We start from the raw sequence: 55,413 nt of genomic DNA, 5'->3' as shown, positions 1-55,413 counted from the left end.
GATCCGCAGAGGAGTTATCCACAAAGGGTCCGATGAGCGGCCCCTAAAGGGTCCGGGGGGCCGGACCCTAGACGACCCAGAAGGGTCCGATTCACAGCCGAAGGGTCCGATGAGCGAACAAGAAGGGTCCGATTCACGTGCCGAGAAGGGTCTTGTGAATCGGACCCCATCAGGTCATTCATCAGGGGACGCATCAGGTCCAATTCATCATTCCGCCGCAGGCGCGTCGGGCGCACGCGCCGCAGCAACGCCCCACGCCACGGACCCCTGGCAGTACGACGCCGACGGCGATCTCACCGACGACAGCTACGAGCGACTCCTCGACGAACTCGGCCGCGTCCTCGACATCGAAGCCAGCACTGTCGACGGGATGCTCGCCAACGGCGCCCACCCCAAGGCCGTCATCAACACCATCAACAAGCGAAGGAGCGCATGACCATGATCCGCCGACTCCGCCAGCGCCTCCGCCGCCGCAGGTTCGACACCCGCCTCGCCTCAGGACAGCCGGTTCGGACCCTCGCCGAAGCCTGCGACGAGGCGGGCCACCTCGTCGCGCTGTGCCGCGAAGTCCACCGCCGCCAGATCCCACTCAAGACCCTTCGAGAGGAGCCCTCATGAACCGCAACACCGAATACAGCGCCATCGTGCACACAGACATCCGGCTGTTTGAGATCTACACAACCGAGGTCATGGTCGGCGGGCAGCCGGCCGGCCGCCGCATCATCCTCGACGACGACATGGTCACGGCCGACGAAGCGCTCGACCTCGCACACCACCTCGTCGCTGCCGCGAAGCACATCAAGCGCGGCGGCCTCAGCGTCGTCCCCAACCCCAGCGAGGAGCCCCCCACCGCATGACCGCCACCGAAACCCGAGCATGCATCAACGGCTGCTCGCTCTACCGCCAGCACCTCACCGACTGCACCGGAGACGGATGCCGCGGATGCCTCCCCACCCGAGCACGCCACGGGCTCCTCTGCGACAACTGCTACCGCCGCCTCGAGCTCATGCTCACCGACGCCCCCATCGTCCACCGCTGGCTCGGCGGAAACATGGCAGCCTCCACCACCCAGCACCTCGACCCCGACGGCCCAGCCCCCAGCCGCCACCGCACCAAGGGCGACGAATCACCCGCCCCGCTCAACGTCGGCATCCTCGACACCCGCCAACTCCTCGCCGACCGACTCGCCATCTGGGTCGACCACCACTGCGAGGAAGTCAAGGTCACCGGACCCGACGAACACACCCCCGCGAACGACGCAGCCCACCTCATCCGCTGGCTACCCTCCATCGCCTGCTGGGACATCGTCAGCGACTGGATGGAAGAACTCGCCGAGACCATGCGCGACGCCCACCAGCTCGCACCCTGGCGCCCCATCACCCGACGCATCCCCGGCATCCCATGCCCCGGCGAGAACTGCGGCGAGACCAACCTCGCCATCTACGGCGGAGACACCGACGTCACCTGCCTGTCCTGCCGCACCACCATCAACGAACGAGCCTTCGGGCTCTGGGAACAGATCGTCCTCAACCGGGAGGCAAGTTGACCGACGCCCTCATCGTCACCACCCGCGAAGCCGCCGAACTCGCCGGCATCGCCGAAGCCACCATCTGGAAGTGGATCGAACGCGGATGGATCAAGCCCACCAACCCAGGACACAAGCCGCTGCGGTTCAACTACGACGACATCGCCCGGGTCCAGCGCGACCACCGGCCCAAGAGCTGGCTGAACCGACACCAAGCACTCCGGAAGCGATGGCTTGCTGGCTATCGCCACAGCGATCTGTCATGATTTCTCCAGCGGAGCCATGCCCGCTAACCCGAGAGCCCCGGCCAACCACCGGGGCTCAGTCGTTCCACGAGGTAGGCGCACCGGGCCACGCGGGACGAGCAACACTCGCATACCGGACGCTCGTGGCGTCGACCACGACAGAGCCGAAGGCCACAGGGCGAACGGCAGCGGCGCCTCCAGGCAGAAGAGCCCGGTGATGAGCCGCATCGACGACAGCTTCCCGTGAGAGCGACTGGGCTCTGAGCGGGAAGGCGGGACGCTCCGGCCTCCTGCTGCCCTCGCCAGGAGCCACAGGCTCCACGGCGAGGAAGCCCGCCCAACCAGGCATGGAGGGCGGGATTCCTCCCAGCCGTCCCCCGGGACTGGCTGGGCCTTACGCGGACCGCCTCCTAGGAACGACGGCCCGCACCCGCCACCGTGGATGGGTCAGGGACCTTGAAGCGGTGTGCAGACTTCCTGGCCGCGATCAGAGGGACTGAGGCATGCGGGTCTGCCTGACATCCGGCTGTGGTGAGCTGACGCCGAAGACCCGGTGCCCCGAGCACGCCCGGGCCAAGAGCCGCGACGCTGGCACGAAGCAGCAGCGCGGGTACGACGCCGAGTACGACCGACTGCGACGCGCTGACATCGCACGGCTCGGACGCGGCGAGGTGCTGACCTGCTGGCGCTGCGGCACCGTGGTCTACCCGCACGACTACTCGCTCGGCCACTGCGACGACGACCGCACGATCATCCACGGCCCCGAGCACCTGCGGAAGTGCAACCTCGCCAACACCCGCGGCGGCTGCCCGCACCCCGACCACGTGGCCCAGGCGGGCCAGGCCGACCGCTCCTGACCCACCCCCTGGCGGGGCACCCTGCCTCGCCCGGTCGAGAAGAACTGCGGAGTAGGTCTCTGTCCGGTCACGCGGGTTCAGAGGTCCCAGAGCATCCCCCAAGCGGGCGGCGCAAGGCCGCTCGGCCATCGATGGCGGCGCAAGGCTGCCGAGGAGCTGATCGACATGACCGATGTGACGCGCGTGGTGCTCGTGAAGCCGGACGACGTGCTGGTCTTCGGCAACATCGGTCCCGCGAACACCGAGGTCATGTCGGAGCTGGGCGAGCGGATCAAGGCTGTGACCGGAGCGTCGCTGGTGGTGTTCTTCGCCGACGACATCGACCTCGCCGCGGTGCCTCGATGACGCGCGGTGGTGCTCGCAACCGATCCGGCCCGGGCAAGGACCCGAACTCGCTGCGCTCGGCGGCCGCTGGGTACGTGCTGACGGCGCTGCCGTCGGAGGGGTACGCCGGCGAGGTGCCGGACTTCCCACTGATGGAGTTCACCGTCCTGCGCTGGGAGACCGAGGACAAGCGCCGCTACCAGGTCCGCGACGACGAGGCGACCGAGGCGTTCCGTCGGCGCGAGCTCGAGCTGTGGGAGCAGGCGTGGACCTACCCGCAGGCGTGCGCGTGGGCGCAGGAGTCGTGGCGCTGGAACACGGTCGCGATGTGGGTCCGCACCCAGGTGGTGTGCGAGTCGTCGGAGGCGACCGCGGCCGACAAGGGCGCGATCCACCGCTTCGCCGACCAGATCGGGATGACGCCGGCCGGGCTGAAGGAGAACGGCTGGGCGATCGCCCGCAACGAGATCGCCGACAAGGCCGCCGAGAAGCAGACCGAGGCCGCGCAGGTCCCGCAGTCCAGCGCCCGCGACCGGATGACCGTGGTCAACGGTGGCGGCGAAGGCTGAGACGCCGGTCCGCTGGACCACCGGCAAGGACACCTGGGTCGTCGACTTCCCCGTCTTGTGGGTCGCGGTCGACTGGGAAGAGCGCCATGCCGTCGTCTCGGACCCGGTCCGCGGCGTCCACCTCGACGAGGCGGGCAACCCGGAGCCTTTCACCGAGTACGCCCAGCAGCTCTGGGTCACCGTCAACTGGTACCGGATCCGCCCGACCGCGAAGCCGGGCGACCTCGCCACCGCTTTCCACTACCGCCGGGTGCAGTACGTCGGCCCGCAGAAGTGCGGCAAGGGGCCGTGGCTGGCGAAGAAGACCAAGGCGCAGGCCGGCGGCCCGGTGCTGTTCGCGGGCTGGGCCCAGGGTGGCGAGGTCTACCGCTGCGCTGACCATGGCTGCGGGTGCGGGTGGGTGTACGTCTACCGGCCCGGCGATCCGATGGGCAAGCCGTGGGGCAAGCCGCTGATGCAGCTCATGGCGACCGCCGAGGACCAGGTCGACAACGTCTACGACCCGCTCAAGGCGATGCTCAAGAACGGCTGGGACGCCGATCGGTTCACGGTCGGCGAGGAGTTCACCCGGCTTCCGGGCGACGGCAAGATCGAGACCGTCACCTCCTCGGCGCTCTCGCGGCTGGGCAACCCGATCATCTTCATCGGCCAGGACGAGACCGGGCTCTACACCGACTCGAACAAGCTGCGGAAGCCGGCCGAGATCACGCGCCGCGGCGCGTCGGCCATGGGTGGGCGGTCGATCGAGACCACGAACCCGTGGGACCCATCCGAGGACTCGGTCGCGCAGCGCACGTGGGAGTCGAAGCGCCCGGACATCTTCCGGTTCTGGCTCAACCCCGAGCTCGACGTGACGCTGCACCGGCCCGACGGGAAGCCGTTCTCATTCTGGGTCAAGCGCGAGCGCCGCAAGATCCTCGCCCACGTCTACCAGGGCATCGACCACATCAACATCGAGTCGGTCGAGGCCGAGGCGCTGGAGATCGGCGAGAAGGACCCCGGCCAGGCCGAGCGGTTCTACGGCAACGTCGCCAAGGCCGGACTCGGGTCGTGGCTGAACATCGACTCCTGGAACGCCCGCAAGGCCAAGGAGCCGCGCGAGATCAAGCCGGGCACGGCGGTCACGCTCGGGTTCGACGGCTCCGACAAGGACGACTGGACCGGGTTCCGCTGCGAGACGCGCGAGGGCTACCAGTTCACCCCGACGTTCCCCGACGGCCGGCCGATGGTGTGGAACCCCGCCGAGCACGGCGGCCAGGTCCCCCGCCTGGAGGTCGCCGCCGGCCTGGAGCACATCATGACCACCTTCAAGGTGGTCCGCGGCTACTTCGACCGGCCCTACTGGGGCACCGAGATCGACGCCTGGGCCGAGAAGTACGGCGACACCGTCATCATCGGCTGGGCGACCTCGGCGCCGACCCGGATGCACCCCGCGGCCGAGCGGCTGGTCACCGACGTCACCAAGCGCGACTCCACGTTCACCCACGACGGCTGCGAGCTGACCGAGAAGTGCATCGGCGCGGCCCGCAAGTCCCACCGCCCCGGCGGCCGCTACGTCCTCGACAAGCCCGGCGATGGCCGCAAGATCGACCTCGCCGTCGTCTCGATCCTCGCCCACGAAGCCGCCTGCGACGTCACCGCCAAGGACTTGTGGCCGGTCGAGGAAGACCAGAACTTCGCCTACTTCATCTGACCTGCTCCGCGCGGGTCCCCGACCCGGTGTGAACCAGATGAGGAGGGCTTTCGTGGCGAGTCTCGAAGAGGCCCTCAAGCTGGTCGACCAGCTCTACGCACGTCTCGTGGACCGTCGGCCGAGCATCGAGAAGCAGTACCGCTATCTCGAGGGCCAGCAGCCCCTCGCCTACGCCACCGACGCCTGGAAGAAGTTCCACGAGGACCGCTACAAGGACTTCTCCGACAACTGGTGTGCCGCTGTCGCGCGCACCGCTGTCGCGCGTCAGCGCATCGACGGGCTGCGCCTGGGCGGGCCCACCGACACGCTGACCGACGACGAGCAGGAGCTGTGGCGCGACTGGAACCGCAACGACTTGGAGGCCCAGTCCTCCCAGGGGTTCCTCGCCTCCTCGGTCGCCAAGCGGTCCTTCGTCGTGGTGTGGGGCAACAGCGACGACGAGCCGGTCGTGACATGGGAGAAGCCCTCGCAGGTCATCGTCGACTACGACCCGACCGGCCGGCGCCGGCTCTCCGCGCTCAAGGCGTGGCAGGAGGGCGACATCGAGTTCGCCACCCTCTACCTGCCTGACGGGCTGTACAAGTTCGACCGGCCCGCCGCCATGTCGGCCGAGATGCAGAACCGGATGAAGGACCAGGGGTTCGTGCTCCCGGCCTCCATGCTCGGCGGCAACGGCGGATGGCGCGTGCGCGAGGTCTCCGGCGAGCCCTGGCCCGTCGAGAACCCGCTCGGCGAGGTCCCGGTCGTCGAGTGGCCCAACCGGCCCCTGCTCGGCGGCGAGCCGATCAGCGACATCGACGGCGCGATCGCCATGCAGGACGCCATCAACACCTTGTGGGCCTACCTGTTCACCGCCGCCGACCACGCCTCGATGGCCGCCCGCGTCGTCCTCGGCGCCGAGCCGCCCAAGGTCCCGGTCCTCGACGAGAACGGCCAGGTCGTCGGCTCCAAGCCGGCCAAGCTCGAAGACCTCGCCCAGGGCCGCCTGCTGTTCCTGCCCGGCGTCGGGGGCAACGCCCGCATCGACCAGTGGGACGCCGCCAAGCTCGACGTGTTCGGCACCGAGACCACCCGGGCCCTGGGCCACCTGGCCGCGCAGACCCAGACCCCGGGCCACTACCTGCTGACCAACGAGAAGTTCGCCAACCTCAACGGCGACGCCCTCACCGCCGCCGAGGTCCCCCTGGTCGACAAGCTGCGCGACAAGGCGAAGTACCTCAACACCGCCGCCAAGGAGACCGCCCGGCTCATGGCGCTGGTGCGTGGCAAGAAGGCCCTGGCCCAGCAGATCGCCGAGACCAACGGCCGCGACTTCGTGCAGTGGCAGGACCCCGCAATGCACTCCATCGCGCAGATCGCCGACGCCGCGACCAAGGACCGCGCCGTGGGCATGTCGCTGCGCACCGTACTGGAACGCCGCTACGGAATGACCGAGCCCGAGATCGACCGCGAGCTGGACCGGATCCGCGAGGAGAAGGCCGACCCGATCCTCGCCGCACTCGTGGGCGGCATGAACGCCACCACGAACACGGGCGCGAGCGCCGGTGCGAACGCTCCGCTCGGCTGAGCAGTTCTACCGCCGCTCGGCAGCGATCGCCCGCAAGGCGGTCCTCGAAGCCCGCCCGGTCCGCCGCCGCGACGCCGGGGCCGTCGCGACCGTGCTGGCTACCCACCAGATGGCCGAGGTCGACCTCGCTCGTCGCGGGATCGTCGCGATGCTGGACGAGCAGCGGATCAACGCCGAGGCCGAGGCGCTGCTCAGCTCCGCCGCGTTCGTCACCCAGGTCGCCGACATCGAGCGGATGCTGGACCAGGTCGTCACCGACTGGCAGTTCGACCGGCTGATCGGGTCGCTCACCCAGGGCGCCGGCCGCGACGCGATGGCGCTGGAGGTCGCCGCCCGCCCCAACATCGCGTGGGTTCGGCACGTCAACCCGCCGTGCTGTCGCGACTGCGCGATCCTCGCCGGCCGTGTCTACCGCTGGTCCGACGGGTTCGAGCGCCACCCCGGCTGCGACTGCACCCACATCCCCACCACCGTCTCGGCCGCGAACGGGCTCACCATCGACCCCGACGAGCTCGTCGACCAGGGCCTGGTCACCGGCCTGTCGAAGGCCGACCTCGAGCTGCTCGCCGAGGGCGCCGACCTCAACCAGGTCGTCAACGTCCGCAAGCTCGAAGCCCGCATGACCGACGGCCGCGCGGTGCTCGTGCGTCGCGGCCGCCTCACCCCCGCGGGCATCCTCAACGCCGCTGGCGAGGACCGAGACCGGATCCCCGAGCTCATCGAGACCAACGGCTACGGACGCCGTACCCGATCCGCCGCTCCTGCCCCTGCGGGTGGCTCGGGACCGCAGGACCCGCCGCGGCCGCCGACGCGCCCCGGCGTGGCGATGCCCGACGAGCCCGACCCCAATGACCGCGAGGCCCACCGGGCCTACTGGCAGGCACGGCGCGACCAGCTCGAAGGCCCGGCCTTCACTGCCGCAGGTGAGCCGCTCGACTCCGACGAGGTCCGCTTCGCTGAGCGCATGGTCGGCGCCGGCCACCGGCTCTCGTGGATCCCGACCGGCTCCAACGGCACCGACGAGATCGGCACCCTGCCCGCCAACGACTTCACCTGGCACACCAGCCACGATCACGACGCGACCCTGCCGGCCGACCTGCAGGTCGAGCACAAGGGCCTGCGGGCCGACACCCCGGTCGACTTCAAGCACATCGCCCGCCAGATCCGCAACGCGATGAACAAGAACAAGCGCCGGCTCATCGTGACCAACGTCGTGGTCGACGTCGGCGACCGTGACGTCTCACCCGAGATCATCGCCGAGCTGATCGCCTACTACAGCGCCCCACCCCGACCGTTCGAGCGCATCTGGCTCATGAGCCACGGCGAACTGATCGCGATCGTCGAGAAATGACGAGTGGGGCCGTATCCCCAGCTGTTCGCCAAAGCCGCGCCCCACTCACCACCGAGTGTACGCCGCGAATCCGACTGGCGCACCCCCTCCCGATCCACCTGACGCGCAAAGCGTCGGGCCGACTCTCGCAAGGAGAGACACATGGCTGACGCAGCCGACACCAGCACCACCACCGACGCCGGCTCCACCGGCACCACGACCGGCGGCGACACGGGAGCGACCGGGGCCACCACCACGGACGCCGGCAGCACCAGCACCGGCGCGACCGGGGCCACCGGCAGCGCGGACGCCACCGGCAGCGCGGACGCCGGTGAGGCCGCGCTCGGCGACGCCGGCAAGCAGGCCCTCGACCGGATGAAGGCCGACCGGAACAAGGCCCGCACCGAGGCCGCGAACACCCGCACCGAGCTCGACAAGGCACTCGCCGAGCTCGCCAAGCTCCAGGGCAAGGAGGCCGAGTTCACCGCCGCGCAGGAGGCGCAGCGGGTCAAGGACGAGGCCCTCTCCGCCGCCAACAAGCGGATCCTCAAGGCCGAGGTCCGCGCGGCCGCCGCCGGGAAGCTCAATGACCCGGCCGACGCCCTGGCCCACATCGACCTGTCGTCGTTCGATGTCAGCGACGACGGCGACGTCGACACCGACGCGATCGCCGCGGCGATCACCGACCTCATCACCACCAAGCCCTACCTGGCTGTGCAAGACGGCACGAGGTTCCAGGGCGGCGCGGACGGCGGCTCCCGCAACGGGACCGGGCCCGCCCAACTCACCCAGACCGATCTCGACCGGATGACCGCCGAGCAGATCGTCGAGGCCAAGGCCAAGGGCCAGCTCGACCAGCTCATGGGCATCCGCCGATAGCCCCAGAAAGGGACTCGCACCATGGCTTTCACCAGCTTCATCCCGCAGATCTGGAACGCCGAGATGCTCGTGTCGTTCCGCCAGAACGCCCTCGCGGCCAACTTCACGAACCGCAACTACGAGGGTGACGCCACCAAGGGCAACACCGTCAAGATCAACTCCGCCGCGTCGGTGACCATCACCGACTACAAGGCGGCCGGACGGATCACGACCCCGGAGAACATCAACTCCACCTCCGTCGACCTGCTCATCGACCAGGAGAAGTCGTTCGACTTCAAGGTCCACGACATCGACCGCGCCCAGGCCGCCGGCTCGCTCGGCGTCTACACCACCGACGCCGGCCTCGGTCTCGCCGAGGACGCCGACAAGTTCCTGCTCGCAATGATCTCCGGGTCGGTCACCCACCAGACCGCCTCGACCATCACGACCGGCGACGAGGCGTGGAACATCCTGCGCGACCTGCGCAAGGTGATGAGCAAGAACAAGGTCCCGGTCGCCCAGCGGGTGGTCGCGATCAACGCCGAGTTCGAGGGCCTGCTGCTCGAGGCGTCTTCGAAGATCACCAACGTCGACAAGTCCGGCGTCGCCGAGGGTCTGCGCGAGGCCGTCCTCGGTCGCCTGCTCGGCTTCACCGTCGTGACCTCGGAGAACCTCCCCGTCGTCGCGAAGCCGCAGGCCGTCGCCTGGTACGTGCCCTCGGTCGGGTACGTCTCCCAGATCGACGAGACCGAGGCCATGCGCGACGTGGACTCGTTCGCCGACCGCGTCCGCGGCCTGCACGTCTACGGCGGCAAGGTGCTGCGCGGTGGCGCCGGCGTCGCGGCCTGGACGGCGTCCTGATGGCGCTCGTCAAGGCCCCGAACGGCGACGTCTACGACCTCCCCGAGGCCACCGCCTCGGGGCTGGTCAACGGCCACGAGTCCGAGTGGGAGTACGCCGAGGCCAAGCCGACGCCCGCCAAGAAGACCGCCGCCCGCCCCGCGGCCAACGACCAGTAACGCCCGGCCCCAAGGAGGGAGGTTCGCCATGACGCTCGCACCGCTAGCTGACCCGACGGACCTCCCTCCGGCGTGGGCCGACCATGAGGACGCCGCCAAGGCGCTCGCCGTCGCGTCCTCGGCCATCCGTGACGCCGCCGAGGGTCCGATCGCCGCCACCACCGGCACCGTGACCATCGATGCGCCCGGCGGGACCAAGCTCGCCCTGCCCGGCCCGATCCGCGCCATCACCGCCGTCACCATCGACGGCCGCCCGGTCACCGACTACCGCAACCTCGGCGACGGACTGTGGCGCCGCGGCGGCTGGGGCGACGACCACGCACCCGTCGCCGTTACCGCGACCTTCGGCCTACCCGAGGTCCCCGCCGACATCGCCGAGCTGTGCGTCAGCCTCGCCGTCGCCTGGCTGGAGCACCGCACCGCCGGCGCCAGCAGCACCGCCGGCCTGACCTCGGTGAAGATCGACGACGCCTCCGAGACCTACACCGACGAGGCCGCCAGCCAGATCACGCCGGTGTACATCCCCGAGCTCACCCGAGCCTGGCTCCGCGCCCGGTTCGGCGGCGGGGTCGCCGTCGTGGAGACGCTCTGATGCGCGCCACCGCCCGCCTCGGCGCGATGCAGGCCCGCGCCCAGTCCCTGATGACTCTCACGCTGGCCGCCTACTCCCCCGACGGCAAGACGACCAACCCGGGCGGCTACACCGTCCCGAAGTTCGCCTCTGAGGGCTTGACCTTCGGCCGCGTGCAGGCCACCTCCGGCGGCGACACCACCACCCGCTACATCAAGATCGGCGACGTCGAGCGCCCCGTCATCAAGGGCGGCCTGCAGATCCCGTTGACCGCGAAAGTCCCGGTCGCTGGCGAGCAGCGCGGCACCGGCTGGGAGTACGTCGTCCTCGCGGTCGGCCCCCTCGACGACCTCGCGCTCCTCGGGCGCCGCTACCTCGTCGTCGCCGTCCCCGCGAAGTCCCACGCGACCATGCGTCGCCTCACGGTCGTGGAGGTCTGAGCATGCGCGTCCACGTCGAGCACAGCATCGGTGACCTCGCTGACGACCTGAAGGGGATCGCGACGTCGACTCCGCGGCGCATGGCTGGCGTGGTCCGCGACGCGGCCCAGCGGGGCAACCGCAACGCCAAGGCGTTCGCTTCCGAGCAACACACCATGTTCTCCGACGTGGACGCCGACTACGCCCCGTCGTTCACCGTCGAGCAGATCGCGCCGTTGGTCTACGAGTACGGTCCCGACGCCGCTCTGCCCGAGGGGTCGAAGGCCAGCGGCTACGAGTTTGGGTCGGTCAACCAGGCCAGCCCGCACCGCAACCTCGACCGCTCGGTCGACATCGAGCGGACCGAGTTCCCGATGGACGTGTCCGACGAGATGCGGCTGATCTGGCAGCAGGCAGGTTTCTGATGCCGACCGAGCAGCAGGTCGCCACGGTCGTCCTCGACCTGGTCAACACCGCCCTCTCCGAGCCCGCCGAGGCGTTCGCTCCCGACGAGGTCCCCTCCCCGCGGCCCGCCGAGCACGTCATAGTGACCGTGGTCCGCCGCGCCGGCGGCACCGCGCGCTCGGGGCGCTACGTCACGTCCGGCTGGTCGCTGTACCTGATGGCGGTCTCCCAGGTGTCGGTTGCGAACGCCCGCAACTCGCTGGCCGCCGCCGGCGCCGCGTTGGAGTCGGCCGTCATCGCCGTCGGCGGCGTCACCTCGACCCCGATCCGGTTCGACAGCGCCCGAGCCGTCGCGCCGGATGACAGCTGGTTCTCGGGCGTCAACGTCTACAACTTCGCGCTCTAGGAGGAGCCATGCCCAACCCCTACCTCGCCGCCGCTCTGCGCGAGCAGGACGCCAAGCGCCCGAAGCCCGCGGCGAAGCCGGCCGCGAAGAAGGCGGCCACCAAGAAGACGACCGCGAGCAGGAAGCCCGCGGCGAAGAAGGCCGCCGCGCCGGCCGCCATCACGAACGCCGACAAGGAGTCCTGACATGCCCATCTCCCTGCCCCCGGTCGAGAAGAGCCTCGGCCGCAAGGTCGTCGTGTTCTGCGACACCCCGCCCGCCGCGCCCACCGGCATCCCGACCCTGACCGAGGTCAACGCCGGCCTCCAGGCGTCCCTGCACCTCTACACGCCGTTCAACGTCACCCCCGACCAGTCCACCGGCCAGGGCCCCCGCAAGCTCGGCGCCAAGACGGTCCCGACCGAGAACGGCCTGGTCACCTACCCCGCGGTCGACGTGCAGGGCTCCTACCTGCCGCAGAAGCTCGGCACCCCGGGCGCGGTCGGCAACGAGGTCTACGAGATGTTCAAGGCCGCCGAGGCCGCCGGGGACAAGATCACCGCCGTGGTCTTCGACGCCATCGACGGCGACATCTCCCCGATCCCCACGGGCGCGGTCGGCGACGTCTACCTCACCGAGCCGGGCGTGATCCGCAAGGGCCAGACCGGCGACGGCGAGTTCGACCACGTGGCCTTCAACTGCTCGCTGGTCATCTCCGGCGGCGAGGCCGTCGCGGTCGACCACGTCTTCACCACCTGACCCGCCTGACCCCATCTCGAGCACCCTCGCGCCCGCGCTGCCGAGTCGCGGGCGCGAGGGGATCACTCGGCTCACTCGGCCCAGCAAGGAGATCTCCATGTCCAAGTCCCTGTCCGACCTGCTCGCCGACAGCGCCCCGGCACCGCTGCCCAAGGCGAGCCTGACGGTCACCCTCATCGAGGGCCAGCACATCCTCGACGAGATCGCCGAGCTCGACGAGCGGCTCCAGGACGCGGTCGCCGCGTCCCGGCGCACCAACGCGTCCGGCGAGCGCACCGGGCCGCCGCGCAAGGCCGGCGAGACCGCCCCCGACATCGCCGCCATCGGCAAGCAGAGCGAGGACGCCCTGGCACGGCTGGCCGCCTTCCAGGTCAAGATCGGCCTCACCGGCACCTCGTCGGGCGAGTGGCACCGCTGGAAGGACGAGCACCCGCCCCGCAAGGAGTCCGCCGGGGACATCAACGTCACCCACGGCTGGTGCAACTCCGTCGACCTGTTCGACGACCTCGGCAAGTACGTCTCGCACTGGGACGGCGCCGAGGTCCCCGAGGGCGCGTGGGACGCCAAGCTCGCCGAGAAGGTCACCTACGCCGACCGCCGAGCCCTGACGACCAAGGTCGTCGAGATGTTCGAGCAGGGCGTGAACCGCGTCCCTTTCTCGTCGAGCGGATCATCTACGACCGAGGATTCCGCGACCGCCTGAACCTCGCGCGGTCGCTGAACATCAGCGACAAGCGCCTGCTCGGCTGGACGCCCACCGAGCGCCACGACCACTACGACCCCGACGGCAACCCGACCGGGTACACGATCATCACCCGCGAGCCCGAGTGGGACGACGTCGAGCGGGCCAAGATGCTCGCCCTGGTCGAGTACGACGCCGGGATGTGCGAGTGCGGCATGCACCAGTCCATCGCCGACACCGACCCGGACCTGGACATGGGCTCGCGGATCTGCCCCTCGTGCCGGGCGATCGCCCGCAACCTCCGCGTCATCGCCGAGAGCGACGAGCAGGTCATGCGCGAGCTGTACGGCGACAAGAAGCCACCCGCCGACGCGGCCCGTCCCGAAGACGGCCGCCACTTCACCCTGCGCGCCAAGAGCGCCCAGCCGTCCGACACCAGTTCCTGACGCCGGCACCTGAACGCCGGTCCTGACGCGCGAGAGGCGGTGGTCCGGTGGCAGTCCGTCACGAGTCGGTGCGGCTCGAGCTCAACGACGCCGGGTTCAGCACGAAGATGGCGAAGAACGCCGCCGCCACGGCGATGCTGGCCAAGGAGCTGGACCACCTCGACGGGACGTCGGTCGACACCGCCCGCGACACCGACGCCCTCGGCAAGTCGGTCGACCGGACCACGAAGTCGACCAAGGAGTACAGCCTCGAGACCGCGGTCGCCGAGGAGCGCACCAACCGCTTCCGCAAGGGGCTGCGCGAGCAGGCCAAGGCCGCCATCGACGCCGAGCAGGGCATCGACCGGCTCAGCGACTCCGCTGTGCGAGGCGGCCGGGCGATCGACCAGTACTCCGGGCGCCTGGGGATCCTGCTGCGCGGCTTCGCGGTCCTCGGCCCCACCCTCGCGCCGATCGCCACCGTCGGTGTCGCCGGTGTCGCCGGCCTGGCCTCCCAGCTCGGGTTCGCCGCCACCGGCGCCCTCTCGCTCGTGGTCGCCGCCCAGGGGGTCGGGGACGCGCTCAAGGCCGTCAACGAGGCCGCCCTGGAGCCCACCACCGCAAACCTGGAGAAGGCCCGCGAGGCGATGTCCCGCCTCGGGCCCGAGGCGCAGGCGTTCGTCACCCGGTTCCAGGAGATCCGGCCCGCGCTGACCGACATCCGCGACGCCGCCGCCGCCGGCTGGTTCCCCGGACTCACCGAGTCGCTGACCGAACTGGAGGACATCGCTCCCGAGGTCGCGACGTTGTTCAACGAGATCGGCACCGTCGGCGGGAATCTCGTCGCAGAGGGCGCTGCGGCATTCGCTGGCCCCGAATGGGCCGACTTCCGGCACTTCGTCGCGATGGAGGCCCCGAAGGCACTCAACGACCTGGGGCACACGCTCGGCAACGTCGCCAAGGGACTCGCCGAGCTCTGGATGGCCTTCGGCCCGCTGAACTCCTCGTTCTCGTCCTGGCTCCTCGACGCCTCCCGCGGATTCGCCGACTGGGCCGAGGGCCTCTCGCAGACCGAAGGGTTCGCCGAGTTCGTCGACTACGTGCAGACCAACGGACCCAAGGTCGCCGACGCCGTGGTGGCAATCGCCAACGCGGTGCTTCAGATCGCGGAGGCCGCCGCCCCTCTGGGCGGCCCCGTCCTCGATGCGCTGACCTCGTTCGCCAACCTCATCGCCGACATCGCAGACTCGCCGCTCGGCACACCGATCATGACCGCGGTCGCCGCCATGTCAGCGCTGTCGCTGGCAACGAACGTGGCCACCGCCGCGACCCTGCGCCTCAAGGCCGCCCAGGCGGCACTCGGCATGGGCGGCGCTGGCGCGGCAGCCAAGGGCAAGGGCGCCCTGCTCGGCGGCCCCGGCGGCGTCGCTCTGGCCGGCTACCTCGGCAACGAGTTCGTCAGCTCACAAGGCGAGAAGGCCCAGGACAACACCTTCGATGTCAACTTCGGCAACTCCTCGCCCCTGAACGCCATCAAGGCGTTGACCTCCTGGGACGCGGACAAGTTCGTTGGCAGCGACATCGTCAAGCGGATCTTCACCGGCCCCGACGTCAAGAACGTCGAGGACATGGGATTCGCCGCAATGGCCGCCCGCGGCGCGTTCGATGCCCTGACCACCAGCGTCACCGAGACCGAGGCTGCTGCGGCCGACCTCCAGGCGCGGTTCACCAGCCTGAGCGAGGTACTAACCAAGCAGGGCGCGTTCGACGCCTACCAGGCATCTCTCGACAGCCTGACCGAGTCGGTCAAGCGCAATGGGCAGACGCTCGACGCGAACACTGAGGCGGGCCGCGAGAACCGCGAGAACCTCAACCTGATCGCGGAGCGGGCTGCTCAGTACGCCGAGACCCTCGAAGGGGCTGACCGAAAGCGCTACCTGCAGGGCGCCATTCAGGACTTCAAGGAGGCGGCCGAGAAGGCTGGCGGTCTCGACCGTCGCGCTCGCGAGGTTCTGCGTGGTCTACGCGACCTGGCCAAGGTCAAGGTCGACCCGAAGATCAACGTCGACACCGCTGCGGCCAAGGCCGCGCTCCAGTCGTTCAAGGCGCAGCTCGCCGACATCCATGACAAGAAGATCACCGTCTCCACGACGTTCCGCAACTTCTTCGACGGCCCCGCAGGCGCGGGGGCAAAGAAGACGCCCAAGGTGCCCCAGATCCCCGGCATGCAGGTCCCCGGCGTCGGCGCAGATGGCACCACCGTTCCCAAGACGGGTCTCCCCTATGCCGACCGCCATCTGTACCTCCTGGCTGACGGGGAGCGTGTCACCTCCAATCGGCACGGACAGGTCGACAACAGCCCCAAGGCCCTCGATCTCATCAACCGCGGCCTGCTCAACGACCGCATCCTCGGACTCGCGAACGGCGGCACGACGGGCAAGCAGTCGAAGAACCTCGGCTCCTCGCTCGTGCCGACTGGCCCCCAGCGCGGCGACTCGATCCTGGGCCTGCACATGGCCGCCAATGGCGCTTACATCGCGCTGACGGACTGGATCAAGGAGCTCGAGAAGTCCCGGGACACCCTCCAGTCCGAGAACGACGCTCGTCAGTCGCTCATCACGGAGCTCGGCGACACGATCGGCAGCAGATTCACCACGGCGCTGTTCGGCAACACCGACCCCTGGTCGGCCGGCGGGTCACTCGCCGATGCGATCGGGATCCTGAATGGCGACACCGCCGCAGCCAACGCGTTCACCGGCAACGTCGGTCGCCTCCAGGCCCTGGGGCTCGATGACCCGGGCGCCCTGAACGCCCTGCTCTCGCAGGCCGACGCCGCGACCATCGCCAACATCGCAGCCACCGCGACACCCGAGGTCATCGCCCAGTACGAGGCGTCGTTCCAGGCCCGCCAGACGGCGGTGACCAACGCGCAGAACGTCGCGATGGCTGCACAGACGGCCACGTTGGTGGCCGCCCAGGCCGCCACGACGGCGAAGCTCGATCAGGTCGTGGCCGAGATCAAGCGGCTCCAGGGCGTGACCCAGGACGTCGGCCCCTCGGCCGGCAAGGCGACCGGAAGCGCGCTGAAGAAGTCCACAGGCAAGGGCGCTCGGAACATCAAGAAGGGCGGGAAGTGATGACCCAGGATCTGGCACTCCGGCTCGGCGACATCGACCTGACGAGCGGGGAGCCGACCGACGAGGGCTGGCTGATCGAGACCATGGTCGACGGGACCAGCCTGGGCAACCCGAAGGCGCTGCGGGAGTTCGTCAAGAGCCTGTTCGTGGACGGGTCGCTGTCGGTGCTGCAGGGCACGGACAACCGGGAGCCGGAGTTCAGCCTTCGGGTGTCGGCGCCGGAGGCGATCGCTGGCCCGGCGCTCGCCGCTGCGGAGAAGGCGCTACAGCTCGCGACGCGGGTCAAGCCGCGCCCGGCTCCGCTGGTCTACGTCCCGCCGGCGACGGACTCGGCGACCACGGTGTTCGACGTCGAGGCGGCCGACCTGGCCCGCGACACCGGCGAGGGCTGGGACCGCGAGGAGGTGATGCGGGAGTACCGGTACTACACGCTGTCGTTGTCGTGCTGGCCGTGGGTGCGACCGGAGACGACGGTGGTGGTGCCTGCGATCCCGGTCCCTCCGGACCCGGGCGGCGCCGCGACGATCGTCGTCATCGACACCTGCGACTCGAAGGTCGGGTGGACCGACGGCGAGGGCGGAACCTCCGACGTCGGGCAAGGCCCCGGATGGCTCTACTCGACTGGCTCGGGCGCCTCGAACGACTACGCCTACGAGCTGAGGCGCACCGGCACTGTCGCGATGGGCGCCACGCCTTACATTCGCGTCACTGCGATCACTGCCTACTCTGGGACTCCAACCACCCCGCGGGCCATCTTCACCGGCGCCGGTGGCGCCATGACCGCAGAGCTGTTCCCGATCGCATCGGAGCCCTCCGCGTTTGGCGGGCTGTGGGTGGACTACTACTTCCAGCCGGGGTTCGCGACCGTCGAGAAACTGGCGGTGAAGGTTCCTTGGGGTCCGCCGTGGTCGGAGAACGTGGGGCTGTCGATCACCCACGTCGCCCGCACCGACACGATCGGCGACAAGGCCAACAGCACGCTGCGCCAGCAGCGGCGCACCGCGAACATCATCGGCTCGGCGCCCACCCAGGCCGAGATCCGGCTCTACGACGCCACCCCGGGCCCGCTGGGCGCCGACATCCTGGTCTACACCTCGCAGAACCCGCTGTGGCAGCCGCCGCTGCGCAAGTGGCTCGCGGCGTCCTCGGCAGTTACCGCCGACGCCACGATGGTCTCGGGCGGCCGGAACACCATGGCCACGACCATGAAGTTCCTGATCCCGGCGAACCTGCTGACCGAGGGCACCTACTCGCTGCTCGCGAAGATGAACGTCACCACCGCCGGCACCCTGAACTGGGCCACCCGGATCGTGTCTTCGACCGGCGCGGCGACCGTCGGGTCCTCGATCACCCAGTCCGGGTCGATCGCGCTCGGCGTGACCGGCGGCCAGAAGGTGCTCAACCTCGCGGCCATGCTCCTCCCGCCGGTGGCGGCCGAGGGCGACCAGATGGTCGAGCTCACCCTGACCGGGACCGCGAACATGACGTTCGACGAGGGCTGGCTGTGCTCGCAGACCGACGGCGTGCTGACCTGGATCCCGGACACCGACTCCCTGACCTGGATCGAGATCCGCTCCCCCGAGATCGGCTCGGACCGGCCCACCATCTACGGCGGCACCGGCGCGCTGGGCACCAACCCGGTGTGCATCGACTGGAAGGCCGCCGCCGTCCCCGGGTTCGGGGCCTGTGGCCAGCACATCACCGAGCCCGGGCTGATGCAGGTCTTCACGATCTGCACCACCTCGCTGGTCTCCCAGTCGGTGCTGGAGTTCTACCCGCGCTACCACTCCCACGTCCTCACCGAGGCCGCCTGATGAGCCGCCCGATGGCCCGGCTGATGGGTGTGGTGGTCGGCGGATGATGCGCACGACCGCGACCCGACCGGAGCTCCGGATCGGGGGCTACCGCCTGTCCGCGATCGTCCCGCACTGGGACTCCCTCAAGCACTCCAGCCGGCCCAACGGCGACTGGGAGCTGTCATTCCGGATCGCGGCCGACGCTCACTGGCGCCACCCCGCGCTCACCAAGCGGGCCCTGACGGACCTGATGTACGGGCCGACCTGCCTGTTCGCCGGCTCAATGTCCGAGCCGAACTGGGACGACGGGTCGATGACCGTCATCGGCGCCTCCCGCGAGGCCGACGACGCGATCGCGCTCGACGCCGCGGGCAACGCCTCGACGAAGCCGAACGAGGTCATCGACGCCGCGATCGCCCGCGGTGCCCTGTCGTGGACCCGGGTCGGGGACTTCGGCAACACCCCGATGGGCGAGACCACCGGCGGGCTGGTCAAGCTCCGCTCCGTGCTCGACGCCTGGGCGCAGAAGACCGGGAAGACCTGGCACGTCAACGCTCGCCGGCAGCTCATCATCATCGAGCCCTCCGAGGCCGCGCCTTCGTGGCTGGTCACCCCCGGCTCCGGGGTCCTCGGCGCCGCCGGTGACCAGCAGGTCGACGTCGTGTTCGTCCGGTTCATCAACGCGGCCACCGGTCGGCGGGACTCGGCGTGGTACCCGTCGACCTCGCCGGTCCGGCCCAACGAGGAGCCGACCGACCTCACCGGCCGTGGCGCCATGACCGCGGCCGACGCGACCACGACCGCGCAGAACATCTGGGCCGAGATGCAGGGCCGCCCCGGATGGGTCAACCGGCTGTCCCTGCACCACGGCGTCATCACCAACCTCGGCGGCACCAAGGCCGACTGCGCCACCGTCCGGGCCCCGCAGGCCATGGTCCTGCGCGACGTCCGCGACACCCGCGGCCTCGCGCTGAACACCGCGATCATCCTCGACGAGGCCGAGTACGACTGGGACGACGACGACCTCACCGCCACCCCCCGCGGCCTCGCTGCCCGCGACCCCGAGGCAGCTCTCGAGCAGGTCGGCAACCTCGCCGTCGACGCCATGGCGGCCGCGACCGCTGGACGCTCCGGGGACACCGGATGGATCACTGTCACGACGTTCCAGAACGGCTGGACCCACTTCGACGCACCCCGCCCCGTCCAGTACCGCCGCATCGGGACCCGCGTCCAACTGCGTGGCTTCATGCGCTCCGGGGCGATCAACGCGGTCGCGTTCACCCTGCCCGCCGGCTTCCGCCCGGTCGCGCGCCTGTACGCCGACCACGCCTGGCCTGTCATGTCGAACGGCAACGCGCTCGGCGTGGTCTCGGCCGACGGCAGCAACGGCAACTTCGTCCCCGTGGCCGGGGACCCGGCCTGGATCGACCTATCCCCGATCACCTACCTCGTCGACTGAGAGGCCGACCCGATGACCGACACCACCCAGGCCGCCCTCCTCGGAGCCGGAGCCGTGTGCGGCGCCCTCCTCGCGATCCTCGGCCTCCTCGCAGCAATCTGGAAGGTCGCGCTCCCGTGGCTGCGCGAGCAGATCGTCAAGCCCGTCCAGGTCACCCGCGATCACGTCGCGAACTCCCACCAGACCAACCTGCGCGCCGACATCGACGCCCTCGCCGCCCAGATCGCCGAGGTCAAGACCACCGGCGACGACACCTCGCGCGCGGTCGCGCGGATCGGCGGCCAGCTCGACGCCCACCTCATCAGCGCATCCACCACCGACGCCGCCGTCCACGCCCGGCTCGTAGCGCTGGAGACCCGACAGGAGAACACCTGATGTACCGCGAGGCCAAGTCCCTCAAGACCCTGCTCGCCGAGATCAACGCCGCCGCCCCGCGGCGCTCGACCGCCTCCGACGGATGGATCGGCGACGATGCCCACGCCACCCGCGAGTCCGACCACAACCCCTGGGTCATCGACGACAAGGGCGTCGGTGTGGTCCGGGCCCGCGACTTCACCCACGACCCCGTTGGCGGCCTCGACTGCAACGAGCTCGCCCGACGCCTCGTCGCGCTCATGCTCAAGGGCACCCACCCCGCGCTCCGGTCGGGCGCCTACGTCATCTGGAACGGCGCGATCTTCTCCTACGACCGCCGCGCCGAGGGCTGGCGCGTCTACCGCGGCACCAACCCGCACACCAAGCACCTGCACCTCTCGGTCGCCACCGCCGCCTTCGGCTACGACTCGACCGCGCCCTGGGGCGTCATGGCGCTCCTGCAGCTCCCGAAGCGCGTGATCCGGTTCCTCGCCGAGGCCAAGCGCGAGATCCAGCGCCTGCGCGCCGCCCGCGCCGCTGCGATCACCCACGGCGAGAACCCCGAGCCGTACACCACCGCGATCAAGAAGACCCGCGCCGCGCGCCGGGCCGCGAAGCGAGCGGCGAAGCGATGAGCGCCGCGGTCGCTGAGTTCTCCGGCCGGCTCCGGTGGCTGGCCACCCAGCTCGCTGTGCTCGGTCCTCTCGCCGCCGTGGCGCCGAGCCTGGACGTGTTCCACGGCAACATCGCCGGGCGCCGCAAGGTCCGCCGGATCCGTCGCCGGATGCGCAAGCACAAGGACGACGTCCTCATCCTCACCGAGGCGTACAACGCCCGGCCCTACCTGAAGCGGTGGGCCGAGCGGTTCGGCTACGAGCTGCGCCACGCCACCCGGGCCAAGCACGGACCCGAGGGACCCGACGTCGCGGTCCTCGTCCGGCACGGGATCGAGATCCTCGACTACGAACTCGTCGAGATGACGAAGGAGTGGTGGGGCCCGTTCCGCTACCCACACTCGCGGAAGAAGCCGCGCCTGGTCCCGGTGCTCACCCTGCGCAAGGCCGGCATGATCTACGTCGTCATCGGGATGCACGCACCGTCCGGCGGTCCGAAGGGCGGCACCAGCACCCGCGGCCGGAACGCGCCCGCCTGGGCCGAGTACGCCGACCACGTCCGCCACGTCCTGACCGGCGTCGTGCGGGGCGCTGCGGTCGGCGACGGGAACGCCAAGGGCGCCGAGCTGCGCGAGCACATGATGCCCGCCGACGGCCAGGTCGCCATGGCCTCCGGCGTCGACGGCGTGGTGGCCAAGGGCCTGCGCATCGCCCTGCGCCGGCTCCGGTCCCCGCTCGGGATGCACGGCTGGTTCCGCGCCCGACTCACCCCGATCGCCAACTGACCTCCCAGCTTCGCCAAGGATTGGAGCAACACCATGACCGAGCTCGTCCCCGACAAGACCAAGATCGCCGCCAAGCGCGGCTTCCTCCGCACCACCGCTCAGTCCTACGGCGCGACCCTGACCACCGGCATCTCGGCCTCGGTCGTGCTCGGCGTCGTGACCGGCGAGGTCCAGCTCATCCCGACCCTGGTCACGATGGCCGTCTCGCTGGTCGCCCCGGTCGTGGCCGGCGCGGCGTCGTACTTCTCGATCCTCGGCGACGGCATCCCCGAGGACTACACCGGCGAGACCGAGTAGGTCCCGTGCTCCCCGCCCGGGCTCTGCTCGAGGTGCCCGGCCTGCTGCTGGGCCCGGTCGTCTGCCGGATCACCGGCCGCCACCGCCCGTACTCGTTCCGCCACCACGCCGCCCCGGCGTTCCGGATCTGCCTGCGTTGCAGCCGGACCCTCCGCTGACCCCGAGGAGCCTCGATGACCACGTCGTACAACCTGACCGGCAACATCCGCGACCTGATCGGTGAGACCTCCAAGTCGGCGACCGCGTACCTGTCGACCAACCTCGGCGACGTCGCCCTGGTCGACCTCGACGCCAACCAGGTCCGCCTCGCCGGGAGCAAGCGGATCCCGCTCGCCGCCGGCGGGACGTTCACGACCAGCCTCATCGCGACCAACTCCACCGGCACCAACATCTCCGGCGGCACCCTGCGCTACCGGGTCACGGTCGTCTACAAGGACCCCAACGGCCAGACCCGCACCTGGGACTCCGGCCTGTTCGCCCACACCGCCACACAGGATCTCTCCGACGTCGTCGCGGCCGGCGTGCCTCCCGTGCTGGCCAACGAGTACCTCTCCAAGACCCTGTTCGACGCCAAGGGCGACCTCCTCGTCGGCACCGCCAACGACACCGTGACCCGGCTCCCCGTCGGCAACCACGGGACCCTGCTGCTCACCGACCTCAACCAGGCCAGCGGGCTGCGGTGGGGCTCGGCCGGCGAGCTGCCCGCCTCGACCCTGATCGCGACCGGCACCAACCTCGACACCATCAAGACCCCCGGCCTCTACCTGCGCCAGACGATCTCCAACAACACCACCGCGCTCGGGTACCCCATCGCCGACTGGGGGGGCTACCTGCTGGTCATGGCCCCCAACCCCGGCGTCGTCATCCAGATCGCGTTCTCGCTCTCCTCCGCGCCCGGAGTCGGCGCGACCCAGCGCAACGCCTGGTACCGCACCTTCAGCACCACCTGGCAGCCCTGGACCCGCATCGCCACGCCCGGCGCCGGGACCGGATCCCCCGAGGGCGTCGTCACCGCGCCGATCGGGGAGAAGTACACCGACCTCGCAGCCACCAACGGCGCCATCGAGTGGATCAAGACCACCGCCACCGGGAACACCGGCTGGCGAGTCACCCACGGCGACACCGGATGGCGCGACCTCAGCGGCCTGCTCCTCGCCCCCTACTACGCAGAGGACGTCGTCGCGGTCCGGCGCGTCAACAACCTGGTCCACCTCAAGGTCTCCTCGCTCACCACGTCAGGCCCCTCGCCCGGCTCCATCGCCATCTCCGGGATCGCCGGGTTCCAAGACGCGAGTAGCGGGTCGCCCGTCGGCACCAACTTTGCGCTCGTGCCGACCGGCGCTCCCGAGCCCGGGCAGCAGTGGACTATCAACGCCCGAGCCGGCATGGCCACCGCGTACCTCCTGAGCCTCAACAGCGAGATCGCCCCGGGCTCCGACCACTACTTCTCCGGCTCAGCCACCTGGCCCATCACCGCACCATGGCCCACCACGCTCCCCGGCACCGCCCTCTGACCCGCTACCGCAGGCCGACCGCCGCCCCGTCTCCGACTACCTGGAGGCGGGGCGGCTTTCGTTGTCGTTCCGCTCGGCTATGGGCCGATCGAGTCTCCGGCCAACGCAGACATCCGGTCGGCCGCATCGCTGGCTTCGACACTCGTGGTGAAGTAGTCGCCCGAGACAGCGACCCGCTCTCCGGCTGGGTTCCACGCGGTCCACCGCCACGAGTCATCGCCCCGCACCTCGGTGCGGTACTCCCGACCCTCTGGATCCACGCGGAACCGGTGGGCCGCGTGGTCGGCGATCGCCAGACTGGCGTAGGTCGTGCCCGACCAGGCGAGGACCAGGCCGTCGTTGTCGATCAGCCACCACGCGGGATGGCCGGCCACTACCGACTCGACAACGAACCTCATCGGTCGGTCGTCTCGGCCGCGGTACGGAAGGACGGCGCTACCTGGCCGTCTCCCCACCAGTGGCCGCCGTCGTCCTCCCAGTGGTCGGCCGGGTCGACCTCGAGCTGTTCGTCGACGACGGCCAACAGGTCGCCGGCGGCATGCACGTTGCCGCGGGTCACCGCCGCCAAGAGTGCCTCTGCACCCTGGGCGTCGGTGAACGTCGGCGGCACGACGAGCACGTGGAGCACAGTGCGGTCGGACGTCTTCAACTCGATCAGGTGGGTGTCGTCGCGGGGGAAGGATCCGACCTTGATGTAGCCACCCTCGACCGGGATACGTCGCGGTGCGGGATCCCAGTCGGGCGGTGAGAACAAGGCCCGGACGACTCGACCGCATTCGACCGGGAAGTGGTCCACCAGGTCCGCCAGTTCCACGGCGAGGTCGCGGCTTTGTGGCCACCAGCCTCCATCAAGCCGGTCGACTCCCATCGATTGGGCCATGCGAAGACGGAGCGGACGCCGCTCGAGCACCTGCACCGGGTTCGGTGCCCCAGATGCGGCGGGAGCTGCAGGTCGGGCGGAGGGGACGGTTCTGTCGGGCGTCGTCATGACGGCCACCTCTCGACCGGTCCGGGTGTCCGAATGGAGGCCTCAGGGCGACCAGTCACCACCCACGGTACCCCGCGGCCCCCACTCCTCCTCAGCCGCCGCCGAGCGGAGTTCCTGCTCGAACCTCTCCGCGACGATCCGGCCTGGCCAGGCGGCCCGGATACGTAGGACCTCGGAGGTGTGCAGGCGGACCAGAACGATCCCCCCGCCCCGTGCCTGCGGCAGCAGCCCCACCTTGATCCTGCCGTGTCGGGTGAAGATCTCGCTCGCAGCATCCTCCCAATCGCTGCGCGGGTACGCCAGACGGTCGATCCGCCCCCGACGTTCCGGGAACTCGTCGACCAGGTGCGCCCCCTCCCGGACCAGATCCCTGCCGTAGGGCAACCAGATCCCGTCCGCGACAGCGAGGTGCGACTCCTCGGTCAACCGCAGTCGAAGAAGCCCGAGCGCATCAGGGTATCGGTGCGGGTAGTGGCCCCCGGGCGCTCTCATGGCGCCGCCTCTCGTCGCGCTCCTACCGCACCGGACGTACTGCAGGGGCTTCTGATCACAACGGTATCTCGGAGAGCCTGACCGGAATCGTCCCCATCGCGGGCTAGGGTCCGGGGCTTCGCCAGCCGACCTTGTGCGCGGCACCGACCGCGGCCAGCTGCGACGTCAAGTCGAGCTTGGCGAGGATCGTCTTCACCTGGGTGCGGACCGTCGCCTCGGAGACCACACCGACCCGAGCGATGTCACGAACCTGCATACCTCGCATCAAGGCCCCCAAGACCTCTGCCTCCCGACGCGTGAGCCGCTCAAGACGGCTCGAGATGTCGTGGGTGTCCGACCGGTGTCGGGCAGCGACCGCAATCAACTCAGCGCGGTCGCCCGCCGGCATCAACGCAAGGCCGTCGCGGGCCCGTCGCATGGTTCCGATGATCTGGTTCAACGACGACGACTTCAGCAGTACCGCTCGGGCTCCTCGATGCAGACACTCCCCCCACTCCGGTCGACTAAGGCTCCCTGTGAGCACGACGACCACAGCCCCCGACGCCGCCAACGGCGCCACCAGCCTCGTCCCGTCACCGACGCGACCAAGACACAGGTCGAGCAACACCAGACGCGGAACGGTGCGCAGCGTCGCTGACAATACCGACGCCAGTGTCGCGCCAGGATCGGTCAGGTCGACACGACGCACCGCGTACCCGTGATGCTCCAAGGTCAGCGCCACCGCCTCGGCGAACAGCACATGGTCATCGACAATCGTGATCCGCATCGCTGCTGGAAGCGACATAAGCCCACCGGTCCTGACGGTCGGGAGTTCGACCTCGGGTCAGGCGCGCCCACGGCGCCCACGACCCGAGAATCGTCGCGACCGACAAGAGTGCTTCGGCTCGAAGACTTGTCCCTATGACGGTCCTCGCAACGGACAGCACTGTCAACCGGGCGGGCTGTGCCGCCAACTCGCACCCACCCGCGATCCATCCTGCGCCTGCCGAGACCGCCGGAGTGCCATCATGGGGCGCCCCAACCTGGCCGCAGATATGACAGAGCATCGGAACGAGGAGCGAGGAAGCCAGTGTCACCGGTGCGGAAGCGCCCCCCTCGCACTGCAGTACGAGTGAGACGCCTACCCCCGCCACGCCTCTGCTTGGGAAGAGGGGGTGACCTCACAGTACCCCTTCCGCCCCGAGCGAACGCCCGCCCGTCACCCGAGCAGATCCGCAGCGACATCCCCGAGGGCTGGGTGCTGCTCGGGGTCAGGGTCGAACGCGCTAGGGAGTAGCGGGTTCCGCCGTGGCAGTGGCGCTCATGGTGGGGAGGCGGCCCCGGATCTTCTCGACGAACGCCTCCGCTTCCTCTGCCGCGAGAACATCTGTGGACCAAACGTCAAGGAAGGAGTCCCAGACTCGCGAGGTGCGGTGACGGCCAGCGAGCCGCCTCGCGATCTCGGCCGCCCATGTGTGGGCGTTGGGAATGGTCAACGCGTCTTCTACGGCAGTAGCCAAGTCGTTGAAGTCCACCCCGAGGCGCTCTGCGGCGATCTCGAGGGCCTCGTCCGAGCGACAGATGGCGGCGAAGATGACGCGTTCGGGCGCTTCCTCGCCGGGAAGAACAATGCATGAGGGTGCCTCGGCTTGGTCACCATCGAGCACCCCCATGCCGTCTTCGGCGAGGACTCCAGACCCCGCAAGCTCTCCCACCGCGCGAACCGTGCCAGCAGGGCCGACTTCGACCACAGAGAGACGGGGAAGAAGGCCCGGGTCAACCTTTCGGATGACCGCGTCGATCATGGATGCCGATTCGGAATCCTCGCAGTAGAGCACGAGTTCGGGATGCTGTTCGTCGTCCATAAGCGAGAGCGCATACTGAGGCGTTACCCCGTAAATGACTTCGCGGTGGCCATCCCGACGGGAGCGAAGATAGATCCTGGCCTCGGCGGGCAGTTGCTCGAGGACGTAAGGCGAATGGGTTGTGACGATGAGTTGGAGTCGACGTCGGCGCGCGATGTCAATCAGCTCTGTCATCAGCCGGCGTTGCGCACGTGGGTGCAGGGACGCCTCCACCTCGTCGATCAAGACGAGAGAGTTCGGCTGCGCCTCCTGGAGGAGCGCAACAAGGTCTGTCGTGGCGTCCTCTCCGGCGCCCTGATGAAAGTTGGAGTACGTCACGTCGCCCGTGCCGACGATGCCGACCTGCTTCCCGCGGTCATCGCGGACGAGTTCGCCCCGGTTGTAGGTGCGACCGAGCACACGAGACAGCATCACGACACTGTCCTCATCGAGGGCGACGGTGTCAGCGTTTGCGGCGAGGTCAACTCGGGCTACGCGTCCGTAGCCGATCAACGTGTCGATCGGCTGCGTGCGGGAGATGTCCAAGAAATGTAGGTTCCTCTTGACGCGCTCGGGCATTCCTCGCCAGCGAGTGCTCTTCTTTCGCAGCGACGGCGAGGTGACCTTGGCGCCTTGTCGAATGCGGTACTCAAGCCGAACGCCGCTCACGTCCTCCCAAGGGGTCGTGGGGAAGAAGTCGTCCGGCGAGAAGTCGCGCGTTCCGGCGCCGCCCGTGGGACCGTAGGCTGCAGCCGCCGCCTTGATTACGGTGCTTTTCCCAGAGCCGTTCTCGCCGGCGATCGCCACGACCGGGAATCGGAACTCGATCCACTGGCCTGTCCAGCCTCGAATCCCGTCGAGTTGAACCCCCTCAAGAAACTGGGGCCAGCCTGGACCGTCATGACGATGCGTCGCCCAGTCTGACGACAATCGAGGGAGAGTGCGCGCCAGGCCACGAGTCATTTGAGGGTCCTCCGTGTCGATCTCGATGGCAGCCACAGCCGCCGCACGGCAGCATAACCGGCATTAAGCGACCCGCTGTGCCGGGACTACCCGGCATAGGTCCGGGTCTCTTGCCGCCTTACGCTTAGAACCCGAGCCGGCGCGCGGACCGCTGGTGCGCTCGATGGGACCGAAGCCGCCGCAACCGACGCACCAGCATCGGGTCGTGAGCGAGCGCCTCGGGACGGTCGATCTGTCGGCCCGTGCAGTACCCACCGCAGGTCGACGTGTCGAGCGCAGTAGCCTCGCCGGCGTGGATCCTCGGGTGAATTCGCGCCAGCTCGACGTGCTGAAATGGATCGATGAGGGTTGCCTGCCTGGGCGCTGGCCACCGGACGACTACAGCCACACGCTGAGCGCCTCCGCCTTAGCAAATCGGGGCTTGGTCACCGTGAAGGGCAGAGGGCCACGCTGGTCGGCCACGATCACCGACGACGGCAGTTACTACCTGGAGCACGGTGCCTATCCGCCCGGGCATCGCTTCGCGCCCCACAAGCGAGGGCACAAATCAGCCGCGGCTGGGGTTGAACCCGAAACCCCGGAAACCCCAAGGCCCGATGGCAGCAACGAGACGCATCAGGCGGTTTCCCAAGACTTCCCGATCGATAGCCCCCGACGCATCAAGCAGCGTTCCGAGGTAGAGGGCAGCACGACCTCTGTCGGACACCCCTGGGAAGACCGAGTTCTCATCTCCGTCAAGGAGGCTGCGTGGGTCCTGAGCCTGAGTACGCGCATGGTCTACGAAGCGGTTCGGAACGGTGACATCGATCGAGTGTTCATCGGCCAAGGGACCACCAACTACCGATTGGTCTACGACTCGGTTCTCGCCTGGGTGAACTCGATGCCAACGGAACCCGTTCGCTCGTGGTGACCAACCGTCACCGTTGGGAGGAGCCACTGGCCAAGCCCCTCTACGTCACATTCACGAGGGCGGCGGAGCTGCTCGACGTTCCCTACTGGCGCATGCATCGGCTCGGCTTCGTACTCGAGACGCGGTACTTCGGCGAGAAGGGTGGCGCTCCGAGAATCTCCATGGCATCGATAGAAGAGTTCATCGACATCAGAGAGGCCGGCGGTGACCCCGTTGCCGTGATGGAACCGCGACGGATTGCTGCTCGACGGACCAATCTGCGTCAGACGGCACGGACGCCGCCACCGCCGACCTACTGGGAGCGTCGGCGACGCTGGAGGCACTCCTAGGCTCACGCTCCCACGCCACCTCGCGATGGCGGTTGCTCGTCATGAGCCGGAGAGATCGACCAGAACGAAGCCGTCCTCGACAGAGGAGTACGCCACTTGCTCTCGGGTGCTGCGCTTCAACAACTCCCACGCCGACCAGTCGTCGAGGCCCGATACCCACTGTTCGGCCTCGGCGGCCGCCTCTGCCACCGATCGAGCCGAGATGACCCCCAACTCCTTGCGCCCCGGAGCCCCGGTCTCGACGATGACGTATTCGATCTCTCCGGCAGTCATCTGACGAGCGTATCGGCGAGCGGCCGGCGGCCGCGCTTGAACGTGGAACTCCCCGCGCCCTGCGCGCGCCAGACCGTCCCACTGTCCAATTTGGACACCCCTCATCATTCGACCCGAGCAGGTCCCTAGGAGGGATAGCCGTAGATGATCTGTCCGCCCACTCGAACCGCGATGTACTGGCACCACTTCTCGGCGTAGGCGTCGTAGTCGACCCCGGAACCGCCGCCCATCGGGATGATGAGTATCGCCTTCTTCTTCACGATGCAGCCGGGCGGGACCTCGGCCTCAGCGCCCACCTGCAACCAGTCCTGCCAGAAATCGAGGGCACGGGTCATGTTGCGGTACTTGAGGACGTAGATGTCCTGTCGGCCGGCACCGTTGTTGACGCGGCACTCGACTCCGCTGTTCTTCCCACCTCCCGCCAGGGTCTCCGAATGGGGCCACTTGCACTTCAGCTTCTTTGCCAGCTTCTTCGTGATCGGCGGAACCGAGTCCGCGGATGACGGCGAACCTGCCCCGAGAAGCAGGGCGCACGCCAGCGCGAGAGCGGCAAGGATCCGATGTGACTTCACCCCGGCAGGCTACGACGGCCCGACCGACCGCCGCAGTCGTTTCTAGCGCGGCGGTCGCTCCGTCGGCAGCGACCGGATCCACTCGACCAAGTCCTCGGCCAGGATGATCGGATGCTGACCGCCATCGCGGCGGTAGTGGACGAGCAGCTCGCCCTCCCGGATCGCCTCCCGGATGACCTTCTCCCCGAACGGCGTGACCGCAGCCGCGCCCTCAATGGTGTACGCGATCATGAGCATCCGGCCAGTGTCGCCGCCCCCGTCGAGATGGACGGGGGCGGCTCCGTGGCCCCTCAGAAGGCGTGGTGCGTCAGGCGCGAGCCTCCCTGTTGGCCTGACGCTGCTCCAACTCGTCGATCCGGCGCTCCAGGCGTTCGCACGTCGCTTCCCATTCGGCCCGCAAGTCAGCCAGGGCGGCAAGGACCTCCGGCGTCACCTGCTCCTGCCCGGTCACGACTGCACCTCTTCGATGACCGCGAGGAGGCTGCGAGCGACTGTCATGGCCTCGGCGAGGGTGAGCTGCTGCTGCGCCTCCATGTGGATCAGTGGCTCGTCGCCGGAGACCGTGTTGTCCGGGTACGCGTGACGAGTGTGCGAGATCCCGGCGGTCGGCTCCGAGTGGTGGATGACGAACCCTTCGAGCTCGCCCAGTTCCTCGTAGTGCATCTCGTAGGTGTGGACACACCATGACGGGCAGACGATCTCCGGCCTCATGCCGGGCTTGACCGCGAGGACAGGCGGCGTGCTCACGACTCCTGCCCGACCTTCATCAGGTGCTGCAGAACGGTGATCAGCTCACGGACCTCGTCGAAGTACATCGCCGGAATCGTGTTGCTCCTGCGCTCACCGTCCTCACCCCAGACCCGGGTGATCTGGATGCGAGGCTCCAGCGCTCGACTCGCGGCCCCTAGGCGAACCTCCAGGTGGGGGTTGCGGATCCCCTCGACGCCGGCCACGTCGTCGTAGTAGCCCCTCCCGCCGTCGGTGCGGATCAGGATCGGGGTGCCCATGTGTCCGCGAGCGCCATCGATTAGCCGAAGGACATCGTGGTGATCGCCGTCCTGGTCACACCAAGGCGGGCACGGGTGGGCCCACTTCTCGCGCTTCCCGTCCGGCGTGAAGGTCGGACGGAGCTCCGGCCTCTCCCAGGCCATCTGGTCGGCCTTCGTGATCGCGGACGGGATCTGGTCTTCAGGGTTGCTGTTGGCATCCAGGTGGCTTCCCCGCCCCTGGTTGCTGGATGATTCGGTCACGGTCTACGTCCTCTCGCGACGTGGTGCCGAGGCCCTCGGTTGGTGTTCCCGCACCCACCGAGGGCCGCTATTGACTTTGACAAGAGGAACGCTAGGTCCCGGCGCTTGTCAAAGTCAAGGCCCTCTGGGAAACTGGGGCACATGCCAGAAGACCTGATGGGGCAGGCCGAGATTGCCGCGTTGCTCGGCGTCACCAAGCAACGCGCTCAGCAGCTCTACAAGGCCGGAAAGCTGCCCGAGCCGCTCGGCGTCGTTGCCATGGGTCCCGTCTGGCTCAAGGCCGACATCGAGAAATGGGCGCGGGAGACAGGACGTATCGAGTGACCTCGAAGCGGGCGCACATCAGCCTCCAGGAAGCCGCGGACTATCTCGGGGTCTCCGCCTCCACGGTCCGTCGATACGTCGGCCTGGGCACTCTCCCCGCGTACAGGATCGCCGGCTCCAAGCTGATCAGGGTCAAGCGCACCGACGTCGAGGGCCTGTTGAAGCGGATCCCGACTGTCGAGTCGCGCGAGTACTAGCCAGTCCGCAAGCAGTCCGCAGGATGTCGAGTCGATACCATCGACACTCAACGCCCCCAACGACGTCTGTGCAGGTCAACCCACATGTCCATCGGCAACCGTCGGCACCCGTTCCCGCGTGCCCGCTTCACCAACTACCGCTGACCCGATGCCCCGACCCGACCGCTACCTGGTCGGCGCGGTCTCCCTCGCGGTCGTGATGGTCGCGCTGGTGATCGGCGTCGGCGTGGCGTTCGCGTACGACGCCGGCGCGCCCCGGCGCCGTACCCCGCCGCCGCCGGCCACCGGAGCGGTCGCGCCGCTCGCCCCCGCGGTGACCGGCGCCGCGCCGGCCGCGCCCGCCGCGGACCCGTACCGGCCCGACGACGCCTGGCTGGCCCGGGTGGCCGGGCAGACCGGGATCCCGCCGCGGGCGCTGGCGGCGTACGCGCGGGCGCACCTGCGGGTGGCGGCCGAGCAGCCCGGCTGCCGGGTCGCCTGGAACAGCCTGGCCGCGATCGGCGGCATCGAGTCGCTCCACGGCAGCGTGCACGGCTCGGTGCTCGGCGACGACGGCGTGCCGCGGCCCACGATCCTCGGGCCGGTGCTCGACGGGGGCGCGTTCGGCGCGGTCCACGACACCGACGGCGGTGCGCTCGACGGCGACGCGACCTGGGACCGGGCGATCGGGCCGCTGCAGTTCATCCCGTCGACCTGGGCCCGCTGGGGCGCCGACGGCAACGGCGACGGGACCAGCGACCCGAACCAGATCGACGACGCCGCGCTGGCGGCGGCACGCTACCTGTGCCACGCCGGCGACCTGGCCTCCCCCGAGACCTGGCGGCGCGCGATCTTCAGCTTCAACCACTCCGACGCCTATGTGGCCGACATCGCCGAGCTGGCGAACGTGTACGCCGCGCGGACCGGCGCCGGCTGAGGTCGTCGTCCCCACGGCGGAGCCACGGAGATTTTACCGATCGGTGTCGACAAAGCGACACCGCGCGGCCCGACCCGGGCCTATGGTCCCAAGTGGCGCCACCTGTTCGGGGTCTCGCCAAGGGGAACCGGCGCCGGAGGTACCGGCGGATCAGGTGTGACGGTGTTGGAGCGGTCCTGACGCGCTCTCGGGTCGACACGTCGTGGGGGACGTTGTCATGTCATTTTTCCGGCGAGGACTGATCGCTGCCACGACTCTTGCCTGCGTCTCGGTCGCGGTTCCCGCGGCCGCGGCACCGGCCACGGCCCCGGCCGCGGCCCCGGCCCGGGTGGGTACGACCGTCGCCATGGGCGTCGTCGGGGGCTTCGAGATCGACGGCAACACGGTGTCGAACGGCGGGCTCGACTGGGACACCGTCGGCACGCACATCGTCGACGGGGTCAAGGACGGCACGCAGTACCAGAACCCCGGAGAGTTCGACAACCCGTCCAGCTGGTCGGCGGCGAGCGGGGTCGCCCAGCCGAAGGGCGACATCACCGACGCATGGGTGCACACCCGGACCGTCGGCGGCACCGTCTACGCCTACTTCGCCTTCCAGCGCGACTCCAACAACGGCACCGTCAACTACGACGTCGAGTTCAACCAGCTCAAGGACACCGCCGGTCCGCCCGCCCGGCCGGTCCGCTCGGTCGGCGACCTGATGATCGACGTCCAGCAGCACGGCGGCGGCGACTTCTCCGTGGCCCACGCCTACACCTGGACCCTGAAGAGCAGTGGCGCCTGGGGCGCCGGCTGCACCGAGGTCACCGGCCCCGCCTACGTCCCGGCGGCCGGCTGGTGCGAGATCCCCGTCCCGGGAGCGGCCTTCGAGGGCGCCACCAGCGCCGACGACCTCTTCGGCGAGGGCGCGCTCAACCTGTCGGCCCTCTTCCCCGCGGGCACCTGCTCCAACGAGTTCGGCACCATCAACATGCGCTCGCGGTCCTCGGACTCCCCGTCCTCCGCCCTCAAGGACTACGTGGTCGCCGATCTCTCCGTGCCCTCCACGTGCGGCAGGCTCACCATCAACAAGCGCGACCCGCAGGGCAACCCGGCTCCGGGCGCCACCTTCCAGATCACCCCGGACCCGACGCCCGGCAGCGCCGCCCCGAACCTGAGCGTGACCGACGGCGGAGCGGGCGACGACGACGGCGCGGCCAACGGCGTGATCGTGATCGACCCGGTCGAGCCCGGCAGCTACACCGTGACCGAGACCGCCCCGCCCACCGGCATGCTGCTGCCGCCACCCGCCGACCGCACCCAGCAGGTGAGCGTCGGCGAGGCGGCGAGCGTCACGGTCAACTTCGCCGACCCGCACCGGTGGCTGCCCCCGACCCTCACCAAGACCGCCGTGGCGTCGTACGCCGCCAGCTACGACTGGACCATCGCCAAGGCCGTCGACCAGGACACCTGGCAGGTGCCCGCCGGGACCACGGCCAAGCCGTCGTACACCGTGACCGTGACCGCCGGTCCCGAGCAGACCAGCGACTACCAGGTCGTCGGCTCCCTCAGCATCACCAACCCCAACGCCCGCCCCATGGTCGTCACCGTCACCGACCTGCTCAGCGACAGCACGGCCTGCACGGTCGCCGGCACCGACGCCGACGCCGGGCTGGCCGGCGAGCAGCGCACCCTGCCCCCGGGCCCGACGACGCTCGGCTACACCTGCAGCTACGCCGCCGCGCCGGCGAGCCTGCAGGGCACCAACACCGCGACCCTGACCTGGAGCCGCGCCGCCTACCCGCAGCAGCAGAGCGACGTCAACGACCCGGCCAACGCGCCCCAGGGCAGCGCCGTGGCGACCAAGGACTACACCTTCCAGCGCACCTCCCGCACCGACGAGTCGGTCACCGTCACCGACTCCCGCCAGGGCGCGCTGGGCACCCTGGCGTGGGACGACGTGTGGGCGCTGCCGGGCCACCAGCGGGTCTTCGACTACCAGCTCGAGCTCGCCGGTACGCCGGGCACGTGCACGTCGTACGACAACACGGCGACGCTCACCGAGACCGACTCCGGGACGCCGCGCACCGACAGCGCGTCGGTCGCGGTCTGCGTCGGGCTCGACCTGTCGATCACGAAGACCGTCGCCGTGGCCTACGAGCGCACCTACAACTGGGACGTCGAGAAGACCGGCCCGGCCAGCGTCTTCGTCGGCGACGACGGCAAGACGACCGTCGACTACCAGATCGCGGTCGAGGCGAAACCGACCTCGGACTCCAAGCCGATCCTCGCCGGCAAGATCACGGTCAGCAATCCCAACGACTGGGACGTGACTGCCGACGTCACGGACACCTTCGCGCTCAACGGCGACACCTATGCCTGCGCCGTCACCGGTGGCGACGACGCGGTGGTGCCGGCGAAGGACACGCTGGTGCTCGACTACACGTGCACCATCGACGCCGGCTCGTGGCCCGACGACTACCACGGCACCAACACCGCCGAGGTCGCCTGGGACGAGAGCGCCTACTTCTCCCCCCACGGGTCCGCGACCTACGACAACGCGGTCGAGGACAGCGAGACCACCGAGACGCCGGCCCACAAGGACATCGACCTGGTCGACGAGATCACCGAGGCCGGCGGCAGCCCGGCCGGAGTGACCCTCACCCCGGCCACCCTCAACTGGGTCGACGTCTGGAACGCCAACGCCCAGCACACCGTCACCATCGACGCCTCCGTGCAGCTCGACACCGGCCTCGCGGCAGGTGCGTGCACGACGTACGACAACGAGGTGTCGATCACCGGCACCGGCCAGTCCAGCACGGCGACCACCGAGGTGTGCCGTCCGGGCATCACCAAGTCCGTGAAGGCGGAGTACGGCCGCACCTACAAGTGGAAGCTCGCCAAGACCGTCGACGAGGACTCCGTCGAGATCGGGCCCGACGGCAGCGCGACCTTCCACTACGGCGTGACCGCCACGCCCGACGGGTTCACCGACGGGACGGCGTCCTGGTCGGGGACGATCTCGGTGACCAACCCGTCGACCACGACGGCGCTGACCACGACCGTGTCCGACGTGTCGGGGGTCCCCGGCTGGACCTGCGCGATCACGGGCGATCCCACGGTCGTCGTGGCGATCGGCGACACGGCCGTCGTCCCGTACACCTGCACCGGCGACGTGACCACCCACCCGAGCGGTACGAACACCGCGACGGCGGCCTTCGGCGGCAAGACCGTCGCGACCCAGGTGCCGGTGAGCTTCACCAAGGTCACCGACGTCGACAAGACGGTGACGGTGACCGACCCCAAGGCCCCGAGCACCACGCTCGGCACCGCCGACTGGGGTGACGGCACCCAGGCGACCACCTTCGAGTACGACTGGACGGCTCCCGCGGGCACCCTCGGCGTCTGCGAGACCTACGACAACACCGCCACGATCACCGAGACCGCCCAGACCGCGAGCGCGCAGGTGGAGGTGTGCCGGGAGGCGCCGCTCACCGTCACCAAGACCGCCGAGGGCACCTTCGACCGCACCTACCACTGGACGATCGCCAAGGCGGCCGACCAGACCACGGCGGAGATCCGCGACGGGCAGAGCCACGACTTCCACTACACCGTCGACGTCGCCAAGGACGGGTTCACCGACTCCGGCTGGGAGGCGCACGGCGTGATCACCGTGCACAACCCGAACACCTACGCCGACGGCGGCATCGTCGCCGACGTCACCGACGACCTGTCGGGCGTGACCGGCGGTGTCTGCACGGTCACCGGCGGCACCGACGTCGAGCTCGCCCCGGGCGCGACGAAGGAGCTCGACTACGCCTGCACCTTCCAGGCGAAGCCCGCGTCGTACACGGGCACCAACACCGCCACCGCGAGCTGGACCGACCCGGACGACGAGCCCGCGACGGCCACCGGCAGCGCGGCGCTGAGCCTCGAGGTCGACGACGAGGTCGACAAGTCGGTCGACGTCAACGACGACAAGACCGAGCCGGGAGCCAGCCACCCGCTCGGCACCAGCACCTGGGACAACGGGCCGTTCTCCTACACCTACACGGTCACCAAGTCCGGCGTCGCCGGGACCTGCACGACCTACGACAACACCGCCGTCATCGTGCAGACCGACCAGTCCGCCGACGAGTCGGTCGAGCTGTGCGTGGTGAGGACGCCCGCCGCGGCGGCCGCGGTCGACGGCGACTTCGACCGGTCCTACGCCTGGTCGATCACCAAGGAGGCCGACCAGACCCAGCTCCAGGCCGGCCCCGACGGCAAGGCCACCGCGCGCTACGTCGTCTCGGCGGTCCCGGGTGCGGCCACCGACAGCGGCTGGACGGCGGCGGGCTCGGTGCAGGTGACCAACCCGAACGACTTCAAGGACCTCTCGGCCGGCATCACGGTCACCCTCGACGTCGGCGGCCCGGCCACCTGCGTCGCGACCGGCTCGCCGGTGACCGTGCCAGCCGGGCAGACGGTCGACGTACCCATCGCCTGCGACCTTCCCGACAGCGGCTACGTCGACGGGACGGCCACCGTGTCGGTCGCCTGGGCGGCCGGCTCGCCGGTCGTGACCCAGGTGCCGGTCGCCTTCGTGCTGGACGCTGAGACGAACCGGACGGTCACCGTCACCGACGACAAGGCCGGCACCGTCGGCGCTCCCGCGACGCTCGGGACGGCGAACTGGAACGCCCAGGGCCAGCCGACCGCGTTCGACTACACGCTGCCCCTGTCGGCCACGCCCGGCCAGTGTCAGACCTGGACCAACACCGCGACCATCGTGGAGACCCAGCAGTCGGCGAACGAGCAGGTCCGGGTCTGCACGCCGGGGCAGGTCGGCGGCGTCCAGCTGTCGATGCAGGCCTCGGTCAAGACCGCCTGCGTGACCAAGCGGTACGGCGAGGCGCTGGTCACGGCGACCAACCCGATCTCCTCCACCATCGCGGGCACGGTCCGGGTCCGCGTCGGCAAGAAGGTGCGGGCCACGGCGGAGGTCGCCCCGGGCCTGACCCGCGACCTCCATCTCGCCGGCCTGCGGATCGGCAAGGTGGTGCGCGTGGTGATGGACGGCGGCGCGGTCCTGGCGAAGGCGAAGGTGAAGGGCGGCTGCAAGGTCAAGGCGGTCGCGCCGACCACCGGCGTGCGGCAGGCCGCCTGGGGCGGCGGGCGGCTGCTGGTGCCGTCGGCCGGGGTGTCGGCCGAGCTGCGGGCGACGGCCACGCAGCGGGTCCCGCTGAACCGGACCGCCCTCGGCCAGGCCTACTTCTGGCAGGGCGACGGCGAGCCGGGCGGCCCCGGCTCGGTGCTGGTGGCACTGCACTCCAACCGCAGCGGGTGGGCCGCCGGCAACAAGCTGCCGAGACTGCGCAAGAGCGCGACGGTGCAGGTCGAGCTGGCCTCCGGCAAGGTGCTGACCTACCGGGTGACCCGGGCGATCGCCCGGGCCCCGCTGAACCTCTCCGAGAAGCGGATGGCCGAGCTGCAGAGCAATCTCGGTCCCTCGCAGCTGGTGCTGACCACGTGCAACCGGTGGGCGCTCGACGGGAGCGGCCGGTACAGGTACCGCAGCCTGGCCTACGCCAAGCTGATCGATTGAACGACGTGCTCGGCGATCGCCAGGCTGGAGGTCGCGGCGGGTGACGGCGCGTTCCGGACGACCGTCACCCCGTCGCCGTGCTGGATCACGAAGTCGTCGACCAGCGACCCGTCCGCCTCGACCGCCTGGGCGCGCAGCCCGAGCCCGGCGCGGGTGACGTCGCCGGGCCCGATGGCGGGGACATAGCGCTGGGCGCCGCGCAGGTACGCCGTGCGCGACAGCACGCCGCGCAGCTCGCCGATCCCGGTGCGCCAGTGGCGGCGCGCGAAGCGCCAGAAGCCGGCGTAGCCCAGCGTGTCGGCGAGGTCGCGCGGCGAGAGTGCGGCACGGCCGTAGTCGTCGCGGCTGAACGCGAGGAAGGCATTCGGGCCGACCTCGAGGCCACCGCCGACCCGGCGGGTGAAGTGCACGCCGAGGAAGGGGTAGGCCGGGTCCGGCACCGGATAGACCATGCCGCGGACCAGGTCGGCCTTGGCCGGCGACACCTGCATGTACTCGCCTCGGAAGGGCACGATCCGCGGGGTCGCCGGACCTCCCGCCAGCCGACCCAGCCGGTCGGACTGCAGCCCGCCGCACACCACCAGCCGGTCCACCAGGTGCGCGTCCTCCCCCGCCCTGACCGACACCCCGCCCGGCACCCGCGCCACGTCGGTGACCTCGGCGCCGAGCCGCACCGACCCGCCGGCCGCCACGATCTCCCGGGCGAGCGCCTCCGCGACGGCGACGTAGTCGGTGATCGCGGTGCGCGGCGAGTGCAGCGCGACCAGCCCCGCGGCGTGCGGCTCCACCTCCCGCAGCGCCGCCCCGTCGAGGCGGCGCAGGCCGGGGACGCCGTTGTCCCGCGCCGTGCGGGCCAGCGCCTCGAAGCGCGGCAGCTCGTCCGGGTCGACCGCGACCACGAGCTTGCCGCACTCGTCGTACGCGATCGCGTGCTCGGCGCAGTAGTCGCGCAGCAGCGCGCGTCCGCGGGTGCACAGCTCGGCCTTGAGGCTGCCCGGCCGGTAGTAGATGCCGGCGTGCACCACCCCCGAGTTGTGCCCGGTCTGGTGCGCGGCGAGCCGGTCCTCCTTCTCGAGGACGACGACCCGCACGCCCGGGCGGCGGCGGGTCAGCTCCCGGCCCACCGCCAGGCCCAGGATGCCGCCGCCGACGATGCCGATCGTGCCCGCGCTCACGACCCCATGATCGCGGGTCGGTCATGATGGCGCCGTGAACCCCTCCGCACAGATCGACATCGACGCCCCGCTCGCCGTGGTGTGGGCGGTGATGACCGACACCGAGCGGTACGGCGAGTGGAACCCCTTCGTCGAGCGCGCCGAGACCGCGCAGCCCGCCGCCGTCGGCAATCCGATCCTGCTCCACGTCGTGTGGGCCGACGGCCGCCGGACCCGCTCCCCCGAGCGGATCACCGCGCTGGACGCCCCGGCCACCGACCCGGCGACCGGCGCGACGAGCGCGCTCATGTCCTACGTCTACGAGGGCCTGCCGGCCCGGCTCGGGCTGGTCCGGGGCGTGCGGCACCAGCGCCTCACGCAGCGGCCGGGCGGGCCCACGACGTACGCGACGGTCGAGGAGTTCCGCGGCCCGCTCGTCCGCCTGGCCGGTCCGGCCCGGGTGGCCGACGGCTTCCGCCGCCACGCCGAGGGGCTCAAGCAGCGGGCGGAGCAGGAGGCTTCGCGCCGGGAGGGATGAGCTCGTCGGAGTTCTTCGCCGCCCACAGCGCGAAGCCCAGCACCGCCGCCCCACAGACGATGTCGGCCAGCACGTGCGCCTGGCGCCACCAGACCATGTCGGTGGCGCCCGGCACCGTGTAGTGGGCGACGCCGATCAGGCCCGACACCGAGTAGCCGGTGAGCGCCACCGCCGCCGAGGTGATGTGGCGACGGAACCACAGCAGCAGGCCCACCGCCCCGAACGCCGTGAACACGAACCAGCCCACGGCGACCAGGGTCGCGGACGGCGCCGGCACGGCCGCGTCGGGACCGGGCACCGGGTAGTCGTCGTAGTTGACGTAGTTGTCGACGTAGTGGACGACCGACACCAGCACCGCGATCCCGAGCAGCCAGCACAGGACCCTCGTCGCGCGGAGATAGCTCACCCGCCCAGACTAGGCGGACGCCACCGCATCCCGCGGAACCCCGAGCACCGGCACCGTCGTCGCACCGGTGGTGGGGCTCAGCCAGACCCGGCTGCCGAGCTCCAGGTCCAGCGCCCGCGCGTGGGTGCGCGAGAGCACCACCAGCACCGGCTCCGCCTGGCCCTCGACGTCGACCGTGAGGCGCACCTCGAAGCCGACCCGCAGAGCCCGCTGGACGACGCCCGCCGCCGCACCGGGTACGCCGGGCTCGACGGCGACCTCGATGTCGTGCGGGCGCAGTGCGACCGGGCCGAGCTGGGTGACCGCACCGAGGAAGCCCATCACGAAGTCGTTCGCCGGCTCGTCGTAGAGCTGGTCGGGGGTGCCGATCTGCTCGATCCGCCCCTCGTTGATGACGACGATCTCGTCGGCGACCTCGAGCGCCTCCTCCTGGTCGTGGGTCACGAAGACGGTGGTCACGTGCACCTCGTCGTGCAGCCGGCGCAGCCAGTCACGCAGCTCCTTGCGCACCTTCGCGTCAAGCGCGCCGAACGGCTCGTCGAGCAGCAGCACCGACGGCTCGACGGCGAGCGCCCGCGCGAGCGCGAGCCGCTGGCGCTGACCGCCGGAGAGCTGGGAGGGCAGCCGGTGCGCGAACTGCGAGAGGTGCACCAGCTCGAGCAGCTCGGCCACCTTCGCCTTCACCTCGGGCTTGGGCCGCTTGCGGATCTCCAGGCCGAAGGCGACGTTCTTGGCGACCGTCATGTGCTTGAACACGGCGTAGTGCTGGAACACGAAGCCGACGTTGCGCTTCTGCGGGGGCAGCCTGGTGGCGTCCACGCCCTCGATCTCGACCGAGCCGGAGTCGGCTCCCTCGAGCCCGGCGATGATCCGCAGCAGGGTGGACTTGCCGCCGCCGCTGGGCCCGAGCAGGGCGGTCAGCTGGCCGGTCGGGAGGGAGACGTTGATGTCCTCGAGGGCGACGAAGTCGCCGTAGCGCTTGCCGATCCCTCTCACTTCGATGCTCATGCGTGATCCTCCTTGCGGATCAGAGAGACGACGACGAGGGCCAGCACGGAGACCAGCACGAGCACGAACGCGGCGGCGTACGCCGTGGGCTCCTCGTAGTTGTTGTAGCGGTTCTGGATGAGAAGGGTGGCGGTCTCGCCGCGCATCTCGGCGCCGGGGCTGACGATCTTGACCGCGCCGAACTCGCCGAGCGAGCGGGCCATGCTGAGCACGACGCCGTACACGACGGCCCACTTGATGCTGGGCAGCGTGATCCGCCGGAAGGTCTGCCAGCCGCTGGCTCCGAGGCTGCTGGCGGCGAGCTCGGCGTCGGTGCCGATCTCCTCCAGCACGGGCACGATCTCGCGGATCACCAGCGGCAGGCTGACGAACGCGGTGGCCATGATCAGGCCGGGCGTGGTGCCGATGACGTAGAAGCCGATCGACTCCAGCGCTCCGCCGAACCAGCCCTTGCCGGTGCTGTAGGCCAGCACCAGCGCGAGACCGACGACGACCGGGGAGACCGACATCGGCAGGTCGACGAGCACGGACAGGATCCGGCGGCCCGGGAACTGGTAGCGCACCAGCAGCAGCGAGATCCCCACCCCGAACAGGGTGTTGATCAGCACCGCCCAGAACGCCACGGTCAGCGTCAGGCTGAACGCATAGGTCACCGAGGGGTCGGTGAGCCGCTCCCAGAAGGCGCCGAAGCCGCCCTCGTCGCCCGCACCGGCCGGGGCGAAGGTCTGCTTGCCGACCTCGAACAGCGGCCAGATCACCAGCACGGCGAGGTAGACGATGACGAAGACGCGCAGCGTGTAGGCGACCGGTCCCTTGCGGCTGCGGATCGCACGAGTGTCAGCCACGGCGCGCCACCCGCCTCGAGATCACGTCGAGCAGCACGATCGTCAGCACCGCCACGATCAGCAGGAGCACGGCGACCGCGGCCGCTCCGGCCTGGTTGTCGCCCTCGAGGAACTTGAGGATCTTCAGCGACGCGACCTCGGTCTCGTACGGCGTGTTGCCCGAGATGAGCACCAGCGAGCCGAACTCGCTGATCGCCCGCGCGAAGCCGAGCGAGGAGCCCGCGGCGATCGCCGGGACCAGGCTCGGCAGGATGATCCGGCGGAAGGTCGTGACCCGCGAGGCCCCGAGGGACGCCGCCGCCTCCTCCACGTCGGCGTCGAGCTCGAGCAGCACCGGCTGGACCGTTCGTACGACGAAGGGCAGCGTGACGAAGAGCAGGGCGAGGAAGATGCCCTGCCGGGTGTTCACGATGTTGACCCCCACCGGGCTCTCCGGTCCCCACAGGCTGAGCAGCACCAGGCCGGCGACGATGGTCGGGAGAGCGAACGGGATGTCGATGACGACGTCGAGGATCCGCTTGCCGGGGAACTGGTCGCGGACCAGCACCCACGCCACGACGGTCCCGATGACCGCGTTGACCAGGGTGACCAGGAGCGCTTCGACGACGGTCAGGCGCAGCGCCGCGAACGTCTGGGCGTCGGTCAGGGTGTCCCAGAACCGGCCGAAGCCGCCGTCGGCGGCCGCGCCCACGACGGCGGCGAGCGGGAGCAGCACCAGCAGGCTGAACCAGACCAGCGCCACGCCGAGCCCGAGGCCCGAGGTCGGCGTCAGCCGGAACAGCCCGGAGCTGCCCTTGGCAGAGCCCGAGGGCCGGCCCCGTGTCGGAGCCGGCCCTGCGGGTGTGACGAGGGTGTCGGTCACTTCTTGGTCGCTTCGGCGTACAGCTTGTCGAAGCGGAGCTTCTCGCCGTCCTTGCCGAACCACTCCGCGTTGATGGCGCTCCACCCGCCGAGGTCGGCGGCGGTGCTCAGCGACGCGGGGGTCGGGAACGGGTTGCTCGGGTCGTTGGCGCCCTCCACCTCGATGCCGGAGATGTCGAGGTCACCGACGGGGCGGAAGCCCTTCTTCACGAACGCGGTCTGGCCCTCGTCGCTGAGGATGAAGTCCAGCCAGTCCTTCGCGGCCGGGTCGGAGTCCTTGAGGACGGCGCCCGGGTTCTCGATCAGGAAGGTGTGGTTCGGGACGATGTAGTCGAGGTCCTCGCCGTTCTGCTTGGCCAGGATGGCCTCGTTCTCGTAGGTCAGCAGCACGTTGCCGACGCCCTTCTTGAACGCCTCGGTCGCCTCGCGGCCGCTGGCGGCCCAGGTGGTGACGTTCTTGAAGACCTTCTCGAGGAAGGCGTCCGCCTGCTCCTCGGTGGCGCCGTTCTGCTTGGCGTAGGTGTAGAGCGCGAGGATGTTCCACTTCGCCGAGCCGGAGCTGGCGGGGTCCGGGGTGACGATCTTGACGTCGTCGCGGGTCAGGTCGTCCCAGTCCTTGATGCCGAGCGGGTTGCCCTTCTGGGTGGCGATCACGGCGACCGAGCTGGAGACGATGCCCTTGTTGGGTCCGGCGTTCCAGTCGTCGGCGACCAGGCCGGCGTCGACCAGGCGGGTCATGTCGGGCTCGAGCGAGAAGACGACGTAGTCGACGTCCTTGCCCTTGCTGTCCACGACCTTGCGGCTCTGGTCACCGGAGGGGCCGTAGGAGCCGGAGAACTTCACGTCCTTGCCGGCGTCGGTCTTGTTGAACTCCACCGCAGCGGCCTTGTTCCCGGCCTCCGGGACGGCGAAGCCGACGATGTTGATCGTCGTACCGCTGTCGCTGTCGCTGCCACCGTCGGCGCTCGCGCAGGCGGTCAGCGCCAGTGCGCCGGTCATCGCCAGGGCCGCAGCCTTGATCACTCGCTTCATTGCACCCATTCCTTGCTCTGCTTCGGCCGGCCTCTCGGGGGCCGGTTTCTCAAACTAGATCGGAATAATACACATTAGCGAGTTACCCGACTCCGCCCGTAGACAAATCGACGAGATGACGGAGGTCACAGGGGTCCCGAGCGGCCCGCGACGCCCACCAGGCGGCACCGGACCGGGCGCGCGAGCGCGGCGGACTATCGTGGTGAGGAGTTGCCGACGTGCGCCGATCGGGCGGCCGGAGCGCCGGCCGGGCGGGCGCCCGGCCAAAAAGTGGAACGTGTTCTAGATCGGCTCTAGAATCGGCACTCGTCGACGTTCGAGAGAAGTGGAGCAGGTGTGAGCCAGACCAAGCAGGTCAAGCAGCTGGACCGGGTGATCATCCGGTTCGCCGGTGACTCCGGCGACGGCATGCAGCTGACCGGTGACCGGTTCACCCAGGAGTCGGCCGTGTTCGGCAACGACCTGGTGACGCTGCCCAACTTCCCCGCCGAGATCCGGGCCCCCCAGGGCACCATCCCCGGCGTCTCGTCGTTCCAGATCCACTTCGCCGACCACGACATCCTCACCGCGGGCGACCGCCCCGACGTCCTGGTCGCGATGAACCCGGCCGCCCTCAAGGCCAACCTGGGCGACCTGCCCCGTGGCGCGACGATCATCGTCGACACCCACGACTTCACCAAGCGCAACCTCGACAAGGCCGGCTACTCCTCCAACCCGCTCGACAAGCTGGGTGAGGTCGACGACATCCTGGCCGGCTTCCAGGTCCAGCCCGTCGACCTGACCGGCATCACCGTCGAGGCGGTCAAGGAGTTCGGCCTGTCCCGCAAGGACGCCGCGCGGGCCAAGAACATGTTCGCCCTCGGCCTGCTGTCCTGGATGTACGGCCGCCCCACCGAGCCGACCATCGCCTTCCTGGAGCGCAAGTTCGCCAAGGTCGCCGACATCCTCGGCGCCAACATCGCCGCCTTCAAGGCCGGCTGGAACTACGGCGAGACCACCGAGACCTTCGTGGTCCAGTACGAGATCAAGCCGGCCCGGATGCACGCCGGCACCTATCGCAACATCACCGGCAACCTGGCCCTGTCCTACGGCCTGGTCGCCGCCGGCGTGCGCTCCGAGCTGCCGGTGTTCCTGGGCTCGTACCCGATCACCCCGGCCTCCGACATCCTCCACGAGCTGAGCAAGCACAAGGCGTTCGGCGTGACCACGCTGCAGGCCGAGGACGAGATCGCCGGCATCGGCGCCGCGATCGGCGCCTCCTTCGCCGGCCAGCTCGCGATCACCACCACCTCGGGCCCCGGCATCGCGCTCAAGTCCGAGGCGATCGGCCTGGCCGTGATGACCGAGCTGCCGCTCGTCGTCGTCAACGTGCAGCGCGGCGGACCCTCGACCGGCCTGCCCACCAAGACCGAGCAGGCCGACCTGCTGCAGGCCATGTACGGCCGCAACGGCGAGGCGCCGGTCCCGATCGTCGCACCCCAGTCGCCCGGCGACTGCTTCGCCGCCGCGGTCGAGGCCGCCCGGATCGCGATCACCTACCGCACCCCCGTCTTCCTGCTCTCCGACGGCTACCTCGCCAACGGCTCCGAGCCGTGGGCGATCCCGTCGATCGACGAGCTGCCGAAGATCGAGGCGAACTTCGCGACCGCGCCCAACCACACCTCCACCAACGCCAAGGGCGAGCAGGTCGAGGAGTTCTGGCCCTACGCCCGCGACCGCGACACCCTGGCCCGCCCGTGGGCCATCCCCGGCACCGCCGGCCTCGAGCACCGCATCGGCGGCCTGGAGAAGGCCGGCACCGTCCAGACCGGCCACGGCAACATCTCCTACGACCCGGCCAACCACGACCAGATGGTCCGGCTCCGCGCCGAGAAGGTCCAGCGGATCGCCGACTCCCTCCCGCCGCTCGAGATCGACGACCCCTCGGGCGAGGCCAAGGTCCTCGTGATCGGCTGGGGCTCGACGTACGGCCCGATCGGCGCCGCCTGCCGGCGGGTCCGGCGCGCGGGCTACCACGTCGCCCAGGTCCACCTGCGCCACCTCAACCCGTTCCCTAAGGACCTCGGCGAGATCCTCCGGGGCTACGACAAGATCCTCGTCCCCGAGATGAACCTCGGCCAGCTCTCCAAGATGCTGCGCGCCGAGTACCTCGTCGACGCCCAGGGCTACAACCACGTCTACGGGCTGCCGCTCAAGGCCGCCGAGCTCGCCGAGGCCATCGGCGTCCTCGTCGGCGATGCCGAGGGTCGCGAGGTCGACCTCGGCGAGCACGGCCTCAATCTTCCCGCCGACCACGAGGAGGCTCCGGTCCGATGAGCACCATCGATCTGCCCATGCCCGCGCTGGGGACCGCGCTCGTCCCCACCCTCGCCGACGGCGAGACCCAGACCGCCAAGGACTTCTCCAGCGACCAGGAGGTCCGCTGGTGCCCCGGCTGCGGCGACTACGCCGTCCTCAAGGCCGTCCAGTCCTTCCTCCCCGACCTCGGCCTGCGCCGCGAGAACATCGTCTTCGTCTCCGGCATCGGCTGCTCCTCGCGCTTCCCCTACTACCTCGACACCTACGGCATGCACTCCATCCACGGCCGCGCACCCTCGATCGCCACCGGCATCGCCACCGCCCGCGAAGACCTCTCCGTGTGGGTCGTCACCGGCGACGGCGACGCCCTCTCCATCGGCGGCAACCACCTCATCCACGCCCTGCGCCGCAACGTCAACCTGACCATCCTGCTGTTCAACAACCGCATCTACGGCCTCACCAAGGGCCAGTACTCCCCCACCAGCGAGGTCGGCAAGGTCACCAAGTCCACCCCCCTGGGCTCCCTCGACCACCCCTTCAACCCCGTCTCCCTGGCCCTGGGCGCCGAAGCCACCTTCGTGGCCCGCACCATCGACTCCGACCGCAAGCACCTCACCGCCGTGCTCGCCGCCGCGGCCGCCCACCGCGGCACCTCACTCGTCGAGATCTACCAGAACTGCCCGATCTTCAACGACGGCGCCTTCGACGCGATCAAGGACCGCGACAACGCGCACGCCCTGATCCCGCTCACCCACGGCGAGCCGATCACCTTCGGCGTGCGCTCGGAGGAGACCGGGCTCGGCGACAAGGCCCTGGTCCGGGGCGCCGGCGGCGGGGTCGAGGTCGCCGACACCGCCTCCGTCGCGGCCGAGGAGATCATCGTCCACGACGCCCAGAACCCGGACCCGTCGACGGCGTTCGCCATCTCGCGGCTCACCGACGCCGGCTACCTCAACCGCAGCCCGATCGGCATCTTCCGCCAGGTCGAGCGCCCGACGTACGACGACCAGGCGCGCGCCCAGGTCGCCACCGCCAGCGAGGCCGCGGCACCCCAGGGCACCCCCGAGGAGCGGCTCACCGCCCTCATCAACGCGGGCGACACCTGGACCATCGACTGACCCGCCCCCCACGCCAGGCACAACGCAACGCGCCGCCGAGCTGAGCTCGGCGGCGCGTTGCGTTGCGTGGTGACGGAGTGCGTCAGCTGCGCGGGTAGACCTTGAACTTGAAGGTCGCCTTGGCGTACACGGCGTCGCCCTTGGCGACGACCTTGTAGCGGGTGGTCTTGCGGCGCTCGGCCTTGACGAAGACCTTCTTGGTGAGGCCGCTGGCCTTGGTCTTCAGCTTCGCGATCCGGACCCACTTGCCGTTGCGCTTGACGTAGACCTTGATCTTGACGCCGGGGGCGAGCGGGTTCGTGGCGAACTTCGCCCACAGGCGCTTGCCGTAGCAGTCGGGCGGGTTCGGGCCGCAGGCGCCGATGCCGACCTCGCGCGGGGTGACCCCCTTCGCGGCGACGACCTTGTTGGACGGCTGGACCTGGATCGAATCGGCGGCCTGGGCGCCGGTCGGTGCGAGCGTCAAGCCCAGCAGAGCGGCGGTCAGGGCCGCCACCAGGACGGTGATGGTGCGAGTGAATCGCATCAGGGACTCCCCCTCGAGATCGGGTTCGTGCGTGGACACGGCCTTCGTGCCCACCTTGGCGCGACCTGAAACCACCTCGACCGCGCGAAGCAGCCCCACGTCGCTAGGGTCCCAGTGTGTCGGACCAGCGTCGCGGCTTCACCCTCGGGTTCCTCGCCTACCTGATGTGGGGTGCCTTTCCCCTCTACTGGCCGCTGCTCAAACCCAGCGGCGCCATCGAGATCCTGGCCCACCGCATGGTCTGGTCGCTGGTCGTGATGAGCCTGCTGGTCCTCGCGCTGCGCCGGGCCGGGGCGCTGCGCGCGGTGCTCCGCGCCCGGCGTACCGCGCTGCTGTTGGCGGTCGCCGCCGCCACGATCACCCTGAACTGGGGCACCTACATCTACGGCGTCAACAGCGACCGCGTCGTCGAGACCTCGCTCGGCTACTTCATCAACCCGCTCGTCACCGTGCTGATGGGCGTCCTCATCCTCGGCGAGCGGCTCCGGCCCGTCCAGTGGACCGCCCTCGCGATCGGGCTGGTCGCCGTCGTCGTGCTCACCGTCGACTACGGTCGCCCGCCCGTGATCGCCCTCGTCCTCGCCTTCTCGTTCGGCACCTACGGCCTGGCGAAGAAGTCCGCCGGCGTCGGCGCCATCGAGAGCCTCACCTTCGAGACCGCCGTCATCGCCCCGTTCGCCCTCGGCTATCTCGTCTGGCTCGGCAGCACCGGCCGCGCCCACTTCACCGGCGAGGGCCCCGGCCACGTCGTCCTGCTGCTCGCGAGCGGCATCGTCACCGCCGTCCCGCTGCTCTGCTTCGGCGCCGCCGCCACCCGGGTCTCGATGACCACGCTCGGGCTGCTCCAGTACCTCACCCCCACCATCCAGTTCGCCCTCGGCGTCACCCTGCTCGGCGAGCACATGCCCCCCGGCCGGTGGGTCGGGTTCGGGCTGGTCTGGGTCGCGCTCGCCATCCTCACCGTGGAGGCGCTGCGCCATCACCGCCGCCAGCTCGCGCTCGCGGCGGAGAGCTGCGCTGTGTGATCTGGCTCGCTGCGCTCGCATGTCGGGCGCGCTGCTGCGCGTCGCCTTCCTCCGCTGCGCTCGCTCGTTCCTCGCTCGCTTCGCTTCGTCCAGGCAACGCGGCGCGCCCGACGGGAGACTCAACCGGATGTCACACAAAGACATCCCGAACCTCGGGCGGCGGCGGACGGGGTGCACGTCGCCGCCGCACGAGGCGATCAGGGGGCGCTCGGGCGGAGCGTCCGTGGCCCGAGCCACGACTACAAAGTTAACTGGACAACTCGGCTTCAACGAGCCCAGGCAACCACGGTTCGACCGAACCCCTGACAGGCCCTGCCGATCACTCCGGGCGGACGAGGACCTCCAAGAACTCGTGGTTGACGAAGAGCCGCTCGCGCCCGACCTTCACATCGAGGAGGAGGCCGGCCTCGACGAGGGCATGGAGCCATACCGAGGCGGTCTGTCGCGAGACGTCGCAGCGGCTGACGACGCCGCTGATCCGGCAGTACGGCTGTTCGAACAAGACGTCGAGGAACTGTGCGTCACGACCACCCGGGGTCGCGGCCCGAGCGCGGTCGGCGATCACCTCCTGACAGTCACGGATCGCCGAGATCTTGCGGACGGCCGATTCCGCGGACTCGCGCACCACGTCGAGCATGTAGTGGATCCACTCGATCCACGCCCCTTCGGCCGTCACCGCACGAAGCAGTCGGTAGTAGTCGTTCTTGCGAGCGATGATCGACCGGGACAGGTAGAGGATCGGCTCGTCGAGGAGTCCGGCCTCGATCAGCATCAAGATGTTGAGGACGCGTCCGGTGCGCCCGTTGCCGTCGTGAAAGGGGTGGATCGCCTCGAACTGATAGTGAGCGACGGCCATCCGGACGAGCGGGTCGAGGTCGTCGTCCGCATGGATGAAGCGCTCCCACGCGGCCAGCTTGTCCCGAATGACCTCCGCCCCCTCGGGCGGCGCGTAGACGATCTCCCGGGTCAGCGGGTTGGCGATCCGCGTTCCCGGCACACTGCGGACATCCATGTCCGTGCCTTGGAGCTGGGAGCAGATCGTGGCAGCGGTACGCGCGGAGAGCGGCCTCTCGCGCAGCGCGGCGACACCTGCGAACAGGGCACTGCGATAGCGCAGCGCCTCCTTGGTGGCGTGGTCACCACCGCCAGTATCGACGTGCTTGAAGAGCTCATCCGCCGTGGTCACGATGTTCTCGATCTCGGAGCTCGCCTGCGCCTCGAGGATCGGGACAGCATGGATGAGCACGTTCGGATTCGGCAGCAGCCGACCGGCTTGCGCCAGAGTCGCGAGCGCCGCACGGGCTCCGACAGTCGCCTTCAGCACCGACCTGGGCTCGATGTCGAGGGCCGGCGGCAATGGCGGCAGGTCGTTGAACGGGACCTCAGGTCGCCAGGTCATCGGTCAACTCATTCACCACATCGCCGCTACATGTTAAGAGATTCCAGAAAACTTAACACGTTCTGTCGACATGTCCAGTGGCTTGACAGATGACCTCAGGCCGAGCGGACCGCCACCACGTCGGCGAAGTCCTCCAGGGCGGTGCGCACCGAGCCCTCGGGCAGCGCCTGGAGGAGCTGCTTGGCCTCCTGGGCCCGGGCGACGACGTACGCCTGGGCCTGGCCCATGGCGGGGTGCTTGCGGAGCAGGTCGAGCGCCTCGGCGTGCAGCTCGGCGTCGGCGGCGAGGTCGGTGCGGGCCGGGTCGAGGAGCTCGAGCAGACGGGCGTCGGCCGGGTCGGTCGAGGCGCGGGCGAGCAGCACCGGCAGGGTCGGGACGCCCTCCTTGAGGTCGGTGCCGGGGGTCTTGCCGGACTCCTCGCTCTCGGAGGCGACGTCGAGGATGTCGTCGGAGAGCTGGAAGGCGGTGCCGACGAGCTCGCCGTACGCCGTCAACGCCGTGACGACCTCCGGCGCGGCGCCGGAGAAGAGCGCGCCGTAGTGGGCCGAGGTGGCGATCAGGGAGCCGGTCTTGCCGGCGACGACCTCGAGATAGTGGGCCAGCGCGTCCTCGCCGGGGCCGGGCTTCACGGTCTCGAGGATCTGGCCCTCGACCAGGCGGGTGAAGGTCTCCGCCTGGATCCGTACGGCGTCCGGGCCGAGCCGGGCGGTCAGCTCGGAGGACTTCGCGAACAGCCAGTCGCCGGTGAGGATCGCGACCAGGTTGTCGTAGCGGGCGTTGGCCGAGTCCTCGCCGCGGCGCAGGGCGGCCTCGTCCATCACGTCGTCGTGGTAGAGCGAGCCGACGTGGGTGATCTCCACGACGCAGGCCGCGGTGAGCACCTCCTCGGCGTCGGGCCGCGGCCCCGCCTCGGCGGCGAGGAGCACGAGCAGCGGGCGGAAGCGCTTGCCGCCGGCGGCGAGCAGATGGCGCGCCGCCTCGGTGACGTAGGGCGCCCGGCTGGACGCGTGCTCGTACAGCGCCTCCTCGACCGTGGCCATCCGCGCCCTCAGCCGGTCGGCGAGGGCGGTGTCGTCGATCGGCAGGGCCAGGTCGGCGGGACGCGCATCAGGGCTCACCTGATGAAGTCTCCCGTACTCACCACCAGATCGAGAACCGGGCCCGGCACGATGCCGAGGACTAGGGTCGCGACCAGGCACACCGCGATGGTGCCCGAGGTCAGCAGCGAGGACCGGGTGACGACGCCCGCGCCGTCGGCGCTGGGCTCGGTGAAGAACATCAGCCGGATGTGGCGTACGTAGAAGGTGATCGCCAGGATGCTGCACGCGATGGCCACCAGGACCACCGGCCAGGCCCCCGCGGACAGCGCCGAGGTGAAGACCGCCCACTTGCCGATGAAGCCCGCCGTGAGGGGGATGCCGGCCATGGAGAGCAGGAAGAAGGCGAACGCCCCGGCCACCAGCGGCGAGGTGCGGCCCAGCCCGGCCCAGCGTTCGTACGCCGTCGCCTCGCCGCCCCCGTCGCGGACCAGGGTGACGATCGCGAAGGCGCCGATCATCGCGAACCCGTAGGTGGTGAGGTAGAAGAGCACGCCCTCGAGCGAGGTGTACTGCCCCTTCGCGAGCTCGTCGGCGCTCTGCACGCCGAGCACGCCGACCAGGATGAAGCCGGTGTGGGCGACCGAGGAGTAGGCCAGCATCCGCTTCACGTCGTTCTGGACGATGGCGAGCACCGCACCCAGCACCATCGAGGCGATCGCGATCACCCACAGCATCGGCTGCCAGCTCCAGCGCTCGCCGCCGAAGGCGACGTACAGCAGCCGGAGCAGCGCGCCGAAGGCGGCGACCTTGGTGCCGGCGGCCATGAACGCCGTCACCGCGGTGGGCGCGCCCTGGTAGACGTCGGGCGTCCAGGCCTGGAAGGGTGCGGCGCCGACCTTGAACAGCAGGCCGACGGCGAGCAGGCCGATGCCGGCGAGCAGCAGGCCGTGGTTGGCCGAGCCGGCGCGGACCGCCTCGTTGATCCCGGCGAAGCTCACCGAGCCGGCGTAGCCGTAGACCAGCGCGGCGCCGTAGAGGAAGAAGCCGGAGGCGAAGGCGCCGAGCAGGAAGTACTTCATCGCCGCCTCCTGGCTCAGCAGGCGGCGCCGGCGCGCCAGGCCGCAGAGCAGGTAGAGCGGCAGCGAGAGGATCTCCAGGGCCACGAACATGGTGAGCAGGTCGCCGGACGCCGGGAACAGCAGCATGCCGCCCACCGCGAAGAGGAGCAGCGGGTAGACCTCGGTGTGCTCCAGGCCGCGGGTGGAGGCGTCGCGCTCCCCCTCGGAGCCGGGCAGCGCCGCCGCCTGGCCGGTGAACGCGGACACGCCGCCCTCGAGCCGCTGCTCGGCGAAGAGCGCGATGCCGCCGAGCGCGAACACGAGGAGCAGGCCCCACAGGTAGACGGTCGGGCCGTCGACCACGACGCTGCCCATCGCGCCGACCAGGCCGCGGCCCTCGGCGCCGTCGGCGCCCTGGTGCTTCTCGAGGTCCATGCCGATGAGGACGGTCGCGACGAGGGCGGCGAGCACGGCGGCCAGCGCCACGCCCACCTGGGGCAGCCGGCGGGTGCCGCGCGGCAGGAAGGCCTCCAGCGCGACGCCGACGCAGGCGCCGCCGAGGACGATGAGGAGCGGCAGCAGCTCGACGTACTCGAGCTCGGGCTTCACGAACTCCATCAGTGCGCCTCCTCCGTCTGCACGACCGTGGGCTGGTCGTCCTGGATCCCCATCTGGTGCATCAGGTCACCCACCATCGGGTTGCTCACGTCGAGCAGGGGTGCGGGATAGAACCCGAAGAAGACCAGCGCGGCCATGAGCGGCGCGACGGCGACGATCTCGCGGACGCCGACGTCGCGGGTGGCCTCGGCCTCCGGGGGCGTGGGCCCGGTCATGGTGCGCTGGTACATCCACAGCACGTATATCGCGGACAGCACCACCGCGGTGACCGCGATCGCGCCGACGTACCAGCCGTAGTCGAAGGCCGCCGCGAACACCAGGAACTCGCTGATGAACGGCGACAGGCCCGGCAGCCCGAGCGTGGCCAGGCCGGCGACGAGCAGCAGGCCGGCCAGGACCGGGGCGACCTTCTCGACGCCGCGCATCTCACGGATCGACGAGGTGCCGCTGCGGTCGTAGAGGTAGCCCGCGACCAGGAAGAGCGCGGCGGTGCCGAGGCCGTGGTTGACCATGTAGAGGATCGCGCCGGTGCCGCCCTGGCTGGTCATGGTGAAGACGCCCAGGGTGATCAGGCCGAAGTGGCTCAGCGAGGTGAGACCGATCAGCCGGAAGATGTCGTCCTGCCCGATCGCGATGAACGCGCCGTAGACGACGGAGATCAGCGCGAGCGTGATGACCAGCGGGGTCGCCCACTGCGAGGCCTCGGGGAAGATGCCGAGGCAGAACCTCATCATCCCGAAGGTGCCGATCTTGTCGAGGATGCACACGAGCAGCACGCCGGTGCCGGGCGTGGCCTTCTCGGTGGTGTCGGCCAGCCAGGTGTGCAGCGGGAACAGCGGCGCCTTGATCGCGAAGGCGATGAAGAAGCCGAAGAACAGCCAGCGGCCGGCCTCGGTGCCGATGTCGAGCTGCTCTAGGTCGGAGAGGAGGTACGACGGCTCGCCCTGCTGGGCGGAGACGACGTAGAGACCGATCACCGCGGCGAGCAGGATCAGGCCGCCCGCGAGCTGGAACATCAAGAACTTGAGCGCCGCCGCGCCCCGGCCCTCGCGGCCGAAGCCGCCGACCAGGAAGTACGCCGGGATCAGCGTCGCCTCGAAGACGACGTAGAAGAGGAAGACGTCGGTGGCGCAGAACACGGCGAGCGAGAGACCCTCGAGGGCGAGGGTCCAGGCGACGAACGACCGGGCGCCGGCGGAGCCCGCGGCGTCGGCCTTGAACCACTCCGCGCCGAGCACCAGCGGGACGAGCAGCACGGTCAGCAGGACCAGCAGCAGGCCCAGGCCGTCGACGCCGAGGGCGTAGTGCACCCCGAACGCCTCGATCCACTCGTGCTCCTCGGTCAGCTGGCGGCCGCCGTCGACCTCGTAGGACGCCGCGACGACGATGCCCACGACCAGGGTCGCCAGCGCGACGCCGAGGCCGGCGGTCTTGCTGACCGTGCGGGGCGCGAGCGCGACGGCGACCGCACCGGCGATCGGCAGCCAGACGAGCAGGCTGAGCAACATCAGTTCACCACCACCAGGGTCAGGACGACGAGCAGTGCGCCACCGAGGATGCCGAGGGCGTAGGACCGGACATAGCCGTTCTGGAGCCGCCGGAGCAGCTCGCCGGTGCCGGCGAGGACCGTGGTGCCGCCCATGAAGAGGCCGTCGACGAGGGTGCGGTCACCGTCGGTGAGCGCGCGCACCGTGGCGCGGCCCGGGTTGACGACCAGGCCCTCGTTGATCGCGTCGCCGTAGAGGTCGGCGCGAGCGGCCCTGGTGGCGAGGGAGACGTCGGCCGGCGCGGTGCGCGGTACGTCGCGCTGGCCGACCAGGACCCAGGCGAGCGCCACGCCGGCGAGCACCACCGCGATGGTGATCAGGGTGAGCACGATGACCGGCAGCGGCGGGTCCTCGTGCTCGACGTGGCCGACGACCGGGCTGAGCCAGTCGACGATCCAGTTGCCGGCGAGCATCAGGCCGCCGAGGGCCGACAGCGCGGCGAGGACCATCAGCGGGATGGTCATCACCAGCGGGCTCTCGTGGGGGTGGACGTTCTTCTCCCACCTCTTCTTGGTGAAGAAGGTCATCAGCATCATCCGGGTCATGTAGAAGCCGGTGATGCCCGCTCCGAGCAGGGCACAGATGCCGACGACGGGGTTCTCGGTGAGCGCGACCTCGATGATCTTGTCCTTCGACCAGAAGCCGGCGAACGGCGGGATGCCGATGATCGCCAGGAAGCCGAGGGCGAAGGTCGCGAAGGTGATGGGCAGCGCCTTCTGCAGCGCGCCGTAGTGGCGCATGTCGACGT

Annotated in this window: 62 protein-coding genes and 1 pseudogene (2 of these 63 cut by a window edge); 39 read left to right on the top strand and 24 right to left on the bottom strand. The window is 69.9% G+C overall.

From position 1 onward, the window contains the following. The 30 genes from JOD66_RS16450 to JOD66_RS16305 all read left to right on the top strand — a co-directional run. Nucleotides 1-436, top strand: the 3' portion of a protein-coding gene (locus JOD66_RS16450) for a helix-turn-helix domain-containing protein (RefSeq protein WP_204837931.1). The gene continues 305 nt to the left of window position 1, outside the view; only the last 436 of its 741 coding nucleotides appear in the window; its start codon lies off the left edge, out of view; its stop codon occupies nt 434-436. 178 nt (nt 437-614) lie between these two features. Further along, entirely contained in the window at nt 615-857 is a 243-nt protein-coding gene (locus JOD66_RS16445; RefSeq protein ID WP_204837930.1) for a hypothetical protein, read from the top strand. Further along, nucleotides 854-1,546, top strand: a complete 693-nt coding sequence (locus tag JOD66_RS16440) for a hypothetical protein (RefSeq protein WP_204837929.1) — start codon at nt 854-856, stop codon at nt 1,544-1,546. The genes JOD66_RS16445 and JOD66_RS16440 overlap by 4 nt, the downstream gene beginning before the upstream one ends. Then, nucleotides 1,543-1,791 (top strand): helix-turn-helix domain-containing protein, encoded by a 249-nt coding sequence (locus JOD66_RS16435; protein ID WP_204837928.1) that lies wholly within the window; start codon nt 1,543-1,545, stop codon nt 1,789-1,791. Before JOD66_RS16440 ends, JOD66_RS16435 begins: the two co-directional genes overlap by 4 nt. Nucleotides 1,792-2,273: 482 nt before the next feature. Continuing rightward, nucleotides 2,274-2,627 carry a hypothetical protein gene (locus JOD66_RS16430; protein WP_204837927.1) on the top strand — a complete coding sequence of 118 codons (354 nt, stop codon included), beginning with the start codon at nt 2,274-2,276 and terminating at the stop codon, nt 2,625-2,627. 165 nt (nt 2,628-2,792) lie between these two features. Further along, complete coding sequence (locus JOD66_RS16425) at nt 2,793-2,972, top strand: hypothetical protein (protein WP_204837926.1); 180 nt, start codon at nt 2,793-2,795, stop codon at nt 2,970-2,972. Further along, entirely contained in the window at nt 2,969-3,520 is a 552-nt protein-coding gene (locus tag JOD66_RS16420; protein ID WP_204837925.1) for a hypothetical protein, read from the top strand. The genes JOD66_RS16425 and JOD66_RS16420 overlap by 4 nt, the downstream gene beginning before the upstream one ends. Continuing rightward, nucleotides 3,504-5,213 (top strand): hypothetical protein, encoded by a 1,710-nt coding sequence (locus JOD66_RS16415; RefSeq protein ID WP_204837924.1) that lies wholly within the window; start codon nt 3,504-3,506, stop codon nt 5,211-5,213. Before JOD66_RS16420 ends, JOD66_RS16415 begins: the two co-directional genes overlap by 17 nt. Before the next feature lie 52 nt (nt 5,214-5,265). Then, complete coding sequence (locus tag JOD66_RS16410) at nt 5,266-6,780, top strand: phage portal protein (protein WP_204837923.1); 1,515 nt, start codon at nt 5,266-5,268, stop codon at nt 6,778-6,780. Beyond that, a complete protein-coding gene (locus JOD66_RS16405; protein WP_204837921.1) occupies nt 6,758-8,131 on the top strand; it encodes a hypothetical protein in 1,374 nt (457 codons plus the stop codon). The genes JOD66_RS16410 and JOD66_RS16405 overlap by 23 nt, the downstream gene beginning before the upstream one ends. A gap of 141 nt (nt 8,132-8,272) precedes the next feature. Further along, nucleotides 8,273-8,989: a hypothetical protein gene (locus JOD66_RS16400; RefSeq protein ID WP_204837920.1), complete on the top strand. Its 717-nt coding sequence runs from the start codon at nt 8,273-8,275 to the stop codon at nt 8,987-8,989. A gap of 21 nt (nt 8,990-9,010) precedes the next feature. Further along, complete coding sequence (locus tag JOD66_RS16395; protein WP_204837919.1) at nt 9,011-9,829, top strand: phage major capsid protein; 819 nt, start codon at nt 9,011-9,013, stop codon at nt 9,827-9,829. Continuing rightward, nucleotides 9,829-9,987: a hypothetical protein gene (locus JOD66_RS16390; RefSeq protein WP_204837918.1), complete on the top strand. Its 159-nt coding sequence runs from the start codon at nt 9,829-9,831 to the stop codon at nt 9,985-9,987. The genes JOD66_RS16395 and JOD66_RS16390 overlap by 1 nt, the downstream gene beginning before the upstream one ends. Before the next feature lie 28 nt (nt 9,988-10,015). Next, nucleotides 10,016-10,579 carry a hypothetical protein gene (locus JOD66_RS16385; RefSeq protein WP_204837917.1) on the top strand — a complete coding sequence of 188 codons (564 nt, stop codon included), beginning with the start codon at nt 10,016-10,018 and terminating at the stop codon, nt 10,577-10,579. Beyond that, nucleotides 10,579-10,998, top strand: a complete 420-nt coding sequence (locus JOD66_RS16380) for a DUF6093 family protein (RefSeq protein ID WP_204837916.1) — start codon at nt 10,579-10,581, stop codon at nt 10,996-10,998. The genes JOD66_RS16385 and JOD66_RS16380 overlap by 1 nt, the downstream gene beginning before the upstream one ends. Before the next feature lie 2 nt (nt 10,999-11,000). After that, the gene (locus JOD66_RS16375) at nt 11,001-11,402 is read left to right on the top strand and encodes a hypothetical protein (protein ID WP_204837915.1); all 402 of its coding nucleotides are present in this window, start codon (nt 11,001-11,003) and stop codon (nt 11,400-11,402) included. After that, nucleotides 11,402-11,788: a hypothetical protein gene (locus JOD66_RS16370; protein WP_204837914.1), complete on the top strand. Its 387-nt coding sequence runs from the start codon at nt 11,402-11,404 to the stop codon at nt 11,786-11,788. Before JOD66_RS16375 ends, JOD66_RS16370 begins: the two co-directional genes overlap by 1 nt. 8 nt (nt 11,789-11,796) lie before the next feature. Then, entirely contained in the window at nt 11,797-11,973 is a 177-nt protein-coding gene (locus JOD66_RS16365) for a hypothetical protein (protein WP_204837913.1), read from the top strand. A 1-nt stretch (nt 11,974) separates the two neighbouring features. Continuing rightward, entirely contained in the window at nt 11,975-12,526 is a 552-nt protein-coding gene (locus JOD66_RS16360) for a hypothetical protein (RefSeq protein WP_204837912.1), read from the top strand. 97 nt (nt 12,527-12,623) lie between these two features. Continuing rightward, nucleotides 12,624-13,229 carry a hypothetical protein gene (locus JOD66_RS16355; protein ID WP_204837911.1) on the top strand — a complete coding sequence of 202 codons (606 nt, stop codon included), beginning with the start codon at nt 12,624-12,626 and terminating at the stop codon, nt 13,227-13,229. A gap of 149 nt (nt 13,230-13,378) precedes the next feature. Then, the gene (locus JOD66_RS16350) at nt 13,379-13,654 is read left to right on the top strand and encodes a hypothetical protein (RefSeq protein ID WP_204837910.1); all 276 of its coding nucleotides are present in this window, start codon (nt 13,379-13,381) and stop codon (nt 13,652-13,654) included. Nucleotides 13,655-13,701: 47 nt separating this feature from the next. Then, nucleotides 13,702-16,770, top strand: coding sequence for a hypothetical protein (locus tag JOD66_RS16345; protein WP_204837909.1), 3,069 nt, complete (start codon nt 13,702-13,704; stop codon nt 16,768-16,770). Further along, entirely contained in the window at nt 16,770-18,584 is a 1,815-nt protein-coding gene (locus JOD66_RS16340; RefSeq protein WP_204837908.1) for a hypothetical protein, read from the top strand. The genes JOD66_RS16345 and JOD66_RS16340 overlap by 1 nt, the downstream gene beginning before the upstream one ends. A 43-nt stretch (nt 18,585-18,627) precedes the next feature. Further along, complete coding sequence (locus JOD66_RS16335; RefSeq protein ID WP_204837907.1) at nt 18,628-20,025, top strand: hypothetical protein; 1,398 nt, start codon at nt 18,628-18,630, stop codon at nt 20,023-20,025. A 12-nt stretch (nt 20,026-20,037) separates the two neighbouring features. After that, a complete protein-coding gene (locus JOD66_RS16330; RefSeq protein WP_204837906.1) occupies nt 20,038-20,400 on the top strand; it encodes a hypothetical protein in 363 nt (120 codons plus the stop codon). Continuing rightward, a complete protein-coding gene (locus tag JOD66_RS16325) occupies nt 20,400-21,014 on the top strand; it encodes a hypothetical protein (protein ID WP_204837905.1) in 615 nt (204 codons plus the stop codon). The genes JOD66_RS16330 and JOD66_RS16325 overlap by 1 nt, the downstream gene beginning before the upstream one ends. Then, nucleotides 21,011-21,778 (top strand): hypothetical protein, encoded by a 768-nt coding sequence (locus tag JOD66_RS16320; protein ID WP_204837904.1) that lies wholly within the window; start codon nt 21,011-21,013, stop codon nt 21,776-21,778. The genes JOD66_RS16325 and JOD66_RS16320 overlap by 4 nt, the downstream gene beginning before the upstream one ends. 33 nt (nt 21,779-21,811) lie before the next feature. Then, entirely contained in the window at nt 21,812-22,075 is a 264-nt protein-coding gene (locus JOD66_RS16315; RefSeq protein WP_204837903.1) for a hypothetical protein, read from the top strand. Nucleotides 22,076-22,080: 5 nt separating this feature from the next. Continuing rightward, nucleotides 22,081-22,233 (top strand): hypothetical protein, encoded by a 153-nt coding sequence (locus JOD66_RS16310; protein WP_204837902.1) that lies wholly within the window; start codon nt 22,081-22,083, stop codon nt 22,231-22,233. Between the two features lie 15 nt (nt 22,234-22,248). Continuing rightward, a complete protein-coding gene (locus tag JOD66_RS16305) occupies nt 22,249-23,589 on the top strand; it encodes a pyocin knob domain-containing protein (protein WP_204837901.1) in 1,341 nt (446 codons plus the stop codon). Nucleotides 23,590-23,666: 77 nt separating this feature from the next. Here the strand turns inward: JOD66_RS16305 and JOD66_RS16300 are convergent, their stop codons facing one another. The 6 genes and pseudogenes from JOD66_RS16300 to JOD66_RS28485 form a co-directional block, all read right to left on the bottom strand. Continuing rightward, a complete protein-coding gene (locus tag JOD66_RS16300; RefSeq protein WP_204837900.1) occupies nt 23,667-23,987 on the bottom strand; it encodes a hypothetical protein in 321 nt (106 codons plus the stop codon). Further along, a complete protein-coding gene (locus tag JOD66_RS16295) occupies nt 23,984-24,577 on the bottom strand; it encodes a DUF5994 family protein (RefSeq protein ID WP_204837899.1) in 594 nt (197 codons plus the stop codon). Before JOD66_RS16295 ends, JOD66_RS16300 begins: the two co-directional genes overlap by 4 nt. Before the next feature lie 42 nt (nt 24,578-24,619). Then, entirely contained in the window at nt 24,620-25,003 is a 384-nt protein-coding gene (locus tag JOD66_RS16290) for a DUF5994 family protein (RefSeq protein WP_204837898.1), read from the bottom strand. A gap of 169 nt (nt 25,004-25,172) precedes the next feature. Further along, complete coding sequence (locus JOD66_RS16285; protein WP_239545262.1) at nt 25,173-25,835, bottom strand: response regulator transcription factor; 663 nt, start codon at nt 25,833-25,835, stop codon at nt 25,173-25,175. Between the two features lie 499 nt (nt 25,836-26,334). Further along, entirely contained in the window at nt 26,335-27,855 is a 1,521-nt protein-coding gene (locus JOD66_RS16280; protein ID WP_239546393.1) for an ATP-dependent nuclease, read from the bottom strand. A gap of 124 nt (nt 27,856-27,979) precedes the next feature. Next, nucleotides 27,980-28,087: pseudogene (locus tag JOD66_RS28485) on the bottom strand (DUF3263 domain-containing protein); the annotation flags it as partial. Here JOD66_RS28485 and JOD66_RS16270 point away from each other — a divergent pair. Next, nucleotides 28,061-28,765 (top strand): MerR family transcriptional regulator, encoded by a 705-nt coding sequence (locus JOD66_RS16270; protein WP_239547283.1) that lies wholly within the window; start codon nt 28,061-28,063, stop codon nt 28,763-28,765. The pseudogene JOD66_RS28485 and the gene JOD66_RS16270 sit on opposite strands and share 27 nt — an antisense overlap. Before the next feature lie 368 nt (nt 28,766-29,133). Here the strand turns inward: JOD66_RS16270 and JOD66_RS16265 are convergent, their stop codons facing one another. The 6 genes from JOD66_RS16265 to JOD66_RS16240 all read right to left on the bottom strand — a co-directional run bounded on the left by JOD66_RS16265 (nt 29,134) and on the right by JOD66_RS16240 (nt 31,189). Beyond that, on the bottom strand, nt 29,134-29,367 hold the full coding sequence (locus tag JOD66_RS16265; RefSeq protein ID WP_204837893.1) for a hypothetical protein: 234 nt from the start codon (nt 29,365-29,367) through the stop codon (nt 29,134-29,136). 125 nt (nt 29,368-29,492) lie between these two features. Beyond that, the gene (locus JOD66_RS16260) at nt 29,493-29,939 is read right to left on the bottom strand and encodes a hypothetical protein (protein ID WP_204837892.1); all 447 of its coding nucleotides are present in this window, start codon (nt 29,937-29,939) and stop codon (nt 29,493-29,495) included. Between the two features lie 42 nt (nt 29,940-29,981). After that, nucleotides 29,982-30,176, bottom strand: coding sequence for a hypothetical protein (locus JOD66_RS16255; RefSeq protein ID WP_204837891.1), 195 nt, complete (start codon nt 30,174-30,176; stop codon nt 29,982-29,984). 70 nt (nt 30,177-30,246) lie between these two features. Then, the gene (locus JOD66_RS16250; RefSeq protein WP_204837890.1) at nt 30,247-30,390 is read right to left on the bottom strand and encodes a hypothetical protein; all 144 of its coding nucleotides are present in this window, start codon (nt 30,388-30,390) and stop codon (nt 30,247-30,249) included. After that, nucleotides 30,387-30,686 (bottom strand): hypothetical protein, encoded by a 300-nt coding sequence (locus JOD66_RS16245; RefSeq protein WP_204837889.1) that lies wholly within the window; start codon nt 30,684-30,686, stop codon nt 30,387-30,389. The genes JOD66_RS16250 and JOD66_RS16245 overlap by 4 nt, the downstream gene beginning before the upstream one ends. After that, on the bottom strand, nt 30,683-31,189 hold the full coding sequence (locus JOD66_RS16240) for a hypothetical protein (RefSeq protein ID WP_204837888.1): 507 nt from the start codon (nt 31,187-31,189) through the stop codon (nt 30,683-30,685). Before JOD66_RS16240 ends, JOD66_RS16245 begins: the two co-directional genes overlap by 4 nt. A gap of 141 nt (nt 31,190-31,330) precedes the next feature. Here JOD66_RS16240 and JOD66_RS16235 point away from each other — a divergent pair, with 141 nt between their 5' ends. From JOD66_RS16235 to JOD66_RS16220, 4 genes are all read left to right on the top strand, one after another. Continuing rightward, nucleotides 31,331-31,513 (top strand): helix-turn-helix transcriptional regulator, encoded by a 183-nt coding sequence (locus JOD66_RS16235; protein ID WP_204837887.1) that lies wholly within the window; start codon nt 31,331-31,333, stop codon nt 31,511-31,513. Then, nucleotides 31,510-31,710 carry a helix-turn-helix domain-containing protein gene (locus tag JOD66_RS16230; protein WP_204837886.1) on the top strand — a complete coding sequence of 67 codons (201 nt, stop codon included), beginning with the start codon at nt 31,510-31,512 and terminating at the stop codon, nt 31,708-31,710. Before JOD66_RS16235 ends, JOD66_RS16230 begins: the two co-directional genes overlap by 4 nt. Nucleotides 31,711-31,858: 148 nt before the next feature. Further along, the gene (locus JOD66_RS16225) at nt 31,859-32,626 is read left to right on the top strand and encodes a lytic transglycosylase domain-containing protein (protein WP_204837885.1); all 768 of its coding nucleotides are present in this window, start codon (nt 31,859-31,861) and stop codon (nt 32,624-32,626) included. A 346-nt stretch (nt 32,627-32,972) separates the two neighbouring features. Beyond that, entirely contained in the window at nt 32,973-38,192 is a 5,220-nt protein-coding gene (locus JOD66_RS16220; RefSeq protein WP_204837884.1) for a sortase domain-containing protein, read from the top strand. On the opposite strand, the gene lhgD is transcribed toward JOD66_RS16220, so the two are convergent. Next, nucleotides 38,171-39,367 carry an L-2-hydroxyglutarate dehydrogenase gene (lhgD, locus tag JOD66_RS16215; RefSeq protein ID WP_204837883.1) on the bottom strand — a complete coding sequence of 399 codons (1,197 nt, stop codon included), beginning with the start codon at nt 39,365-39,367 and terminating at the stop codon, nt 38,171-38,173. The genes JOD66_RS16220 and lhgD overlap by 22 nt on opposite strands. Nucleotides 39,368-39,401: 34 nt before the next feature. Between lhgD and JOD66_RS16210 the strand changes: the two genes are divergently transcribed. Further along, entirely contained in the window at nt 39,402-39,884 is a 483-nt protein-coding gene (locus JOD66_RS16210) for an SRPBCC domain-containing protein (protein ID WP_204837882.1), read from the top strand. Here the strand turns inward: JOD66_RS16210 and JOD66_RS16205 are convergent. Genes JOD66_RS16205 through JOD66_RS16185 form a run of 5 tightly spaced genes read right to left on the bottom strand, consistent with a single transcriptional unit; the run spans nt 39,841 to nt 44,036 of the window. Next, nucleotides 39,841-40,290 carry a hypothetical protein gene (locus tag JOD66_RS16205; protein ID WP_204837881.1) on the bottom strand — a complete coding sequence of 150 codons (450 nt, stop codon included), beginning with the start codon at nt 40,288-40,290 and terminating at the stop codon, nt 39,841-39,843. The two genes, JOD66_RS16210 and JOD66_RS16205, sit on opposite strands and share 44 nt — an antisense overlap. Before the next feature lie 9 nt (nt 40,291-40,299). Further along, entirely contained in the window at nt 40,300-41,298 is a 999-nt protein-coding gene (locus JOD66_RS16200) for a sulfate/molybdate ABC transporter ATP-binding protein (RefSeq protein WP_204837880.1), read from the bottom strand. Continuing rightward, on the bottom strand, nt 41,295-42,143 hold the full coding sequence (locus JOD66_RS16195; protein WP_204837879.1) for a sulfate ABC transporter permease: 849 nt from the start codon (nt 42,141-42,143) through the stop codon (nt 41,295-41,297). The genes JOD66_RS16200 and JOD66_RS16195 overlap by 4 nt, the downstream gene beginning before the upstream one ends. Then, entirely contained in the window at nt 42,136-43,005 is an 870-nt protein-coding gene (gene cysT / locus JOD66_RS16190) for a sulfate ABC transporter permease subunit CysT (protein ID WP_204837878.1), read from the bottom strand. The genes JOD66_RS16195 and cysT overlap by 8 nt, the downstream gene beginning before the upstream one ends. Next, the gene (locus JOD66_RS16185; protein ID WP_204837877.1) at nt 43,002-44,036 is read right to left on the bottom strand and encodes an extracellular solute-binding protein; all 1,035 of its coding nucleotides are present in this window, start codon (nt 44,034-44,036) and stop codon (nt 43,002-43,004) included. The genes cysT and JOD66_RS16185 overlap by 4 nt, the downstream gene beginning before the upstream one ends. A gap of 336 nt (nt 44,037-44,372) precedes the next feature. Between JOD66_RS16185 and JOD66_RS16180 the strand changes: the two genes are divergently transcribed. Together JOD66_RS16180 and JOD66_RS16175 are read left to right on the top strand one after the other, a co-directional pair. Further along, complete coding sequence (locus JOD66_RS16180; protein WP_204837876.1) at nt 44,373-46,352, top strand: 2-oxoacid:acceptor oxidoreductase subunit alpha; 1,980 nt, start codon at nt 44,373-44,375, stop codon at nt 46,350-46,352. A 17-nt stretch (nt 46,353-46,369) separates the two neighbouring features. Next, nucleotides 46,370-47,452 (top strand): 2-oxoacid:ferredoxin oxidoreductase subunit beta, encoded by a 1,083-nt coding sequence (locus JOD66_RS16175; RefSeq protein WP_239546382.1) that lies wholly within the window; start codon nt 46,370-46,372, stop codon nt 47,450-47,452. An 82-nt stretch (nt 47,453-47,534) separates the two neighbouring features. On the opposite strand, the gene JOD66_RS16170 is transcribed toward JOD66_RS16175, so the two are convergent. Then, nucleotides 47,535-47,978, bottom strand: coding sequence for a hypothetical protein (locus JOD66_RS16170; RefSeq protein ID WP_204837874.1), 444 nt, complete (start codon nt 47,976-47,978; stop codon nt 47,535-47,537). Between the two features lie 116 nt (nt 47,979-48,094). On the opposite strand from JOD66_RS16170, the gene rarD reads away from it, so the two are divergent. After that, nucleotides 48,095-49,003 carry an EamA family transporter RarD gene (rarD, locus tag JOD66_RS16165; RefSeq protein WP_204837873.1) on the top strand — a complete coding sequence of 303 codons (909 nt, stop codon included), beginning with the start codon at nt 48,095-48,097 and terminating at the stop codon, nt 49,001-49,003. Nucleotides 49,004-49,322: 319 nt separating this feature from the next. Here the strand turns inward: rarD and JOD66_RS16160 are convergent, their stop codons facing one another. From JOD66_RS16160 to nuoL, 5 genes are all read right to left on the bottom strand, one after another. Continuing rightward, nucleotides 49,323-50,402 carry a Fic family protein gene (locus JOD66_RS16160; RefSeq protein ID WP_204837872.1) on the bottom strand — a complete coding sequence of 360 codons (1,080 nt, stop codon included), beginning with the start codon at nt 50,400-50,402 and terminating at the stop codon, nt 49,323-49,325. A 95-nt stretch (nt 50,403-50,497) separates the two neighbouring features. Further along, on the bottom strand, nt 50,498-51,520 hold the full coding sequence (locus tag JOD66_RS16155) for a polyprenyl synthetase family protein (RefSeq protein ID WP_372442580.1): 1,023 nt from the start codon (nt 51,518-51,520) through the stop codon (nt 50,498-50,500). Beyond that, complete coding sequence (gene nuoN, locus JOD66_RS16150) at nt 51,517-53,118, bottom strand: NADH-quinone oxidoreductase subunit NuoN (RefSeq protein ID WP_204837871.1); 1,602 nt, start codon at nt 53,116-53,118, stop codon at nt 51,517-51,519. Before nuoN ends, JOD66_RS16155 begins: the two co-directional genes overlap by 4 nt. Continuing rightward, complete coding sequence (locus JOD66_RS16145) at nt 53,118-54,626, bottom strand: NADH-quinone oxidoreductase subunit M (protein ID WP_204837870.1); 1,509 nt, start codon at nt 54,624-54,626, stop codon at nt 53,118-53,120. The genes nuoN and JOD66_RS16145 overlap by 1 nt, the downstream gene beginning before the upstream one ends. Next, nucleotides 54,626-55,413 carry the end of an NADH-quinone oxidoreductase subunit L gene (gene nuoL, locus JOD66_RS16140; protein ID WP_204837869.1) on the bottom strand. Its footprint extends 1,168 nt past the window's final position, so the window shows 788 of its 1,956 coding nt (coding positions 1,169-1,956); its start codon lies beyond the right edge, outside the window; it ends in the stop codon at nt 54,626-54,628. Before nuoL ends, JOD66_RS16145 begins: the two co-directional genes overlap by 1 nt.

It is taken from the genome of Nocardioides nitrophenolicus (assembly GCF_016907515.1).
Classification (GTDB): Bacteria; Actinomycetota; Actinomycetes; order Propionibacteriales; family Nocardioidaceae; genus Nocardioides; species Nocardioides nitrophenolicus.
This window is presented reverse-complemented; position numbering and strand designations above follow the sequence as displayed.

Bases quoted from the DNA above. Each gene is read 5' to 3' on its own strand.
- JOD66_RS16445 (WP_204837930.1), top strand. From the start codon at position 615: ATGAACCGCAACACCGAATACAGCGCCATCGTGCACACAGACATCCGG.
- JOD66_RS16440 (WP_204837929.1), top strand. From the start codon at position 854: ATGACCGCCACCGAAACCCGAGCATGCATCAACGGCTGCTCGCTCTAC.
- JOD66_RS16430 (WP_204837927.1), top strand. From the start codon at position 2,274: ATGCGGGTCTGCCTGACATCCGGCTGTGGTGAGCTGACGCCGAAGACC.
- JOD66_RS16425 (WP_204837926.1), top strand. From the start codon at position 2,793: ATGACCGATGTGACGCGCGTGGTGCTCGTGAAGCCGGACGACGTGCTG.
- JOD66_RS16420 (WP_204837925.1), top strand. From the start codon at position 2,969: ATGACGCGCGGTGGTGCTCGCAACCGATCCGGCCCGGGCAAGGACCCG.
- JOD66_RS16400 (WP_204837920.1), top strand. From the start codon at position 8,273: ATGGCTGACGCAGCCGACACCAGCACCACCACCGACGCCGGCTCCACC.
- JOD66_RS16395 (WP_204837919.1), top strand. From the start codon at position 9,011: ATGGCTTTCACCAGCTTCATCCCGCAGATCTGGAACGCCGAGATGCTC.
- JOD66_RS16390 (WP_204837918.1), top strand. From the start codon at position 9,829: ATGGCGCTCGTCAAGGCCCCGAACGGCGACGTCTACGACCTCCCCGAG.
- JOD66_RS16385 (WP_204837917.1), top strand. From the start codon at position 10,016: ATGACGCTCGCACCGCTAGCTGACCCGACGGACCTCCCTCCGGCGTGG.
- JOD66_RS16380 (WP_204837916.1), top strand. From the start codon at position 10,579: ATGCGCGCCACCGCCCGCCTCGGCGCGATGCAGGCCCGCGCCCAGTCC.
- JOD66_RS16375 (WP_204837915.1), top strand. From the start codon at position 11,001: ATGCGCGTCCACGTCGAGCACAGCATCGGTGACCTCGCTGACGACCTG.
- JOD66_RS16370 (WP_204837914.1), top strand. From the start codon at position 11,402: ATGCCGACCGAGCAGCAGGTCGCCACGGTCGTCCTCGACCTGGTCAAC.
- JOD66_RS16365 (WP_204837913.1), top strand. From the start codon at position 11,797: ATGCCCAACCCCTACCTCGCCGCCGCTCTGCGCGAGCAGGACGCCAAG.
- JOD66_RS16360 (WP_204837912.1), top strand. From the start codon at position 11,975: ATGCCCATCTCCCTGCCCCCGGTCGAGAAGAGCCTCGGCCGCAAGGTC.
- JOD66_RS16355 (WP_204837911.1), top strand. From the start codon at position 12,624: ATGTCCAAGTCCCTGTCCGACCTGCTCGCCGACAGCGCCCCGGCACCG.
- JOD66_RS16350 (WP_204837910.1), top strand. From the start codon at position 13,379: ATGCTCGCCCTGGTCGAGTACGACGCCGGGATGTGCGAGTGCGGCATG.
- JOD66_RS16340 (WP_204837908.1), top strand. From the start codon at position 16,770: ATGACCCAGGATCTGGCACTCCGGCTCGGCGACATCGACCTGACGAGC.
- JOD66_RS16335 (WP_204837907.1), top strand. From the start codon at position 18,628: ATGATGCGCACGACCGCGACCCGACCGGAGCTCCGGATCGGGGGCTAC.
- JOD66_RS16330 (WP_204837906.1), top strand. From the start codon at position 20,038: ATGACCGACACCACCCAGGCCGCCCTCCTCGGAGCCGGAGCCGTGTGC.
- JOD66_RS16325 (WP_204837905.1), top strand. From the start codon at position 20,400: ATGTACCGCGAGGCCAAGTCCCTCAAGACCCTGCTCGCCGAGATCAAC.
- JOD66_RS16320 (WP_204837904.1), top strand. From the start codon at position 21,011: ATGAGCGCCGCGGTCGCTGAGTTCTCCGGCCGGCTCCGGTGGCTGGCC.
- JOD66_RS16315 (WP_204837903.1), top strand. From the start codon at position 21,812: ATGACCGAGCTCGTCCCCGACAAGACCAAGATCGCCGCCAAGCGCGGC.
- JOD66_RS16305 (WP_204837901.1), top strand. From the start codon at position 22,249: ATGACCACGTCGTACAACCTGACCGGCAACATCCGCGACCTGATCGGT.
- JOD66_RS16300 (WP_204837900.1), bottom strand. From the start codon at position 23,987: ATGAGGTTCGTTGTCGAGTCGGTAGTGGCCGGCCATCCCGCGTGGTGG.
- JOD66_RS16295 (WP_204837899.1), bottom strand. From the start codon at position 24,577: ATGACGACGCCCGACAGAACCGTCCCCTCCGCCCGACCTGCAGCTCCC.
- JOD66_RS16285 (WP_239545262.1), bottom strand. From the start codon at position 25,835: ATGCGGATCACGATTGTCGATGACCATGTGCTGTTCGCCGAGGCGGTG.
- JOD66_RS16280 (WP_239546393.1), bottom strand. From the start codon at position 27,855: ATGACTCGTGGCCTGGCGCGCACTCTCCCTCGATTGTCGTCAGACTGG.
- JOD66_RS16265 (WP_204837893.1), bottom strand. From the start codon at position 29,367: ATGACTGCCGGAGAGATCGAATACGTCATCGTCGAGACCGGGGCTCCG.
- JOD66_RS16255 (WP_204837891.1), bottom strand. From the start codon at position 30,176: ATGCTCATGATCGCGTACACCATTGAGGGCGCGGCTGCGGTCACGCCG.
- JOD66_RS16235 (WP_204837887.1), top strand. From the start codon at position 31,331: ATGCCAGAAGACCTGATGGGGCAGGCCGAGATTGCCGCGTTGCTCGGC.
- JOD66_RS16225 (WP_204837885.1), top strand. From the start codon at position 31,859: ATGCCCCGACCCGACCGCTACCTGGTCGGCGCGGTCTCCCTCGCGGTC.
- JOD66_RS16220 (WP_204837884.1), top strand. From the start codon at position 32,973: ATGGGCGTCGTCGGGGGCTTCGAGATCGACGGCAACACGGTGTCGAAC.
- JOD66_RS16200 (WP_204837880.1), bottom strand. From the start codon at position 41,298: ATGAGCATCGAAGTGAGAGGGATCGGCAAGCGCTACGGCGACTTCGTC.
- JOD66_RS16185 (WP_204837877.1), bottom strand. From the start codon at position 44,036: ATGAAGCGAGTGATCAAGGCTGCGGCCCTGGCGATGACCGGCGCACTG.
- JOD66_RS16175 (WP_239546382.1), top strand. From the start codon at position 46,370: ATGCCCGCGCTGGGGACCGCGCTCGTCCCCACCCTCGCCGACGGCGAG.
- JOD66_RS16170 (WP_204837874.1), bottom strand. From the start codon at position 47,978: ATGCGATTCACTCGCACCATCACCGTCCTGGTGGCGGCCCTGACCGCC.
- JOD66_RS16160 (WP_204837872.1), bottom strand. From the start codon at position 50,402: ATGACCTGGCGACCTGAGGTCCCGTTCAACGACCTGCCGCCATTGCCG.
- nuoN (WP_204837871.1), bottom strand. From the start codon at position 53,118: ATGGAGTTCGTGAAGCCCGAGCTCGAGTACGTCGAGCTGCTGCCGCTC.
- JOD66_RS16145 (WP_204837870.1), bottom strand. From the start codon at position 54,626: ATGTTGCTCAGCCTGCTCGTCTGGCTGCCGATCGCCGGTGCGGTCGCC.